This window comes from Pseudomonas sp. FSL R10-2189 (assembly GCF_009600325.1).
Lineage (GTDB): Bacteria > Pseudomonadota > Gammaproteobacteria > Pseudomonadales > Pseudomonadaceae > Aquipseudomonas > Aquipseudomonas helleri.
The window spans coordinates 1-56,179 of sequence record NZ_WIVZ01000028.1 but is presented as its reverse complement, the minus strand read 5'-3'; the positions used below and the strand labels follow the sequence as shown (position 1 = coordinate 56,179).

At 58.1% G+C, this 56,179-nt stretch carries 51 protein-coding genes, 1 other RNA gene and 1 pseudogene (1 of these 53 cut by a window edge); 21 read left to right on the top strand and 32 right to left on the bottom strand.

What is annotated here, in order from left to right; all coding sequences use genetic code 11:
* Both GHO32_RS18965 and GHO32_RS18960 read left to right on the top strand, forming a co-directional pair.
* On the top strand, window positions 1–677 hold the 3' portion of the coding sequence (locus GHO32_RS18965; RefSeq protein WP_153335983.1) for a glucosyltransferase domain-containing protein. The gene continues 766 nt to the left of window position 1, outside the view; the window shows 677 of its 1,443 coding nt (coding positions 767–1,443); its start codon lies beyond the left edge, outside the window; it ends in the stop codon at window positions 675–677.
* A 437-nt stretch (window positions 678–1,114) separates the two neighbouring features.
* Window positions 1,115–1,444: a helix-hairpin-helix domain-containing protein gene (locus GHO32_RS18960; RefSeq protein WP_153335982.1), complete on the top strand. Its 330-nt coding sequence runs from the start codon at window positions 1,115–1,117 to the stop codon at window positions 1,442–1,444.
* Between the two features lie 60 nt (window positions 1,445–1,504).
* Here the strand turns inward: GHO32_RS18960 and GHO32_RS18955 are convergent, their stop codons facing one another.
* A complete protein-coding gene (locus tag GHO32_RS18955) occupies window positions 1,505–2,062 on the bottom strand; it encodes a TetR/AcrR family transcriptional regulator (RefSeq protein ID WP_123750553.1) in 558 nt (185 codons plus the stop codon).
* A gap of 134 nt (window positions 2,063–2,196) precedes the next feature.
* Window positions 2,197–2,364, bottom strand: coding sequence for a DUF2897 family protein (locus GHO32_RS18950; protein WP_082148642.1), 168 nt, complete (start codon window positions 2,362–2,364; stop codon window positions 2,197–2,199).
* A gap of 231 nt (window positions 2,365–2,595) precedes the next feature.
* Here GHO32_RS18950 and pyrF point away from each other — a divergent pair, with 231 nt between their 5' ends.
* Window positions 2,596–3,294 carry an orotidine-5'-phosphate decarboxylase gene (gene pyrF, locus GHO32_RS18945; RefSeq protein WP_162208464.1) on the top strand — a complete coding sequence of 233 codons (699 nt, stop codon included), beginning with the start codon at window positions 2,596–2,598 and terminating at the stop codon, window positions 3,292–3,294.
* Window positions 3,295–3,338: 44 nt separating this feature from the next.
* On the opposite strand, the gene GHO32_RS18940 is transcribed toward pyrF, so the two are convergent.
* Window positions 3,339–4,343 (bottom strand): NADP-dependent oxidoreductase, encoded by a 1,005-nt coding sequence (locus GHO32_RS18940; RefSeq protein ID WP_123750452.1) that lies wholly within the window; start codon window positions 4,341–4,343, stop codon window positions 3,339–3,341.
* A 192-nt stretch (window positions 4,344–4,535) separates the two neighbouring features.
* On the opposite strand from GHO32_RS18940, the gene GHO32_RS18935 reads away from it, so the two are divergent.
* Entirely contained in the window at window positions 4,536–5,297 is a 762-nt protein-coding gene (locus GHO32_RS18935; protein WP_123750453.1) for an SDR family oxidoreductase, read from the top strand.
* 65 nt (window positions 5,298–5,362) lie between these two features.
* On the opposite strand, the gene GHO32_RS18930 is transcribed toward GHO32_RS18935, so the two are convergent.
* Window positions 5,363–6,553, bottom strand: coding sequence for a benzoate/H(+) symporter BenE family transporter (locus tag GHO32_RS18930; RefSeq protein ID WP_048368489.1), 1,191 nt, complete (start codon window positions 6,551–6,553; stop codon window positions 5,363–5,365).
* A gap of 258 nt (window positions 6,554–6,811) precedes the next feature.
* Between GHO32_RS18930 and GHO32_RS18925 the strand changes: the two genes are divergently transcribed.
* Complete coding sequence (locus GHO32_RS18925; protein ID WP_153335981.1) at window positions 6,812–7,564, top strand: GntR family transcriptional regulator; 753 nt, start codon at window positions 6,812–6,814, stop codon at window positions 7,562–7,564.
* A gap of 119 nt (window positions 7,565–7,683) precedes the next feature.
* Here GHO32_RS18925 and guaD read toward each other — a convergent pair whose 3' ends face one another.
* Genes guaD through xdhA form a run of 4 tightly spaced genes read right to left on the bottom strand, consistent with a single transcriptional unit; the run spans window position 7,684 to window position 13,759 of the window.
* The gene (gene guaD, locus GHO32_RS18920) at window positions 7,684–8,982 is read right to left on the bottom strand and encodes a guanine deaminase (protein WP_153335980.1); all 1,299 of its coding nucleotides are present in this window, start codon (window positions 8,980–8,982) and stop codon (window positions 7,684–7,686) included.
* Between the two features lie 8 nt (window positions 8,983–8,990).
* Complete coding sequence (gene xdhC / locus GHO32_RS18915) at window positions 8,991–9,848, bottom strand: xanthine dehydrogenase accessory protein XdhC (RefSeq protein ID WP_153335979.1); 858 nt, start codon at window positions 9,846–9,848, stop codon at window positions 8,991–8,993.
* Window positions 9,841–12,312, bottom strand: a complete 2,472-nt coding sequence (gene xdhB, locus GHO32_RS18910; RefSeq protein WP_256670962.1) for a xanthine dehydrogenase molybdopterin binding subunit — start codon at window positions 12,310–12,312, stop codon at window positions 9,841–9,843. Before xdhB ends, xdhC begins: the two co-directional genes overlap by 8 nt.
* Window positions 12,305–13,759: a xanthine dehydrogenase small subunit gene (xdhA, locus tag GHO32_RS18905; protein WP_371924463.1), complete on the bottom strand. Its 1,455-nt coding sequence runs from the start codon at window positions 13,757–13,759 to the stop codon at window positions 12,305–12,307. The genes xdhB and xdhA overlap by 8 nt, the downstream gene beginning before the upstream one ends.
* 223 nt (window positions 13,760–13,982) lie before the next feature.
* Between xdhA and GHO32_RS18900 the strand changes: the two genes are divergently transcribed.
* The 8 genes from GHO32_RS18900 to recR all read left to right on the top strand — a co-directional run bounded on the left by GHO32_RS18900 (window position 13,983) and on the right by recR (window position 25,491).
* A complete protein-coding gene (locus GHO32_RS18900; RefSeq protein ID WP_048368483.1) occupies window positions 13,983–14,642 on the top strand; it encodes a GntR family transcriptional regulator in 660 nt (219 codons plus the stop codon).
* Between the two features lie 2 nt (window positions 14,643–14,644).
* A complete protein-coding gene (gene smc, locus GHO32_RS18895) occupies window positions 14,645–18,133 on the top strand; it encodes a chromosome segregation protein SMC (protein ID WP_371924464.1) in 3,489 nt (1,162 codons plus the stop codon).
* Between the two features lie 257 nt (window positions 18,134–18,390).
* Window positions 18,391–19,266 carry a cell division protein ZipA gene (zipA, locus tag GHO32_RS18890; RefSeq protein WP_153335978.1) on the top strand — a complete coding sequence of 292 codons (876 nt, stop codon included), beginning with the start codon at window positions 18,391–18,393 and terminating at the stop codon, window positions 19,264–19,266.
* A 96-nt stretch (window positions 19,267–19,362) separates the two neighbouring features.
* Complete coding sequence (ligA, locus tag GHO32_RS18885; protein ID WP_153335977.1) at window positions 19,363–21,720, top strand: NAD-dependent DNA ligase LigA; 2,358 nt, start codon at window positions 19,363–19,365, stop codon at window positions 21,718–21,720.
* A 239-nt stretch (window positions 21,721–21,959) separates the two neighbouring features.
* Window positions 21,960–22,056, top strand: an RNA gene (gene ffs, locus GHO32_RS18880) — signal recognition particle sRNA small type.
* Window positions 22,057–22,280: 224 nt separating this feature from the next.
* Window positions 22,281–24,356, top strand: a complete 2,076-nt coding sequence (dnaX, locus tag GHO32_RS18875; protein ID WP_153335976.1) for a DNA polymerase III subunit gamma/tau — start codon at window positions 22,281–22,283, stop codon at window positions 24,354–24,356.
* Between the two features lie 76 nt (window positions 24,357–24,432).
* Window positions 24,433–24,771, top strand: a complete 339-nt coding sequence (locus tag GHO32_RS18870) for a YbaB/EbfC family nucleoid-associated protein (protein WP_048368816.1) — start codon at window positions 24,433–24,435, stop codon at window positions 24,769–24,771.
* Between the two features lie 117 nt (window positions 24,772–24,888).
* Window positions 24,889–25,491 carry a recombination mediator RecR gene (gene recR, locus GHO32_RS18865; RefSeq protein ID WP_048368817.1) on the top strand — a complete coding sequence of 201 codons (603 nt, stop codon included), beginning with the start codon at window positions 24,889–24,891 and terminating at the stop codon, window positions 25,489–25,491.
* 148 nt (window positions 25,492–25,639) lie between these two features.
* On the opposite strand, the gene GHO32_RS18860 is transcribed toward recR, so the two are convergent.
* Entirely contained in the window at window positions 25,640–26,182 is a 543-nt protein-coding gene (locus tag GHO32_RS18860) for an adenine phosphoribosyltransferase (protein ID WP_153335975.1), read from the bottom strand.
* A 57-nt stretch (window positions 26,183–26,239) separates the two neighbouring features.
* Complete coding sequence (fnr, locus tag GHO32_RS18855; RefSeq protein WP_048368819.1) at window positions 26,240–26,974, bottom strand: fumarate/nitrate reduction transcriptional regulator Fnr; 735 nt, start codon at window positions 26,972–26,974, stop codon at window positions 26,240–26,242.
* 168 nt (window positions 26,975–27,142) lie between these two features.
* Between fnr and GHO32_RS18850 the strand changes: the two genes are divergently transcribed.
* Window positions 27,143–27,613 (top strand): hypothetical protein, encoded by a 471-nt coding sequence (locus tag GHO32_RS18850; RefSeq protein ID WP_178113911.1) that lies wholly within the window; start codon window positions 27,143–27,145, stop codon window positions 27,611–27,613.
* 10 nt (window positions 27,614–27,623) lie between these two features.
* Here GHO32_RS18850 and hemN read toward each other — a convergent pair whose 3' ends face one another.
* From hemN to ccoN (GHO32_RS18770), 16 genes are all read right to left on the bottom strand, one after another.
* Window positions 27,624–29,006, bottom strand: a complete 1,383-nt coding sequence (gene hemN / locus GHO32_RS18845; RefSeq protein WP_153334849.1) for an oxygen-independent coproporphyrinogen III oxidase — start codon at window positions 29,004–29,006, stop codon at window positions 27,624–27,626.
* Window positions 29,007–29,133: 127 nt separating this feature from the next.
* Window positions 29,134–29,817, bottom strand: coding sequence for a sulfite exporter TauE/SafE family protein (locus tag GHO32_RS18840; protein ID WP_153334848.1), 684 nt, complete (start codon window positions 29,815–29,817; stop codon window positions 29,134–29,136).
* Window positions 29,810–30,040: a cbb3-type cytochrome oxidase assembly protein CcoS gene (gene ccoS, locus GHO32_RS18835; protein ID WP_123750465.1), complete on the bottom strand. Its 231-nt coding sequence runs from the start codon at window positions 30,038–30,040 to the stop codon at window positions 29,810–29,812. Before ccoS ends, GHO32_RS18840 begins: the two co-directional genes overlap by 8 nt.
* Window positions 30,041–30,060: 20 nt before the next feature.
* Complete coding sequence (locus tag GHO32_RS18830; RefSeq protein WP_153334847.1) at window positions 30,061–32,511, bottom strand: heavy metal translocating P-type ATPase; 2,451 nt, start codon at window positions 32,509–32,511, stop codon at window positions 30,061–30,063.
* Between the two features lie 12 nt (window positions 32,512–32,523).
* Entirely contained in the window at window positions 32,524–33,063 is a 540-nt protein-coding gene (locus GHO32_RS18825) for a FixH family protein (RefSeq protein WP_153326640.1), read from the bottom strand.
* A gap of 12 nt (window positions 33,064–33,075) precedes the next feature.
* Window positions 33,076–34,491 (bottom strand): cytochrome c oxidase accessory protein CcoG, encoded by a 1,416-nt coding sequence (gene ccoG, locus GHO32_RS18820; RefSeq protein WP_153334846.1) that lies wholly within the window; start codon window positions 34,489–34,491, stop codon window positions 33,076–33,078.
* Window positions 34,492–34,704: 213 nt separating this feature from the next.
* Window positions 34,705–35,115: a type II toxin-antitoxin system VapC family toxin gene (locus GHO32_RS18815; RefSeq protein ID WP_048368826.1), complete on the bottom strand. Its 411-nt coding sequence runs from the start codon at window positions 35,113–35,115 to the stop codon at window positions 34,705–34,707.
* A complete protein-coding gene (locus tag GHO32_RS18810; RefSeq protein WP_048368827.1) occupies window positions 35,115–35,366 on the bottom strand; it encodes a type II toxin-antitoxin system prevent-host-death family antitoxin in 252 nt (83 codons plus the stop codon). The genes GHO32_RS18815 and GHO32_RS18810 overlap by 1 nt, the downstream gene beginning before the upstream one ends.
* 142 nt (window positions 35,367–35,508) lie before the next feature.
* The gene (gene ccoP, locus GHO32_RS18805) at window positions 35,509–36,486 is read right to left on the bottom strand and encodes a cytochrome-c oxidase, cbb3-type subunit III (RefSeq protein WP_153334845.1); all 978 of its coding nucleotides are present in this window, start codon (window positions 36,484–36,486) and stop codon (window positions 35,509–35,511) included.
* A complete protein-coding gene (locus tag GHO32_RS18800) occupies window positions 36,483–36,674 on the bottom strand; it encodes a cbb3-type cytochrome c oxidase subunit 3 (protein WP_123750469.1) in 192 nt (63 codons plus the stop codon). The genes ccoP (GHO32_RS18805) and GHO32_RS18800 overlap by 4 nt, the downstream gene beginning before the upstream one ends.
* 5 nt (window positions 36,675–36,679) lie before the next feature.
* Window positions 36,680–37,288, bottom strand: coding sequence for a cytochrome-c oxidase, cbb3-type subunit II (gene ccoO / locus GHO32_RS18795; protein ID WP_371924527.1), 609 nt, complete (start codon window positions 37,286–37,288; stop codon window positions 36,680–36,682).
* 2 nt (window positions 37,289–37,290) lie between these two features.
* Window positions 37,291–38,733, bottom strand: a complete 1,443-nt coding sequence (gene ccoN, locus GHO32_RS18790; RefSeq protein WP_048368830.1) for a cytochrome-c oxidase, cbb3-type subunit I — start codon at window positions 38,731–38,733, stop codon at window positions 37,291–37,293.
* 312 nt (window positions 38,734–39,045) lie between these two features.
* Window positions 39,046–39,984 carry a cytochrome-c oxidase, cbb3-type subunit III gene (ccoP, locus tag GHO32_RS18785; protein WP_153334843.1) on the bottom strand — a complete coding sequence of 313 codons (939 nt, stop codon included), beginning with the start codon at window positions 39,982–39,984 and terminating at the stop codon, window positions 39,046–39,048.
* Window positions 39,977–40,171, bottom strand: coding sequence for a CcoQ/FixQ family Cbb3-type cytochrome c oxidase assembly chaperone (locus tag GHO32_RS18780; RefSeq protein ID WP_048369081.1), 195 nt, complete (start codon window positions 40,169–40,171; stop codon window positions 39,977–39,979). The genes ccoP (GHO32_RS18785) and GHO32_RS18780 overlap by 8 nt, the downstream gene beginning before the upstream one ends.
* 15 nt (window positions 40,172–40,186) lie before the next feature.
* Window positions 40,187–40,795 carry a cytochrome-c oxidase, cbb3-type subunit II gene (ccoO, locus tag GHO32_RS18775; RefSeq protein ID WP_048368832.1) on the bottom strand — a complete coding sequence of 203 codons (609 nt, stop codon included), beginning with the start codon at window positions 40,793–40,795 and terminating at the stop codon, window positions 40,187–40,189.
* A 10-nt stretch (window positions 40,796–40,805) separates the two neighbouring features.
* Window positions 40,806–42,230: a cytochrome-c oxidase, cbb3-type subunit I gene (gene ccoN / locus GHO32_RS18770; RefSeq protein ID WP_123750473.1), complete on the bottom strand. Its 1,425-nt coding sequence runs from the start codon at window positions 42,228–42,230 to the stop codon at window positions 40,806–40,808.
* Between the two features lie 72 nt (window positions 42,231–42,302).
* Between ccoN (GHO32_RS18770) and GHO32_RS18765 the strand changes: the two genes are divergently transcribed.
* Window positions 42,303–42,980, top strand: a complete 678-nt coding sequence (locus tag GHO32_RS18765) for an alpha/beta family hydrolase (RefSeq protein ID WP_153334842.1) — start codon at window positions 42,303–42,305, stop codon at window positions 42,978–42,980.
* Window positions 42,981–43,047: 67 nt separating this feature from the next.
* On the opposite strand, the gene GHO32_RS18760 is transcribed toward GHO32_RS18765, so the two are convergent.
* The 3 genes from GHO32_RS18760 to acnA all read right to left on the bottom strand — a co-directional run bounded on the left by GHO32_RS18760 (window position 43,048) and on the right by acnA (window position 48,427).
* Window positions 43,048–44,613 (bottom strand): PAS domain-containing methyl-accepting chemotaxis protein, encoded by a 1,566-nt coding sequence (locus GHO32_RS18760; protein ID WP_048368835.1) that lies wholly within the window; start codon window positions 44,611–44,613, stop codon window positions 43,048–43,050.
* Between the two features lie 112 nt (window positions 44,614–44,725).
* Window positions 44,726–45,517, bottom strand: coding sequence for a CPBP family intramembrane glutamic endopeptidase (locus tag GHO32_RS18755; RefSeq protein WP_153334841.1), 792 nt, complete (start codon window positions 45,515–45,517; stop codon window positions 44,726–44,728).
* Between the two features lie 168 nt (window positions 45,518–45,685).
* On the bottom strand, window positions 45,686–48,427 hold the full coding sequence (acnA, locus tag GHO32_RS18750; RefSeq protein WP_153334840.1) for an aconitate hydratase AcnA: 2,742 nt from the start codon (window positions 48,425–48,427) through the stop codon (window positions 45,686–45,688).
* A 227-nt stretch (window positions 48,428–48,654) separates the two neighbouring features.
* Here acnA and rlmM point away from each other — a divergent pair, with 227 nt between their 5' ends.
* From rlmM to pdxB, 3 genes are read left to right on the top strand one after another with little or no spacing between them, the layout of a single operon-like run.
* Complete coding sequence (gene rlmM / locus GHO32_RS18745; RefSeq protein WP_153334839.1) at window positions 48,655–49,731, top strand: 23S rRNA (cytidine(2498)-2'-O)-methyltransferase RlmM; 1,077 nt, start codon at window positions 48,655–48,657, stop codon at window positions 49,729–49,731.
* A gap of 14 nt (window positions 49,732–49,745) precedes the next feature.
* Window positions 49,746–49,994: a sulfurtransferase TusA gene (gene tusA / locus GHO32_RS18740; protein WP_048368839.1), complete on the top strand. Its 249-nt coding sequence runs from the start codon at window positions 49,746–49,748 to the stop codon at window positions 49,992–49,994.
* Window positions 49,995–50,049: 55 nt separating this feature from the next.
* On the top strand, window positions 50,050–51,192 hold the full coding sequence (gene pdxB / locus GHO32_RS18735; protein ID WP_123750480.1) for a 4-phosphoerythronate dehydrogenase PdxB: 1,143 nt from the start codon (window positions 50,050–50,052) through the stop codon (window positions 51,190–51,192).
* Window positions 51,193–51,257: 65 nt separating this feature from the next.
* On the opposite strand, the gene GHO32_RS26500 is transcribed toward pdxB, so the two are convergent.
* Window positions 51,258–51,431 carry a PA1571 family protein gene (locus GHO32_RS26500; protein ID WP_048368841.1) on the bottom strand — a complete coding sequence of 58 codons (174 nt, stop codon included), beginning with the start codon at window positions 51,429–51,431 and terminating at the stop codon, window positions 51,258–51,260.
* A 253-nt stretch (window positions 51,432–51,684) separates the two neighbouring features.
* Between GHO32_RS26500 and GHO32_RS18730 the strand changes: the two genes are divergently transcribed.
* Window positions 51,685–53,442: an ABC transporter transmembrane domain-containing protein gene (locus GHO32_RS18730; RefSeq protein WP_153334838.1), complete on the top strand. Its 1,758-nt coding sequence runs from the start codon at window positions 51,685–51,687 to the stop codon at window positions 53,440–53,442.
* A gap of 86 nt (window positions 53,443–53,528) precedes the next feature.
* On the opposite strand, the gene GHO32_RS18725 is transcribed toward GHO32_RS18730, so the two are convergent.
* Together GHO32_RS18725 and GHO32_RS18720 are read right to left on the bottom strand one after the other, a co-directional pair.
* Complete coding sequence (locus tag GHO32_RS18725; RefSeq protein WP_153334837.1) at window positions 53,529–53,810, bottom strand: pyrimidine/purine nucleoside phosphorylase; 282 nt, start codon at window positions 53,808–53,810, stop codon at window positions 53,529–53,531.
* Between the two features lie 90 nt (window positions 53,811–53,900).
* The gene (locus tag GHO32_RS18720) at window positions 53,901–54,443 is read right to left on the bottom strand and encodes an exonuclease domain-containing protein (RefSeq protein WP_048368844.1); all 543 of its coding nucleotides are present in this window, start codon (window positions 54,441–54,443) and stop codon (window positions 53,901–53,903) included.
* 210 nt (window positions 54,444–54,653) lie between these two features.
* On the opposite strand from GHO32_RS18720, the gene GHO32_RS18715 reads away from it, so the two are divergent.
* Window positions 54,654–55,430 carry an ABC transporter substrate-binding protein gene (locus tag GHO32_RS18715; protein ID WP_153334836.1) on the top strand — a complete coding sequence of 259 codons (777 nt, stop codon included), beginning with the start codon at window positions 54,654–54,656 and terminating at the stop codon, window positions 55,428–55,430.
* A gap of 77 nt (window positions 55,431–55,507) precedes the next feature.
* Window positions 55,508–56,089, top strand: a pseudogene (locus tag GHO32_RS18710) (GNAT family N-acetyltransferase); the annotation flags it as partial.
* Window positions 56,090–56,179: the final 90 nt, after the last annotated feature.

Genomic DNA, 56,179 nt, shown 5'->3' with positions numbered 1-56,179 from the left:
TTGAGATTTTCGTTTTCTGTATAGTCGCTGCTTATGTTTTGGCAATTTCCAATTTATTAATATCAAATCACAAATCTATAAGTCCAATTGCTTTGGCTTTGTCAAGCGTTTTGGCTTTCTTTATGTTTGTGTTGCTAATTCCCGGTGTCATGATTTTTAGCGAGCAACCACTATTCTTCGCTAGGGGGTATATCGGTTTTGGTGGATTTGTCTCGGCCATGCTTATACCTTTGTGCTGGGCTTCGGTTAGGGTGCTTCGATATATCCTAGTCATTCCTTATGTTTATATGGTTGGCTTTGTCTATGCTGCACATAACGCTTTTAAAATAGAAAATGACCATATTGAACAAACTGCTATGAACATTATTAGTGACATAAATAATAGCGGACACGATGATGTAAAATATATTCGGGTCGATGGTGAACTGAAAAATTCCCCAGGTACTGAAGTCATAGTGACTGCGTATCCTCTGGTAAAAACTATTTTGCCTAAAGCATTTTCGTATCAATATGACGGAGGTCTATACGTTATTAAAAGGCTTGGTCTGCCAGATGTGAAATATGCAACGGATGAAAATGCTGAGGCTATTTCTAATGGTTGTCTGCCTAAGTTAAAGAGACACTATTACGATATTTGCTTCGGGGCCGAAGATACGGCTTATGTGAAATTTAAATAATGCGGGATGGTTCATCACCCTGGTCTGTCGATTTTTTATGTCTGCAGGGTGCCGACTAGCAGGCGCTCTCTTGAGTGCCTCCGTCGCTTTGATGTAAATCATAGCCTGTTACCTCGGCTTACATTGTAGGAAAGGAACCTTGTAAATGCGTGAATAGTAACGTGTACGCATTTATTTGTCAGAAGTTGTAACTCTTGGAGGGTCATGATTCGCTTGTTTAGCCCCTTTGAGCGGACAGGTTTTTTTCTATAAATATATTCAAGGCGTAGGACTTTTTATCCTGTTTATCAGCAAACTAAATATTAAATTTCTGCGCTGTTGATTTCGAGTACACACCCTGCAACTGACACATTTTTGACACCCTTCAACCATCGCCTAAGTTTGGAGTACAGCTCAGGAAAGCTGTTTCCACTTAACGATGTATTGGAGTGTCACTTATGCGTATTGCCTTGCTCTCTTCGATGTTTTTGGCTTTGATAGTTGGTATTTCCAACGTGGCTCATGCTGCTCCTGTGGCAGAAGCGGGTGCACCGGTCGTGGCTGCGACGGCTTCACCTGATGTGCAAGTGATGACAATCAACCTCAATACGGCAGATGAGGCGACACTTCAGCGCGAACTGTCCGGTGTTGGTGCCGCCAAGGCTAAAGCAATCGTTGCTTACCGTGAGGCAAATGGGGCTTTTGCTTCGGCCGATGAGTTGCTGGAAGTCAAAGGCATAGGCAAAGCCATTTTTGACAAGAACCGGGATCGGGTTGCCGTTAACTAAGTAAAGCGTGGGAATGCAAAAGGCCAGTCAGTGACTGGCCTTTTTTGTTTGCAGCCGCTTTTACTCGACTGATTGCTTCAGTGTTTTACGTGTTACATCCAGAATTTTTTCTCTTAACGCGTCACTCTCAACGCTTCGGGCAAGCACCAATGCGCCCACCAAGCTGGCGAATATCATGATGCTCTGGTCTTCAGCCTCAGTGCCCGGCAGAGTGCTTTCGATTTGTTTGAGCCTTGCGTTGATAACACTGTCGGTCGTCGGGCTTGCGTGGCCTTGCTGTGCCATTTCTGCAGACATGGTTGGCAATGGGCAGCCTTCATGAGGCGAGGTCACGTGCCATTGCGAGAGGTATGTATCAATAAACGCATGCAGTGGCTGCGGCTGACTGAATATGTCGGCACACAGGCCATCGACTTCGCATGCTGCCTGTTGCAGGGCTTTTTCAACCAGTTCGTTTTTTGAGGCGAAGTGAGCGTAAAAGCCACCGTGGGTCAGGCCCAAGGATTTCATCAGGGGCTGCAGGCCGGTTGCTCCAATCCCGTCACGTCGAAACAGGCCAGCTGCTTCTTTGATAATGCGCTGATGCGTCAGGGCTTTGTGATCGGGTGAGTAACGCATGGCTGCTGCCTCTTTGTGCAATGACGCATCATAGCCCTGAGTTTCGAGACATTGCACAGACACTTCATGCATTTGTGTATAGGTTTTTGTCCTCAGGGCTCATTCTTGAACGAGCGCTGAGGACTGCCCACGTTTTAGCGGTCCTTTGATTCTTTCGCGTCCATTTCGGCATTGCGTTCAGCAACGCGTTTGCGCTGCTCATCGGTCAGCTCCACTTTGTCGGCGGTGTCGCGCAGGGTCATCAGGCCGCCAACTATAGCGCCGATGACTACGATGAGTATTATCCAACCATACCAGGGCATTGTGTTCTCCTTGAAGGGCACGTAGCTGAGCAAATAATTTGCGAAGCGTAGTGCTGTCTATCCCGTTAAGTGTGTGAGTTATCAGTGATTTCATTGTAGGCCGGTTATTTTTTCGTGCGCGTGTGATCACCTCAAGATGATTAAAGTTATGAAAATACGATCATCGGGTGCCGGTAGGCGGCGGCTTCCGCTACAATGCGCGCCGATTTCGACCAGCCTGAGAACCCGCTAATGTCCGACTGCCAGACTCCTATCATCGTCGCCCTGGATTACCCTACGCGTGACGCCGCACTGAAATTGGCTGATCAGTTGGACCCGAAACTGTGCCGCGTAAAAGTGGGCAAAGAGTTGTTCACCAGTTGCGCTGCTGAGATTGTGGGTACGTTGCGTGACAAAGGCTTTGAGGTCTTCCTGGACCTAAAATTCCATGACATCCCCAACACCACCGCGATGGCCGTAAAGGCTGCTGCCGAGATGGGCGTATGGATGGTTAACGTTCACTGTTCGGGCGGCTTGCGCATGATGGCCGCCTGCCGTGAAGAGCTGGACAAGCGTACCGGCCCGCAGCCGTTGTTGATCGGTGTCACGGTATTGACCAGCATGGAGCGTGAAGACCTCGCCGCCATCGGCCTGGACATCGAGCCACAAGAGCAAGTGCTGCGTTTGGCTGCTTTGGCACAGAAGGCCGGGATGGATGGGCTGGTGTGCTCGGCTCTGGAAGCGCAAGCGCTGAAGGCCGCACATCCGTCGCTGCAATTGGTAACGCCGGGGATTCGCCCTGCTGGCAGTGCTCAGGATGATCAGCGTCGCATTTTGACTCCGCGTCAGGCGTTGGATGCGGGTTCTGATTACCTGGTTATTGGTCGCCCGATCAGCCAAGCGGCTGATCCGGCCAAAGCATTGGCTGCCGTTGTTGCCGAAATAGCTTAAGCGCGAGTGAAGTCGCCGCAGCCTGGGCTGCGGCGACCTATGTTTTAAACCTTCAGTACCAACTTGCCGAAGTTTTCTCCGCTGAACAGCTTGAGCAGGGTTTCGGGGAAAGTCTCCAGCCCTTCAACAATGTCTTCCTTGCTTTTAAGTTGGCCTTTGGCCAGCCAAGCAGCCATTTCTTGTGCGGCCGCTGCGTAACGGTCTGCATAGTCCATCACTACAAACCCTTCCATACGCGCACGATTGACGAGCAGTGACAGATAGTTCGCTGGCCCTTTGACAGCTTCCTTGTTGTTGTACTGACTGATCGCGCCGCAGATGACTACGCGAGCCTTGAAACGCAAGCGACTGAGCACAGCATCCAGAATATCGCCGCCCACGTTGTCGAAATATACGTCGACCCCTTTAGGGCATTCACGTTTCAGGCCCGCGAGAACGTCTTCGTTCTTGTAGTCAATCACGCCGTCAAAGCCCAGCTCATTAATCAGGTAGGCGCATTTGTCTTTCCCGCCTGCTATACCGACCACATGACAGCCCTTGAGCTTGGCGATTTGCCCGGCAATGCTGCCGACGGCGCCCGCAGCGCCAGAAATCACCACGGTGTCTCCGGCTTTAGGTGCTCCCACGTCGAGCAACGCGAAGTAGGCGGTCATGCCGGTCATGCCCAGCGCTGACAAGTACACCGGCAAAGGCACCAGTTTGGGATCAACTTTGTAGAAACCGCGGGGTTCCCCAACAAAGTAGTCCTGTACGCCCAGCGCGCCGTTAACGTAATCACCGACGCTAAAGTCGGGATGATTCGAGGCAACGACTTTGCCGACGCCCAGAGCGCGCATCACGTCGCCGAGAGCCACCGGGGGAATGTAGGACTTGCCTTCATTCATCCAGCCGCGCATTGCGGGGTCGAGGGACAGGTATTCATTTTTAACCACGACTTGCCCGTCGCCGGGCTCAGCCACAGGCACCTGTTGATAGGTGAAAATGTCGCGGGTTACTGCGCCGACGGGGCGTTTGGCGAGAAGGAATTGGCGGTTAGTCTCGGCGGTCATCGTAGGCACTCATCATTAAGGAAAAGGAGGTTGATAGACGTTCTGGGCCGTGTCGGCAAGCGAACATGATCTTACGAATGCTTTTTCATCAATTGGGATGATGTTGGTAGGCGGACTTATATCACTTCGATAAATAAGTTGTTTGGGTGTGCCTACACTGAAAACAGATTTTCCCCTTTGAGGATAAGAATAATGAGCATGACGTTTTCCGGGCGAGTGGCTGTGGTGACCGGGGCCGGTGCCGGTATCGGGCGGGCCACGGCACTGGCCTTTGCGGCCGAGGGCTTGAAGGTCGTTGTGGCCGATCTGCATGCCGCGAGCGGGGAGGGCACTGTCGAGCTGATCAAGGCCGCCGGTGGCAGCGCAGCATTTGTACGTTGCAATGTCGCCCTCGAGGCGGACGTCAGACATTTGATGGAGCAGATCCTCAGCACTTATGGCCGTCTGGATTACGCCTTCAACAATGCTGGCATCGAAATCGAGCACGGCCGCTTGGCGGACGGCACCGAGGATGAATTCGACGCAATCATGGGCGTGAACGTCAAAGGTGTGTGGTTGTGCATGAAATATCAGTTGCCTCTGATGCTCAGCCAGGGCGGTGGAGCGATCGTCAATACTGCGTCCGTGGCTGGCCTTGGCGCCGCGCCGAAGATGAGTATCTACTCGGCGTCAAAGCACGCAGTGATTGGTCTGACAAAGTCGGCAGCCATTGAATACGCAAAGAAAAAGATCCGCGTGAATGCGGTGTGCCCGGGCGTGATTGACACCGACATGTTCCGCCGCGCGTACGAGGCAGATCCGAGAAAGGCGGAGTTCGCTGCGGCGATGCACCCGGTCGGGCGAGTGGGCACGGTAGAGGAGGTAGCGAGTGCTGTGCTGTACCTGTGTTCGGACGGTGCAGCATTTACCACGGGTCATGCCTTGGCAATTGATGGCGGGGCTTTAGCGATTTAATGAAACCGTTGAAGGCTGCGATCTTTGGATGTTGAAAAAGATCGCAGCCCACGTTGAGCCATGACTCAGCGGGTTTTCCAGTTCAAAATCATCAGCGTCAACACGCCTGCTACGATGCCCCAGAACGCAGAGCCGACCGAGAACAGGCTCATGCCTGATGCGGTGACCATAAACGTCACCAGCGCAGCTTCTCGCTCTTTGGACTCCGTCATGGCAATAGTCAGGCCGTTGATGATCGAACCAAACAGTGCCAAGGCCGCAATCGACAGCACCAGTTCTTTAGGGAAGGCGGCAAACAAGGCGGCTAATGTGGCGCCAAATATGCCTGCAATGCCATAGAAAATCCCGCACCACATGGCCGCGGTGTAACGCTTTTTGGGGTCTTCATGGGCATGTGGCCCGGTGCAGATGGCCGCGCTGATGGCCGCCAGGTTGATCCCGTGTGAACCAAAAGGGGCGAGCAGCAGCGAGGCTACCCCCGTGGTGGTAATCAGCGGCGAAGCGGGCACGGTATAACCGTCGGCGCGTAACACGGCGATGCCCGGCATGTTCTGCGAGGTCATGGCGACCACAAACAGCGGGATGCCGATGCTGATGGTGGCTGCCAGCGAAAAGGAAGGCGTGGTCCACACCGGCACGGCCACTTCCAGGGCGAAACCATTGAAATCCAGCAGCCCGAGCAACCCCGAAATCACGATGCCAATCACCAGCGCGGCCAATACCGCGTAGCGCGGCGACAGGCGTTTGACGATCAGGTAGGTAAAAAACATGCCGATCACCAGGCCGGTCTGATGCTGCGCAGCGACAAATATCTCGCTACCGATCTTGAACAAGATACCGGCCAGCAATGCCGCAGCCAGGGACGCCGGAATGCGTTTGACCAGGCGCTCAAAACTCCCGGTTACCCCACAGATAATCACCAGCACGGCACATGTGATGTACGCACCGATGGCCTCGTGGTAACTGACGCCACCTAAACTTGTGATCAGCAAGGCCGCGCCGGGCGTTGACCAGGCGATGGTAATGGGGGTGCGATAACGCAGGGATAAGCCTATGCTGCAAATGGCCATACCAATGGACAGCGCCCAAATCCATGAAGAGATTTGTCCGCTGGTCAAACCTGCTGCCTGGCCTGCTTGAAACATCAGCACCAATGAGCTGGTATAGCCGGTCATCATTGCAATGAAACCCGCGACCACCGCAGAAGGTGAGGTGTCGGCCAACGGGTGCAAGCGTGGCTGAGTGGCGTCGGTCATAAAACGCAATTCCTTGTACTGGGCAGAGTGCTCTGCAAAAGCTGTTCTTGATAAGACAGTGAACAGTGCGCAAGCCTAAACGCAAAAGTAACATTTCATTGCAATACAGCCGGGATATCAAACGGCCATACAGTCGTGCATACACTCGGGCTTGTGTACAATGCGGCCAGTTTTCTTGCATTAATTCATTGTCAGCGAGGCCCGTTTACGTATAAACGTAACGCTCAATTTGCCGCCGCTTTTCCCATTCGAGTGCCCATGAACGAACAGTTGCAGCCTCTCAAGAAACCCGCCCGCGCCGGCAAGGCCGGTCGCAGCGGAACCCAGGACGATATTGTCTACGCGCATATCTTCGAGGCCATTCTCGAACAGCGTCTGGCGCCGGGCACAAAGTTGAGCGAAGAGGCGCTGGGCGAAATCTTTGGCGTAAGTCGGACCATTATCCGCCGCGCACTCTCGCGTCTGGCCCATGAAGGGGTTGTATTGCTGCGCCCCAATCGTGGCGCAGTGGTAGCTAGCCCGAGTGTTGAAGAAGCGCGCCAAGTCTTTCTTGCTCGCCGTCTGGTGGAAAAAGCCATTACGGAATTGGCCGTGGTTCATGCTACGGCGGATGATCTGGCTGAGTTGCGCAAAATGGTCCAGGACGAGCGCGACAGTTTCTCGCGGGGCGATCGTGGTGCAGGCATTCGGTTGTCGGGCGAGTTTCACTTGAAGCTGGCTGAAGCCGCCAAGAACGCGCCGCTGATTAGCTTTCAGCGCAGCCTGGTGTCGCAAACGTCGTTGATTATTGCCCAGTACGAAAGCGGCAACCGCTCACACTGCTCCTACGACGAGCACATGCAACTGATCGATGCCATCGAAGCCCGTGACGGTGCACTGGCAGTGGACCTGATGATGCATCACATGGACCACATCGACAGCAAGCTCAACCTCGACGAAGAAGGCGCCTCGGACGATTTGCATGCGGTGTTCTCGCACCTGCTGCAAACCAAAGGCAAAAGCCATCGTTAACCTGTAGTCGCTGACGAGGCACGAGGCTGCGATGGGTTGCGAAGCGGCCCCATAAGGCCCTGCGGCCCGCATCGCAGCCTCGTCCCTCGTCAGCGACTACAAGTGTCTTTGCCAGTACTTTAACGCTGATGCACCAGGTTCCCTGCTGCGTAAGTCTGCTCAACCGTGCGGTCGTCACCCAAAGTCATCAACACAAACAACGTATCGGCGATGTCTTTGGATTGTTGCAGGCGATAGCTCATCAGCGGCGTAGCGTTGTAGTCCAGTACCACAAAGTCTGCGTCGGTACCCGGTTTCAGGGTGCCGATCTTGTCTTCCAGGCGCAGTGCCCGTGCGCCCCCCAAGGTGGCCAAATACAGCGACTTGAACGGGTTGAGGCGTGCGCCTTGCAGTTGCATCACCTTGTAGGCTTCGTTCAAGGTGTTGAGCAGCGAGAAGCTTGTCCCGGCGCCTACGTCGGTACCCAGGCCAACATTGAGCTTGTGCTTTTCGGCCATCGGCAAGTTGAACAGGCCGCTGCCCAAAAACAGATTGGACGTCGGGCAGAAGGCCACGGCGGAGCCAGTTTCAGCCAGGCGCGCGCATTCTTCATCGCACAGGTGCACGCCGTGAGCAAAGACCGAGCGTTCGCCCAAGAGTTGGTAATGGTCGTACACGTCCAGATAGCCTTTGCGCTCCGGGAACAGCGATTTGACCCACTCGATTTCCTGAAGGTTCTCGCTGATGTGGGTGTGCAAATACACGTCCGGGTATTCGCTCAACAACTTGCCCGCCAGGGTTAATTGTTCTGGTGTGCTGGTCGGCGCGAAACGCGGGGTCACGGCGTAGTGCAAGCGGCCTTGACCATGCCAGCGTTCGATCAGCGCCTTGCTGTCGTTGTAGCCTGATTCGGCAGTGTCTGTCAGGTAGTCCGGTGCATTGCGGTCCATCATGACTTTGCCTGCGATCAGGCGCAGGTCCAGACGTTGTGCGGCTTCGAACAGGGCATCTACCGATTGCGGGTGCACACTGCCGAAGACCAGGGCCGTGGTTGTGCCGTTGCGTAGTAGCTCTTTCAGGAAAATATCCGCGACTTTCTCGGCATGTGCCTTGTCGGCGAACTGGTTTTCGCACGGGAACGTGTAGGTGTTCAGCCAGTCGAGCAGCTGCTCGCCGTAGGCGCCAATCATTCCGGTCTGTGGGAAATGGATATGGGTGTCGATAAAGCCCGGGGTGATCAGCGCATCGCTGTAGAAGGTAATGTCAGTGTCGGCAGGTAACGTCTCGAGCAGGTCCAGGGCATTGCCCAGCGCGGTGATTTTGCCGTCCTCGACCACCAGCAGGCCATCTTCAAAATACGCGTAGGAGGCCTCTATCCCGACTTCGGCAGGGTCGGCGATGCTGTGCAGAATGGCGGCGCGGTAGGCTTTACAGGTCATAACAACTCTCAGTGCGTGGCATGGCTGCGTCGCGAAGACGCCACCAATTGTGTAAGGGGTTCAGCGCTAATCGGTTCGGCGCAGGCAGTGTGCTGGCCGAAGTGGGCGTTATAAGTGGCGATAATTTCGCCGGCGATGGAGATCGCGATTTCAATCGGTAACTTGCCCTTCACTTCATTTAAGCCCATCGGGCAGCGCATACGCTGCAGAGGGTCGGCGCTGATGCCGCGCTCACGCAGGCGATGTTCAAACTTCATGCGCTTGGTTTTTGAGCCAATCAAGCCGAAGTAGGCAAAGTCGTTGCGTTTAAGCAGGGCGGTGCTGAGTTCCAGGTCCAGGGCGTGATTATGCGTCATGACGATGCAGTAGCAACCCGCTGGCAGCGTATTGATTTCATCGACCGGGTCTTCGCAGACAATTTTGCGTACTCCGGCCGGTATGAATGCCGGGAATTCTTGCTCCCGTGAATCAATCCAGCGCACGCGGCAGGGCAGGCTGGCCAGCAGGGGCACGAGCGCGCGGGCGACATGCCCGGCGCCGAACACGGCTATGTGCGCTTGCACCTGGCCCATGGGTTCAAACAGCAGCACGGCCACGCCGCCACAGCATTGGCCAAGACTGGCGCCTAGGCTGAAGCGCTGCACATGCGGCCCCTGTGAGTGGCTAGCGAGCATCTCGCGGGCGATGTGCATGGCTTTGAATTCCAGATGGCCACCACCGATGGTGTCGTAGACCTGGCTGGCGCAGATCAACATCTTTGCCCCCGCATTTCGGGGCGTTGAGCCTTGTTCTTCGATAAGCGTGACCAGTACGCTCGGTTCGCCCTGTTGCTGCAAATCGGCCAGTGCGCGGATCCACTCATTCATGGTTTGGCCCTCGCTCATTTTTAGTCGCTGCCGCAGGCTGCGATAAGGGCCGCAGGACCATCGGTTTTTCAGGGCTGCTACGCAACCCATCGCAGCCTTCGGCAGCGACTACAGCCTTACGCATCTGCTCACAGCCCCACAACACCCGTTCCGGCGTGGCAGGCGTATCAATAGCCGGTTGCACGCGATAATCGGCGAGGCTAGCGACCGCGTCTTTTATCGCGCACCACGCGGCAATACCGAGCATAAAGGGCGGCTCGCCCACGGCTTTGGAATGGAACACCGTGTCTTCCGGGTTTTTGCGGTTTTCGACCAATTTCACCCGCAGATCCAATGGCATGTCGGCCACCGCCGGGATCTTGTAGCTGGCCGGGCCGCTGGTCAGCAGCTTGCCCTTGGCGTTCCATACCAGTTCTTCGCTGGTCAGCCAGCCCACGCCCTGCACATAGCCGCCTTCAACCTGGCCCATATCAATGGCCGGGTTCAGCGAAGCGCCCACGTCATGCAGGATGTCGGTACGCAACATTTTGTATTCCCCGGTCAGGGTGTCGACGATCACCTCTGCGCAGGCAACCCCAAAAGCGTAGTAGTAAAACGGCCGGCCACGGGCCTGGCTGCGGTCGTAAAAAATCTTCGGGGTTTTGTAATAGCCGGTACTGGAGAGCGAGACTTGGCCGAAGTAGGCCTGCTGGATCAGTGCTGCAAAACTCAGAATCTGTTCACCGATGCGTACCAATCCGTTATGGAACACCACGTCCTGGGCGCTGACCTGGTACTTTTCTGCGGCAAACTCAATCAATCGCTGCTTGATGGTTTGAGCCGCATTTTGCGCTGCCTTGCCATTCAGGTCTGCCCCGCTGGAGGCCGCCGTGGGTGAGGTGTTGGGCACTTTCTCGGTATGAGTGGCGGTGATGTGCACGCGGTCGACTTCCACCTGAAACACCTCGGCCACCACTTGTGCGACCTTGATATTCAGGCCCTGGCCCATTTCTGTGCCGCCGTGGTTCAAGTGAATGCTGCCATCGGTGTAAATGTGTATCAGCGCTCCGGCCTGGTTGAGAAAGCTGGCAGTGAACGAAATGCCGAATTTGACCGGGGTGAGGGCCAGGCCTTTTTTCAGGATCGGGCTGCTGACATTGAAGGCCTTGATCGCTGCACGGCGCTGCGCGTATTGGCTGCTGGCTTCGAGATCGGCGGTCATTTCATGGAGCAAGTTGTGCTCCACGGGTTGGTAATAGTGAGTCACGTTGCGCTCGGTTTTGCCGTAGTAATTGACCTTGCGCACCGCCAGCGGGTCCAGGTGCAAATGCCGGGCAATCCGGTCCATGACCTCCTCAATGGCGACCATGCCTTGCGGGCCGCCGAAGCCGCGATACGCCGTATTGGAGGCCGTGTTGGTTTTGCAGCGGTGCCCATGGATTGTGGCATCGCCCAAGTAATACGCGTTGTCGGCGTGAAACATGGCGCGGTCAACAATGGACCCTGACAAGTCGGGCGAGTAGCCGCAGTTGGCCGCCAGGTCCAGTTGGATACCTTGCAGCCGCCCGTTGTCATCGAAGCCGACGTCGTACTCGATATAAAAAGGGTGACGCTTGCCGGTCATCTGCATGTCTTCGCTGCGTGGCAGGCGCATCTTGGTTGGTTGCCCGGTTAGGTGCGCAACCACCGCACACAAGCACGCGGGGCTGGCCGCCTGGGTCTCTTTGCCACCAAATCCGCCGCCCATGCGGCGCATGTCTACCGCGACTTTATTCATCGGTACGCCCAGCACTTCGGACACCAGCTTCTGGATCTCGGTCGGGTGCTGGGTTGAGCAATACACGATCATGCCGCCGTCTTCAGTGGGCATGACTGAAGAGATCTGTGTTTCAAGGTAAAAATGCTCTTGCCCACCGATGTGCAGTTGACCTTGCAGCCGATGGGTGGCCTGTCTCAGCGCGGTGCTGGCGTCGCCACGTTGGTGAGTATGGCTGTCGAGCACAAAGTGTTTTTTGCGCAGTGCTTCTACGACATCAAGTACTGGCTCAAGGTCTTCGTACTCGATCACGGCCGCCATTGCTGCCTTGCGGGCGGTGTCTAGGTCGCTGGCGGCCACCGCTAGTACCGGCTGCCCGAAAAACTCCACGGTATCGATGGCCAATAACGGATCGCCCGGCAACAGCGGGCCGATGTCTTTGAGGCCGGGGATGTCCTCGTGGGTGATCACCCGTCGCACACCGGCAAAGGCATAGCAGGGCGCGGTATCGATGCGGATGATGCGTGCGTGGGCTCGGTCAGACAAACGCGCGTACACGTGCAACTGGTTGGGGAATTCCAGCCGGTCATCGATGTACTGTGCCTCGCCCGACACATGTTTATCTGCGCTGTCATGTTTGACGCTGCGGCCCACACCGGTTTTCAAATCCTGGGCAAACAGGGCGCTCAGTTCAGCCTGGGACATTTCGATCGCGTGAGAGTTAGACATAAGCCGTTACCCGCGTTTGAAGGTCCGGGGTTTGCTGTTCGATAAAGTATTTGCGCAACAGGTTTTGCGCGCACAGCAAGCGGTATTCCTTGCTGGCGCGAAAGTCCGAGAGCGGGCTGAAATCCTGCGACAAGGCGTTGCAGGCTCGCTCCACCGTTGCGTTGTTCCAGGGCGCGTTGTGCAAGACCGCCTCGCAGGCGCTGGCGCGTTTGGGCGTGCCTGCCATGCCGCCGAAGGCTATGCGGGCGTCGATCACCACGCCGTTTTCGATGTGCAGATTGAACGCAGCGCACACGGCGCTGATGTCGTCATCAAGACGCTTGGAGATTTTATAGGCGCGAAAAAAATGGCTGGCCTTGGCGCGCGGGATGACGATTTTCTCGATGAATTCGCCTTCAGCTTGGGCGGTCACCCGGTAGTCCAGAAAGTAATCTTCCAGCGCCAGCGTGCGACGTGTAGCCCCTTTGCGTAAAACCAGTTGTGAGCCGAGGGCAATCAGCAGAGGTGGCGAATCACCAATGGGCGAAGCGTTGCCGATGTTGCCGCCCAAGGTGCCCTGGTTGCGAATTTGCAGCGAAGCAAAACGCTGTAACAGCTCACCGAAGTCCGGGTATTCGGCGTTGAGCGTGTGGTAAACATCCGCGAGCGTCACTGCAGCGCCGATTTCGAGGCGATCGGCAAAGCGTTCGATGCGCTTTAGCTCGGCAATCTGCCCGAGAGCAATCATCACCGGCAGGCTGCGGTGAAGTTGCGTGACCTCCAGCGCCAGGTCGGTCCCGCCCGCCAGCAGGCGCGCCTGGGGATGCGCTGCATAGGCACGGGCCAGCTCGTCAAGCGTAAGCGGCAGCAGGCAACGGTTGTCGCCGTTATTCAGTTCGCTGGCGCCGACGGGGCGGATGGCCTTGAGCTTGGCCAGGGTCGCGCCGTGTTGTGCATCAAATTGGTCCGCAGGCGCTGAGCAGCAGGCTTGCACGGCGGCGGCCATGATCGGTCTATAGCCGGTACAGCGACAGAGGTTGCCGGCCAGTGCTTCGTGGGCCTGATGGTGGTTGGCGTCAGGGCTGTTTTTTTGCAGGGCAAACAGCGACATGACAAAGCCGGGTGTGCAAAAGCCGCATTGCGAGCCGTGGCAGTCGACCAGCGCCTGCTGCACGCTGTGGAGCTGGCCCTGGTGCTTGAGGTCTTCGACGCTGATTAACTGCTTGCCATGCAAGGCCGAAACGAAGGTCAGGCAGGCATTCAGGCTGCGATAGCGCAGGCCTTCAGTGCCTTGCTCGTCAGTATGCAACTCACCAACAACCACCGTGCAGGCGCCGCAATCGCCGCTGGCACAGCCTTCCTTGGTGCCGGCTTTGTGCAGGTGCTGACGCAGGTAATTGAGTACCGTGAGGTTGGGGTCCAGTGCATGTTCAGTGCGCAGCGTCTGATTAATTAAAAACTGGATCACGGGCGGCCTCGCACTGCACTATTTTTATCGGGCGGGATGAATTGAATCTAGTCATTGCTGACTTCAGGGTCAAGAAATGCCAGTGAGTCATCCCGGTGACTGATCACAACACGATTTATTTGCTTATTTCGTGCCACATTCGGCGCCCGAGACACTCTGCTTGCACCGCGCAAGTGCGTTACACTCCGCCGCCTGCACTGATCGAAGATTTTGAAGGTACAACATGACGTTCAAGGCGCCGGATAGCCTCGCCGAGCAAATAGCTCACCACCTCGCTGAGCGGATTATTCGTGGCGAGCTCAAGCCTGGAGAACGCATTCAAGAACAGAAGGTAACGCTGGCGCTCAATGTCAGCCGCGGCTCTGTGCGCGAAGCGTTGTTGATCCTGGAGCGTCGACACTTGATCGCGATCCTTCCACGGCGTGGCGCGCATGTCACCGAGCTCACTGCGCACAAGGTGCAGAGCCTGTGCACGTTGATGAGCGAGATGTACATCCTGCTCGGCAATGCCGTTGCGCAGCGCTGGACAGCGCCGTCTGACCTGGGGCCTTTCCTGCAAATCCAGCAGCGTCTGGTCGACAGCTACGAGCGCCAGGACATCAGCGCCTTTGTTGAAGACAGCTTCAACGTGATGCGCGCTGCCTACCCGTTTGCCGATAACCCGTATCTGCAAGAAACCGTCGAAAACCTGCACCCGGCCATGAGCCGTGCCTATTACCTGGCACTGGAACAACGCAAGGCCGAGATGAGCGAGTTTCTGGCGCTGTTCGCAGAGCTGCTTGAGGCGGTTCTGGCGCGTGATTTTTCGCAAATTCGTGTCGTACTGAGCCGATATGCTCAGCGCAGCTGTGACCTGGTGTTGTCCGCCTTGACGGTTGCCTAAGCGTGCGTCTCAAGTGCATCAAACTGGCGGGCTTCAAATCCTTCGTTGACCCGACCACGGTTAACTTTCCGAGCAATATGGCGGCCGTGGTTGGCCCCAACGGTTGCGGCAAGTCGAACATTATCGACGCCGTACGCTGGGTAATGGGCGAAAGCTCGGCCAAAAACCTGCGCGGCGAGTCGATGACCGACGTCATCTTCAACGGCTCCACCAGCCGTAAACCCGTGAGCCAGGCCAGCATTGAACTGGTGTTTGATAACTCCGACGGCACACTGCTGGGCGAATATGCGGCCTACGCCGAGATCTCCATCCGCCGTAAGGTGACCCGCGACAGCCAGACCACCTATTACCTCAACGGCACCAAGTGCCGTCGTCGTGACATCACCGATATTTTTCTCGGCACCGGCCTGGGGCCACGCAGCTACTCGATCATCGAGCAGGGCATGATCTCCAAGCTGATCGAGTCCAAGCCCGAAGACCTGCGCAACTTTATCGAAGAAGCGGCCGGCATCTCCAAGTACAAGGAGCGACGCCGCGAGACCGAAAACAGGATTCGTCGCACCCACGAGAACCTCGCGCGCCTGACCGACTTGCGTGAAGAGTTGGGTCGCCAGCTTGAGCGTCTGCACCGTCAGGCCCAGGCCGCCGAGAAGTACCAGGAATACAAAGCCGAAGAGCGTCAGCTCAAGGCGCAGTTGTCCGCGTTGCGTTGGCAAGCCCTGAACGAGCAAGTGGGGCAGCGCGAAACGATCATTGGCGATCAAGAAGTCAGCTTTGAGGCCTTGGTCGCTGAGCAGCGCAATGCCGATGCCAGCATCGAACGCCTGCGTGACGGGCATCACGACCTGTCAGAACGCTTTAATTTGGTGCAAGGGCGCTTCTATTCGGTGGGTGGCGACATCGCCCGCGTCGAACAAAGCATCCAGCACGGCCAGCAACGTTTGCGTCAGTTACAAGACGACTTGCGCGAAGCCGAGCGCTCGCGCCTTGAAACCGAGTCGCATTTGGGCCATGACCGTACGATGCTGGCAACGCTGGGTGAAGAGCTCGACATGTTGGTGCCCGAACAGGAACTGACCAGCGCCGCCGCTGAAGAGTCGGCGGCCGCGCTCGAAGAGTCCGAAGTCACCATGCATGCCTGGCAAGAGCAGTGGGATGCCTTCAACCTGCGCTCGGCTGAGCCGCAACGCCAATCCGAAGTCCTGCAAGCGCGTATTCAGCAACTGGAAACCAGCATGGAGCGCGTGGCTGAACGCCAGCGTCGTTTGGCCGAAGAGCGCGCCTTGCTCGCAGCAGACCCAGAAGATGCAGCGATTCTTGAACTGAGTGAGTTGCTGGCGACCAGCGAGCTGACCCAGGAAGAGCTGCAAGCCAGCGAAGAACAGGTGATCGAGCGCCTTGAGCAAGTGCGTCACGACTTGCAGCAAGCCACGCAAAATCAGCAGCAGGCCCAGGGCGAGTTGCAGCGGCTTAACGGTCGTCTGGCTTCCCTTGAAGCGTTGCAGCAAGCCGCGTTGGACCCTGGCGCCGGTGCAGGCGAATGGCTGCGTGAGCAGCAATTGGTTGAGCGTCCACGTCTGGCGGAAGGCCTGCGGGTTGAAGCCGGATGGGAGCTTGCGGTCGAAACGGTGCTGGGTGCCGACCTCCAGGCCGTGTTGGTGGATGATTTTTCCCAAGTGGATCTGGCGGGCTTTGCCCAAGGTGATTTACGCCTGTTCAGCGCCGACGCCACCGCGAGCCGCATCGCGGGCAGTTTGCTGGACAAAGTCGAAGCCGATTTTGACTTGGCGCCTTGGCTGGGGCAGGTCAAACCGGTCGAAACCCTTGAACAGGCACTGGCAGCGCGCGGGCAACTGGCCGACGGCCAAAGCCTCATCAGCCGTGACGGTTATTGGGTCGGGCGCAACTTTTTGCGTGTGCGCCGCGCCAGTGAAGCCGAAAGCGGCGTGCTGGCCCGCGGCCAGGAAATCCAGCGTCTGGGAATTGAGCGCGAAGAGCGTGAAGCCACCTTGGCGACCCTTGAAGATCAGTTGCAACGCTTGCGTGAGCAGCAAGTCGCCCAAGAAGACGCGCGTGAGCAGGTTCGTCGCCGCTTGCAGGACGAAGCCCGTCAACAAGGCGAGATAAAAGCCAAGCTGTCGGCCAGCAAAGCCAAAGTTGAACAGTTGACTTTGCGTCGTCGGCGGCTTGACGAAGAGCTGGCCGAGCTCAGCGAGCAGCGTGCGCTGGAGCATGAACACGTTGGTGAGGCGCGCCTGAACTTGCAGCAAGCGCTGGATGCGATGGCCACTGACACCGAGCAGCGCGAGCTGCTGCTGGCTCAGCGCGACAGCTTGCGCGAACGCCTTGACCGGGTGCGTCAAGAAGCCCGCCAGCACAAGGATCACGCCCACCAATTGGCGGTGCGCTTGGGCTCACTCAGGGCACAGCACGACTCGACCCGTCAGGCGCTGGAGCGGCTGGAGCTGCAATCTGAGCGGCTCGCTGAAAAGCGTGAGCAGCTCACCCTCAATCTGGAGGAGGGCGAAGCCCCTCTTGAAGAGCTGCGCCTTAAACTTGAAGAGTTGCTGGATAAACGCCTGAGCGTTGACGAGGAACTTAAAGTTGCGCAATTGGCTCTTGAAGATGCGGACCGTGAATTGCGCGACGCTGAAAAGCGCCGCAACCAGGCCGAGCAACAGTCTCAACTGATTCGTGGCCAGCTTGAGCAGCAGCGTATGGAATGGCAGGCGCTGACAGTTCGGCGCACGGCCTTGCAAGATCAGTTGCTGGCAGACGGTTATGACTTGCACGGGGTGCTGGCAACATTGAGTAACGAACTCAATGAGCAGCAGGCCGAAGAGGAACTTGAGCGGATTGCTGCGCGCATTCAGCGTTTGGGTGCGATTAACCTCGCGGCCATTGATGAATACCAGCAGCAGTCCGAGCGTAAGCGTTATCTGGATGCCCAGGATGCCGATCTGGTCGAAGCACTGGACACCCTGGAAAACGTTATTCGCAAGATTGATAAAGAAACCCGCAGTCGCTTCAAAGACACCTTTGATCAGATAAATGGTGGATTACAGGCACTTTTCCCAAAAGTTTTCGGTGGCGGCAGCGCTTATTTGGAACTGACGGGCGAAGATTTACTCGATACAGGGGTAACGATCATGGCGAGGCCGCCGGGCAAAAAGAACAGCACGATTCATTTGCTGTCCGGTGGTGAGAAGGCATTGACGGCTCTGGCATTGGTTTTTGCCATTTTTAAACTCAATCCGGCGCCGTTCTGCATGCTCGACGAAGTTGATGCACCGCTTGATGACGCGAACGTGGGGCGCTATGCGCGGTTGGTTAAAGAGATGTCCCAGACCGTGCAATTCATCTACATCACCCACAACAAAATCGCCATGGAAATGGCTGATCAGTTGATGGGGGTGACGATGCATGAGCCAGGTTGTTCACGTCTTGTTGCGGTTGATGTTGAGGAAGCAATGGCAATGGTCGATGCATGAGCTATAAGCAAGTAGGGGTAAAATTTTCTTCATGTAAGAAAATCCCTACAGATTTGGCTGATGAGACGTGTAGGTCAGCAGCTACATGGGCCTAACTCAAGGTGACAGACGGTGTAAAGTTATCTTTGGTCGTGTTAATTTAGCGTCTAATTTTTTTGCACGTGGAAAAACGTCATTCAGAACATAGAGTTGGCGCCACGTTTTAAAGGGCTTTAGGCTCTTCTTCATAGAATCATTTTTTAGGGGCACGGGATTACATGGAAATCGGTCTGCGCGAGTGGCTGATAGTCATCGGCATAGTGGTCATCGCCGGTATTCTTTTTGACGGCTGGCGTCGTATGCGTGGCGGTAAAGGGAAGCTCAAGTTTCGTCTTGACCGCAGTTTTTCCAATGTGCCTGACGAGGAAAACAGCGCTGAGCTGTTAGGTCCGTCACGGGTTTTGGATACGCCGGATCACAAAGAGCCGCAGCTCGATGAGCATGACCTGCCATCGGTAAGCATGCCGCCCCGTGAGAAGTCCTCCAAGCGCGGTAAACGTGCCAGTGAGCCAAGCCAGGGTGACTTGAACCTCAACCTCGATCTTGATGATGACGGTCCAAGCTTCAGTGCGCGTGACGATGATGCCCCTGTTGAAACCAAGCCACGTGGGCGTCAGACGCCAGCGGTGGCTGCGGCAGAAAACAAAGAGCCTGCACCGGCAACCGAAGAAGTGCTGGTCATCAGCGTTATCAGCCGTGACCCGGCAGGTTTCAAAGGCCCGGCGCTGCTGCAGAACATTCTTGAGAGCGGCTTGCGTTTCGGTGAGATGGATATTTTCCACCGTCACGAAAGCATGGCCGGCAATGGCGAAGTCCTGTTCTCCATGGCCAACGCCGTCAAACCGGGCGTGTTCGATCTGGACGACATCGATCTGTTCAGCACGCCAGCGGTGAGCTTCTTCCTCGGCTTGCCAGGCCCGCGTCATCCCAAGCAGGCGTTTGATGTGATGGTGGCAGCGGCCCGCAAGTTGTCCCAGGAACTCAACGGCGAACTCAAAGACGACCAGCGCAGTGTGTTGACGGCTCAGACTATTGAGCATTACCGCCAGCGCATCGTCGAATTCGAGCGTCGTGCCCTGACTCAAAAACGCTAAAGCCGTGGGGGCCGCGTGATCGCTCCCGCTGAGTGCACTATGAATTAACACATGAGCAGCCTCGGCTGCTCATTTGCTTTGTGAGAGAAACCCCCCATGACCGCCGCCAATACCCGCATTTTAGAGCTGCGCGCTGAACTGGATCAGCATAACTACCGCTACCACGTACTCGACGAGCCGAGCATCCCGGACGCCGAGTACGACCGGCTGTTTCGTGAGCTTAAAGCCCTGGAAGCGGAGCACCCGGAACTGGTGACGGCAGATTCGCCGACCCAGCGCGTGGGCAGTGCGGCGTTGTCGGCCTTTACTCAAGTGCGTCACGAAGTGCCCATGTTGAGCCTGGGCAACGCGTTTGATGAAACCGACATGCGCGAATTTGATCGGCGTGTCAGCGAGGGGCTGGATTTACCGGCTGGCGACCTGTTCGGCGGCGGTGCAGAAGTTGAATACAGCTGCGAGCCCAAGCTCGACGGTCTGGCGGTCAGCTTGCTGTATCAGGATGGCGTTCTGGTGCGCGGCGCGACTCGAGGTGATGGCACCACCGGTGAAGACATCAGCGTCAACGTGCGCACCGTGCGCAATATCCCGCTCAAGTTGCAGGGCAGCGGCTGGCCAGCGGTACTTGAAGTGCGCGGCGAGGTGTTTATGTCCAAGGCGGGTTTTGACCGCCTCAATGAAGCCCAGCTTGCGGCGGGTGGCAAAACCTTTGCCAACCCGCGTAACGCAGCGGCTGGCAGCCTGCGCCAGCTGGATTCGAAAATCACCGCCAGCCGTCCGCTGGAGTTTTGCTGCTATGGGCTGGGGCAAGTTTCTGAAGAGTTTGCCGACACGCACATTGGCAATCTCAAGCAGTTGCAGCAGTGGGGCATGCCCATCAGTCACGAGTTGAAACTGGCCAAAGGCATTGCCGAGTGCCTGGACTACTACCGTGACATTGGTGAGCGTCGTGCCTCGTTGGCGTATGAAATCGACGGCGTGGTGTTCAAGGTCAACAGCCTGGCCTCGCAACGCGAACTGGGCTTTCGCGCCCGTGAACCGCGCTGGGCAATCGCCCATAAATTCCCGGCAATGGAAGAACTGACCGAACTGCTGGATGTTGAATTTCAGGTCGGGCGAACGGGGGCAGTCACTCCGGTTGCACGCCTGAAGCCAGTCAAGGTGGCGGGCGTGACCGTGTCTAATGCCACGTTGCACAACATGGACGAAGTGGCACGCTTGGGTCTGATGATTCACGACACCGTGATCATTCGCCGTGCCGGAGATGTGATCCCGCAGGTGGTGCAAGTGGTGCTCGACCGGCGCCCTGACAACGCGCGCCCGGTGCACATCCCGCAAAACTGCCCGGTGTGCGGCTCCCACGTCGAGCGCACGCAATTGATCAAGCGCAGCAAGGGTCGCGAAACCGTCAGCGAAGGTGCCGTGTACCGCTGCGTCGGGCGGCTGGCCTGTGGTGCGCAATTGAAGCAGGCGATCATCCATTTCGTCTCGCGACGGGCCATGGACATTGAAGGCCTTGGAGAAAAGAGCGTTGAGCAGTTGGTCGATGAAGGTCTGGTGAGTTCGCCGGCCGACCTGTACACCCTGTCGTTTGAGCAAATCGTCGACCTTGAAGGCTTTGCCGAGCTGTCGAGCAACAACTTGTTGGCGGCCATTGCCGACAGCAAGCGTCCGACACTGGCGCGTTTTATCTACGCATTGGGTATTCCTGATGTAGGCGAGGAGACAGCCAAAGTCCTGGCGCGCTCATTGGGCTCTCTGGAGCGCGTGCAGCGTGCGTTGCCGCAAGTGCTCACGTACTTGCCGGACGTGGGCCTGGAAGTGGCTCACGAGATCCACAGCTTCTTTAGCGATGATCACAACCGCCAAGTGATTGGTCAATTGCTGGAGCGCGGTCTGCAATTGCAGGATCAAGGTGAGCTGGGCGCTGAATTTGCCGCCAGCGCGACCTTGGGCGGGTTGATCGACAAGCTGCACATTCCGTCCGTAGGGCCGGGGGGCGCGCAGAAGCTGGCCGACAAATTTGACACCCTTGAGCGCGTGATCAACGCCGATTGGCTGGACATGCGTCAGGCCTTGCCTGAAAAGCAAGCCAAGGCTGTGCGCGAGTTCTTCGACAACCCGGACAATGCGCGACTGGCGCTGGACGTCGAAGCGCAACTGCGCGACTTCGGCATGCATTGGCAGAGCGAGAAAAAAGCCGTAGAAGGCTTGCCGCTGGCCGGGCAGACCTGGGTGCTGACCGGCTCGCTGGAATTGATGAGCCGCGACGTTGCCAAAGAAAAGCTGGAAAGCCTAGGCGCCAAAGTCTCGGGCTCGGTGTCCGGCAAAACCCACTGCGTCGTGGCCGGGCCGGGGGCGGGGTCCAAATTGACCAAGGCCAACGAGCTGGGTCTCAAGGTGCTGGATGAAGAAGCGTTTGTAGCGTTCCTCAAAGAGCAGGGTATTAGCCTGTAACGGCTGCAAAACCTGTAGTCGCTGCCGCAGGCTGCGAAGGGTTGCGAAGCAATCCGTTGCCTCGTAGCCTGCGCGAGCTTCATCGCAGCCTTCGGCAGCGACTACTGAGCCAAATACATGCCCGAATCCAAGTACTTGAACCCATTCATTTTTTTATTCTTGAAGCAGCGGTTGTAAGTTTTCGTCAGATAGGTACAATGGCGCCGTTCGCTGCTAGGCGGATGTTGTTATGGTGACCCTATCGGTCCCTCCGCAACGATTACCCGTGAACCTGGTCAGAGCCGGAAGGCAGCAGCCACAGCGGGAACATTGTGTGCCGGGGTGTGGCTGGTGGGGTTGCCTCCATTTTAAAGATCCTCAACTCGCAGGGTTTTTAGTCCAGAAACAAAATCTTCTTATCTATACATCTCGACTGCTGAATGCCCGGTCGACGTATTTTCACGTTTGCCTGAAATGCTTGGCCATGAGTGCCTTAGCAGTTAAAAGCGCGCACCGGATGCAATTTTGCCCCTGCTCCGCTAGCATTAGCCCCTTCCGCTTTTCAGACGCGACGGTTATCAATGAGTTATCAGGTTCTTGCACGTAAATGGCGTCCGCGCTCGTTCCGCGAAATGGTCGGCCAGACCCATGTGCTCAAGGCTCTGATCAACGCTCTGGACAGTCAGCGCCTGCACCACGCCTATTTGTTTACCGGTACGCGCGGCGTCGGCAAGACCACCATTGCGCGGATCATCGCCAAATGCCTGAACTGTGAAACAGGTATCACCTCGACGCCGTGCGGGACGTGTTCGGTATGCCGCGAGATTGATGAGGGGCGTTTTGTCGACCTGATCGAGATCGACGCCGCGAGCCGGACCAAGGTCGAGGACACGCGTGAGCTGCTCGACAACGTGCAGTACGCTCCAAGCCGTGGGCGCTTCAAGGTCTATCTGATCGACGAAGTGCACATGCTTTCCAGCCATTCCTTCAATGCGCTGTTGAAAACCCTCGAAGAGCCGCCGCCCTACGTCAAATTCATTTTGGCGACCACAGATCCGCAAAAGCTGCCGGCGACGATTCTGTCTCGCTGCCTGCAGTTCTCGCTCAAAAACATGACCCCTGAGCGCGTTGTCGAGCATTTGACCCATGTGTTGAGTGTCGAGAACGTGCCGTTCGAAGACGATGCGCTGTGGCTGCTGGGCCGTGCCGCCGATGGTTCGATGCGTGACGCCATGAGCTTGACCGATCAGGCGATTGCCTTCGGTGAAGGCAAAGTGCTGGCGACGGATGTGCGGGCGATGCTCGGCACGCTGGATCACGGCCAGGTATTTGATCTGTTGCACGCCTTGATCCAGGGCGATGCACGGGCGCTGCTGGAGGCCGTGCGGCACTTGGCCGAGCAGGGCCCGGACTGGAATGGCGTGCTTTCCGAGATACTCAACGTTTTCCACCGTGTGGCGATTGCCCAGGCGTTGCCTGAAGGCGTCGACAACGGTCACGGCGACCGCGACCTGGTGCTGGCGCTGGCGCAAGCGATGCCTGCCGAAGACGTACAGTTTTATTACCAGATGGGCCTGATCGGCCGGCGCGATCTGCCGCTGGCGCCAGACCCGCGTGGTGGCTTTGAAATGGTCTTGCTGCGAATGCTGGCCTTCCGCCCGGCGGACACCGGCGATGCGCCGAGTCAGCCGCTAAAGCCAGTGGGGATCAGCCAGGCCACAGTTGATTCCGCCAACACCGTGGCGGGCTCGACGGCTGCTGCGCCAGCCGTTACGCCGCGCGCAGAACCTGTTCCGGTGGCAGTAGCTGCTGCGCCGGTGGCTGAGGTTTTGGCTCCTGAGCCTGAGCGGGTGGCCCCTGTGGTGGCTCCTGAAGCACCGCCAGCAGCCGAAATCGACTTGCCCTGGAATGAGCGCCCGGCGCCGGTCATCGAAGACCAGATCACGCCAGAGCCTGTGCTCGAGACTGTCAGCGAGCAGCCGGATTTACCGCCCATGCCGCTGCCGACCCCGGACAGCGTGGTGCCTGACGCGCCGGAGTGGGTTGCCGCACCTGTTCACGAGCCAACGCCCGAGCAAGTCGACGCCGCGCTGTCCGGTATGGACCGCGACGATGAACCGCCGCTGGACGAGGACTATATCGAGCCGGACATGGATTCTGCGGCCTATAGTTACCTGGACGAGTTGGCCAGCGAACATGCCGTCGAGCCGCAACCCGAGCCCGAGCCATTACCGGCAGCCATGCCTGCCACGGGCCTGGCCCTTGAATGGCTGAACATGTTCCCCCAATTACCGGTATCAGGGATGACGGCCAGCATTGGCGCCAACTGCACCTTGATTGCGGTTGATGGCGATGACTGGCTGTTGCACCTGGACCCGGCCCATAGCGCCCTGTTTAACTCGACCCAGCAGCGCCGCCTGAATGATGCGTTGAACCAGTTTCATCAGCGCACACTCAAAGTGACCATAGAGCTGGTCAAGCCGGAGCAGGAAACCCCGGCCCAGGCCGCTTCGCGCTTGCGTGCAGAGCGTCAGCGCCTGGCCGAAGAGTCAATCTACGCAGACCCGTTGGTCCAGCAAATGATTGAACAGTTCGGCGCAGCCGTGCGTGACGATACGATTCAACCTGTCGATGTTATTGAGGCGCAGGCCTCGTAACACCGGCTAGATACTGACAGCCCGCAGTCATTGTGACTGCGGGTGCATTGTGCAAATAACGTTTGAGGTGATTCCCATGATGAAAGGTGGCATGGCCGGCCTGATGAAGCAGGCGCAGCAGATGCAGGAAAAAATGGCCAAGATGCAGGAAGAACTGGCCAACGCTGAAGTCACCGGTAAAGCCGGTGGCGACATGGTGACGGTGGTCATGACCGGCCGTCACGACCTCAAGCGTGTGAACATTGACCCAAGCCTGCTTGAAGGCGTGAGCGAAGACGACCGTGAAGTGCTGGAAGACTTGTTCGCCGCTGCAGTCAACGACGCTGTGCGCAAGATCGAAGCCAACAGCCAGGACAAAATGTCCGGCGTCACCGCTGGCATGCAACTGCCACCGGGCATGAAGCTGCCGTTCTAAGGCGCTTAAAAATGCCGGGCCCAGCGCCCGGCATTTTTTTGCCTGCGGGTTGGCATTTGACGCTGGCCCGGACCACGGGTATAAACCGCCTCTCGTTGTTTTGTCGGACCTTTCTCTATGAGCTTCAGCCCCCTTATTCGCCAACTGATCGATGCCTTGCGCACGTTGCCCGGTGTCGGCCAAAAGACCGCACAGCGCATGGCCCTGCAACTGCTCGAGCGTGATCGCAGTGGCGGTTCGCGTTTGGCGCTGGCCTTGAGTCAGGCGATGGACGGTGTGGGTCATTGCCGCCAGTGCAGAACCCTGACCGAAGATGACTTGTGCCCGCAGTGCGCCGATGTGCGCCGCGACGACACCTTGCTCTGCGTGGTGGAAGGGCCGATGGACGTTTACGCCATCGAACAGACCGGCTATCGCGGGCGGTACTTTGTGCTCAAGGGGCATTTGTCGCCCCTGGATGGCCTTGGGCCAGAAGCCATCGGGATTCCGCAACTGATGACGCGCATTGCCGAGCAGGGTACTTTCAAGGAAGTGATCCTGGCGACCAACCCGACCGTGGAAGGTGAAGCCACTGCGCACTACATTGCCCAATTGCTGAGCAGCAAAGGCCTGATCGCGTCACGCATCGCCCACGGCGTCCCGCTGGGTGGTGAGCTGGAGCTGGTCGACGGCGGCACCCTGGCGCATTCGTTTGCCGGGCGTAAACCGATCGCTTTGTGACGTTTTAAACGCCACCCTCTCCCGGAGGGAGAGGGGGCTTTACCGAGGTGTTCTCAGGTTCAGCGCAAGGCATTTAGATAGCAGAAAATCTAAGGTATCCCCCGATCAGTTCCTTCTCCCTCCGGGAGAGGGCTAGGGTGAGGGTTAATTATTCAGTCAACGAAAACTCAGTCAGACAAAACGTCGGCACACCCGCTTCCTGCAAGCGCGTTGAGCCGCCCAATTCGGGCAAGTCAATAATCGACGCTGCTTCAAACACCTGCGCGCCCATGCGGCGTACCAGGTTTACCGCCGCCACCAACGTCCCGCCTGTGGCGATCAAGTCGTCGACCAGCAGCAGCGAATCGCCTTCGCACAAACTGTCTGCATGCACCTCCAGAAACGCTTCGCCATATTCCGTCTGGTAGCCTTCAGCCAATACGTCAGCGGGCAACTTTCCTTGCTTGCGAAACAGAATCAGCGGTTTGTTAAGTTGATACGCAAGCACTGAGCCGATCAGAAAACCACGGGCGTCCATGGCGCCGATGTGGCTGAAATCCACTTCGACGTAACGCTCGATAAAGGCGTCAGCGATCACGCGCATGGCGCGGGGCGACTGGTAAAGCGGGGTGATGTCACGAAAGATCACGCCGGGCTTGGGGAAATCAAGCACCGGACGGATCAGGGATTTGAGGCAGAAGTCGTTGACCATGGGGGTGGGTGTCCTGGCGGGCTTCGGAGCCGCCAGTATACCCCTCATGCGGCCTGCTTAGGCTTCCAGCGAACCACCGGCCAGCGCGCACAGCTTGATCGGGTCAAGAATGTGTACTTCTTTGCCTTCAGCGGTGATCAACTGGTTTTCTTGCAGGCGGGTAAACACCCGGGAGACCGTTTCAACGGCCAGGCCCAGATAGTTGCCGATCTCGTTGCGCGACATGCTAAGGCGGAACTGGTTGGCCGAGAAGCCGCGGGCACGGAAGCGCGCAGACAGGTTGACGAGGAAGGTGGCGATACGCTCATCGGCGGTCTTTTTCGACAGCAGCAACATCATTTGCTGATCGTCGCGAATTTCGCGGCTCATGATGCGCATCAACTGACGACGCAATTGCGGCAGTTGCACAGACAGTTCGTCCAGGCGCTCGAAAGGGATCTCGCAAACAGGGGTGGTTTCCAGTGCTTGAGCCGAAACCGGATACGTTTCGGTGTCCATGCCTGACAGGCCGACCAGCTCGCTTGGCAAGTGAAAGCCGGTAATTTGTTCTTCGCCGCTGTCACTAAGGCTGAATGTTTTGAGTGCTCCGGAGCGTACGGCGTAGACCGAACCAAAGGTGTCGCCCTGGCGAAACAGAAACTCGCCTTTCTTCAGTGGCCGACCGCGCTTGACGATTTCCTCTAACGCATCCATGTCTTCCAAATTCAACGAAAGTGGCAAACAGAGAGGGGCAAGACTGCAATCCTTGCAGTGAGCCTGGTTATGAGCGCGCAGTTTTACTGGCTCGGACATTTCTTCAATCCTTGTGGGAAAACACACATAAGATGCAAGGGTAACTCAGCACGATGGGTGAGGCTAGGGCGCACCGGGCCGCGAATCGACCTCAAGTTGCAAAACGCACGGTCGATAGCGTGGTAATTGAAAGCCATTGTGAGCGAATTCATGTCGTCGATAGGTGCAATGACGTTTGGTCAAAGTGGCATACCGCCCAGTATTGAACCGGCCAAAAACACCCAAGAGGGGCCCGCAGCCAACAAGGCGTTCAAGGCCGACAAAGAAGAGGCGCCGCCACCGGCTGAAGGGGTCAAGGTGACGATCTCCGGGGCAGCCCTGAAGGCGGCCAGCGCCAGCAAGAGTGAAAACAGCGATATTGAAGACAGTGGTTTGCCGGAGACCATCCAGAGCATTCTGAAGATGATCCGCGCAATCAAAAAGAAGATCGCTGAACAAATGGCCAAGCTGCAAGCGATCATGACCAACCGCAGCCTGAGCCCGGAACAGGCCCGGTCTCAGTCGATGGCGTTGCAGGCCGAAGTGGCCGGTTTGAACGCATCGTTGACGTCGGCCAACAACAGCTTGAACAAGGCGCTGCAAGAGTCCGGGGCGAGCAGTGAGAGCATCGTCAAAGCCGCGTCCCTGGCCATGAAGTGATGACGCGGGTTTAGATCACCCGCGAGAAGCGTTGCCGGGGCTGCTGTGCCAGATACGCGTCAAATGCCATGCACACCGAGCGCACCAGCAACCGCCCTGCGGGCAGGACCGTCAGTTGGTCGTTGTTGAGTGCAATCAGGCCATCGGCCGCCATCGCCTCCAGCTCAGGCCACTGCGCTGAAAAATAGCCCCTGAAATCGATGTTGAAGGCCTGTTCGATGCGCGCGAACGGCAGGTGCAAATTGCAGATGATCTGCTGGATGACCTCGCGGCGAATCCGGTCGTCCTGATTGCACAGCAAGCCGCGACTGGTCGCCAGTTGCTCGCTGGCCAGCGTGTGCTGGTAAAGAGCAATGTCGCTGTTGTTCTGGCAATACAGCTCGCCGATCTGGCTGATGGCCGACACGCCCAGGCCGATCAGGTCGCAATGGCCGTGGGTGGTGTAACCCTGAAAATTGCGCTGCAAGGTGGACTCTTCCTGGGCAATCGCCAGCTCATCGTCGGGCAAGGCGAAGTGGTCCATGCCGATATAGCGATAACCCGCAGCGGTCAGTTGCTCGATGGTGTGCTCAAGCATGTGCAATTTGTCGGCAGGCGAAGGCAAGTCACTGGTGTTAATGCGTCGTTGCGGTTTGAAGCGCTCCGGCAAGTGCGCGTAATTAAACACCGATAAACGATCCGGCTGCAGGCTGATCACTTCCTCAACGGTGCGGGCGAAGGCCATCGGGGTTTGCTTGGGCAAGCCGTAGATCAGGTCGATGTTGATCGAGCGAAACTGCAAAGTACGCGCCGCATCAATCACCGCGCGGGTTTCTTCCAGGCTTTGCAGGCGGTTGACCGCCCGTTGCACGGCGGGGTCGAGGTCTTGCAGGCCGATACTCACGCGGTTAAAGCCCAGTTCGCGCAACAAGCCCATGGTCGACCAGTCGGCTTCACGTGGGTCGATCTCGATGCCGTAATCGCCGGAGTCATCGTCCAGCAGGTTGAAGTGCTCACGCAGGTGGCCCATTAGCTGACGCAGTTCATCGTGGCTTAAAAACGTCGGTGTTCCGCCGCCAAAATGCAATTGTTCAACTTTTTGCCTGGGGTCGAGGTGGCAGGCGACCAGGCTGATTTCCTGCTCCAGGCGTTTTAAGTACGGCTGGGCACGACCACGGTCTTTGGTGATGACTTTGTTGCAGGCGCAGTAATAGCAAATATTGGCGCAAAACGGCACGTGCACATACAGCGACAGCGGGCGCATGGCTTTGCGGCTGTCGCGCAGGGCGTGCAGAAAGTCGAATGGACTGATCTGATCATGAAACTGCATCGCCGTGGGGTACGAGGTGTAGCGCGGTCCGGCGAGGTCGTAACGACGAATTAAATCGGAGTCCCAACGAATGGCGTCGAGCATGCGGGCATTCCCCTGGGATGGCTGGCAATGCTCAGGAGTCTAGGGGCTGCGAATTTGTCGCACCTTGATTTGCATCAACGCCAGCTCTGGCTCAGCTCATGCGTTAGCTTCGCCAGGCTCTAACGGATCAATGCCCCATCAACCAATGCTGATGCGGGCCGGGCAGCGTCCAGAGGCCGAACAGCATCACCAGTAACCCACCGGCCATGCGTACGCTGCGCTTGCGCAGCACGGCGGTCATGCGTTCAGCCGCGAGGCCCGTGGCCAGTAACACGGGCCATGTTCCCAGGCCGAAAGCCAGCATCAGCAAAGCGCTGTCCAAGGCACTGCCCTGGCTGGCTGACCAGATCAAAGTGCTGTAAACCAATCCGCACGGCAACCAGCCCCAGAGCGCGCCCAACAGCAGGGCGCGGGGCAGGCTCGATACTGGCAGCAGGCGGCTTGCCAGCGGCTGGATATGCCGCCACAGCCCGCGCCCCAGGCTTTCGATGCGGGTCAGGCCGCTCCACCAGCCTGCCAGGTACAAACCCATAATGATCAGCAACACCCCGGCCAGTACCCGCATCAGCATGGCGGCCGGGCTGTTGGCGACCGCCCAGCCTGCCAATCCCAGCAGCAAACCCGCCGTGGCATAGCTGAGAATTCGCCCCAGGTTGTAGGCCAGTAACAGCTTGAAGCGTCGGCTGCGTTGCTCTTTGGGAATGGCGAATGTCAGCGCGCCCATCAGGCCGCCGCACATGCCCAGACAATGCCCGCCACCCAGCACGCCCAATATGAACGCCGAGACCAGTAGCGGGGCTAACTCAAGCATGGGGTGGCACGTGCGGATCAGATTTACTCACAGCGTGCCCGTGAGAGCCTTTGGCCTCTTCCACGGCAGCGGTGTGCTGCGGGTCCTGGTCGTCGAACAGGATGCTGTGCGCAGGGCTGTCCAGATCGTCGTACTGGCCGCTGTCCACGGCCCAGAAGAAGATAAAAATGGCGATGCCAACAATCAGCAACGCCGCGGGAATCATGATGTAAAGCGCTGGCATAAAGGCTCCAGGCGACCGGCTCAGGCCGGTAGCGGGCGAAGGTCTGACGTGGGCGGGGCAGGCGTCTGACGCGGCATGCGGGTCAGACGCAGGGCGTTAAGCACCACGCTTAGCGAGCTGATCGACATGCCGATCGCGGCCCAGATCGGTGTGATCCAGCCCAGCGCCGCAAAAGGCAGCATAAGGCCATTGTACAAACCGGCCCACAGCAGGTTTTCGATGATCACCCGGCGGGTTCGCCGGGCCAGACTAAACGCTTGTACCAAAGCGTCCAGACGATTGGACAGAAGCACCGCGTCGGCACTGGTTTTGGCCAGATCGGTGGCCGAGCCCATCGCCACGCTGATGTCGGCCGCCGCCAGCACCGGCACGTCATTGACCCCATCACCCAGCATCAACACTTTGCGCCCTTGTGCATGCAGGTCTTGCAGCACCCGCAGTTTGTCATCCGGGCGCAAGCCACCCCGGGCCTCGTCAATGTTCAACTCTGCAGCCACACTGGCAACCATTGGCGAGCTGTCACCGGACAACAGCAGCGTACGCCAGCCGCGCGCCCTGCACGCAGCGACCAGCGCCGGGGCGTCAGTGCGCAGGCGGTCGTCGAGTACCAGCCATGCCAGGGCACCGTCGGTGTCACCCAGCAGCAACCATTGGCCGGGTTCATCCGGCAGGTCCGGGGTTGCGCAATGGCTGAGCGCGCAGACAAAGCCTGGCTGACCGATGCGCAAGCGTTGCTCGCTCACCACGCCCTCAAGGCCCAGCCCCGGCGTACTCTGCACATCTTCGGCGGCGTGCAGGGCGCGGCCAAAGGCGCGGGCAATCGGGTGCTCAGAGCGGTTTTCGAGCGCGGCAGCCAGGGCCAGGCACTGGTCAGGATGCAAATCGCGCAGCGGGCGAATGGCACGTAACGCGAGGCGGCCTTCGGTCAGGGTGCCAGTTTTGTCGAAAATCACCGTGTCGATTTGATTCAGCCCTTCGAGCACGTGGCCACGGGTGAGCAGCAAGCCCAGTTTGTGCAGGGTGCCGGTGGAGGCGGTCAAGGCGGTCGGGGTGGCCAGCGACAGCGCGCAAGGGCAGGTCGCCACCAGCATCGCCAAAACGATCCAGAACGCTCGCGACGGGTCGAGCTGCCACCACAGCAGGCCAATCGCTACTGCCGCAATCAAGGAGAACAGCAAGAACCATTGCGCAGCCTTGTCGGCAATTTCGGCCAGCCGCGGCTTTTCGCTTTGGGCGCGCTCCAGCAAGCGCACGATGGCCGACAGGCGCGTGTCCTGGCCCAGAGCCAATACCTGCACCGTCAGCGCGCCCTCGACGTTCAAGGTGCCAGCGGTCACTGCATCGCCCGCAATGCGCGGCTGCGGCAGGTACTCGCCGGTCAGCAAAGACTCATCGATGCTCGATTGCCCTTCGAGAATCTTGCCATCGGCCGGAAGCACGGCGCCGGGGTGGACCAGCACCTTGTCACCAACCTTCAGCTCGTTCAGCAGAATGCGTTCGCTTTGGCCGTCTTCACCCAGGCGCAAGCATGAAGCGGGTAACACGTTGACCAGTTGCGCGGTGGCCGCCGCCGTGCGTTCGCGGGCGCGGCGCTCCAGGTAGCGCCCGGCCAGCAAGAACAGGGCAAACATGCCGACTGCATCGAAATACAGCTCGCCATCGCCGGTGATCGCAGTCCAGATACCGGCCACATAGGCACCGCCAATGGCCAGCGATACCGAGACGTCCATGGTCAGGTGGCGAGTGCGCAGGTCACGCATTGCGCCTTTGAAAAACGGCGCGCAGCTGTAAAACACGATGGGCGTGGTCAGAAACAACGCGACCCAGCGCAGGATGGTGTGCATCTCGGGGCTGAGGTCGATATTAAATTCGGGCCAGGTGGCCATGGTTGCCATCATCGCCTGAAACCACAGCAAACCGGCCACTCCCAGTTGGCGCAAAGCCAGGCGGTTTTCGCTGGCCAATTGCTCTGCCGCTTTATCGGCTTGATACGGGTGCGCGGCGTAGCCGATATGGCGCAACTCGCTCAACACGTCACTCAAGGGCAACTGGCTGTCAGCCCAGCGGATGTGCAAGCGGTGGTTGGACAAGTTCAGCCGCGCCTCACTGACGGCGGGCAGGTGCAGCAGGTGTTTCTCGATCAGCCAGCCACAGGCGGCGCAACTGATACCCTCGATCAGCAGTGTGGTTTCAGCCTGCTCACCCTCGTGGCGAACAAATGGTTTTTGCACGTCGGGGCGGTCATACAGGGCCAGCTCTTCGGCCAGTTGCACCGGCAACGCCTGCGGGTTGGCCGAGGCCTCGCTGCGGTGCTGATAGTAGTGATCCAGCCCGCCGGCCACGATAGCCTGCGCCACAGCCTGACAGCCCGGGCAGCAGAACTCACGACTCTGGCCCAGAACATCGGCGGTAAAGCGGCTGCCGGGCGGAACGGGCAGGGCGCAGTGGTAGCAAGGCGTGGGAGTGGTCATGGGGTATACCTTTTACTGCTTGCGATCTTCCGCGCCTGGAATCGGCTCGTCGCCCAGCATCAGGTCTTTGTCATGGTCGACCAGCTCTTCTTCAAACAGGCGCCAGGTCTTGCCGTCTTCCACCCCCAACAACTCCACAAAACGCCGACCTTCCACCTTGTCATCCAATTGGCCGGTGTAGCGCCCAGGCTCTGACGGGCTTTGGATCAGGATAAGGCCGCGGTCCTTTTCAGGTTGGGTCGGCGATATAAGGTTAAGCTCCAGGGTTTTCGGCTGGCTGTTGCCTTCGAGCAGCAGCACCACTTCGCCGGTCAACTCGTCCAGCCGCAGCTTGGCCTTCAGTTGCAGGGCTTGCCCCAGCAGTTCGCGGTCCAGCGAGCGGTTTATGCCCTTGCCCGCCTCGTAGTAATTGTCGTTAACCAGGTTGTCCGGGTTCTTCACCGCAATGGTCACCATCGACAAGGTCAGCGTCACCGAGCAGGTGAGAATGGCAATGATGATCCATGGCCAAATGTGTTTGTACCAAGGGCTGTAGGCGTTTGCTGCGGGCATGGACAGTTTCTCTTAACGAATATGAGGGCCGATGAATCGGCTCTTGGCTTTAACGGTGATGTCGTTGTTGTCAGCATCTTGAAGGATGAAATACACCTCGTTGGTGCTGGACGGCAGTTGTTCCGGGTCAACCGACAACTCGACCGGCAGGCTGACAATATCGCCTGCCGCGACGTTGATTTCGCGTTTGCCTTGCAGCTGCAAGTCAGGCAAACCGCTGGCTTGCAGCACGTAGGTATGGTCGCGCTGGTCCTTGTTCATGATCTTCAGGCTGTACACGTTTTCGATCCGGCCCTCGGCATTTTCGCGGTACAGCACGCGGTCTTTGCTGACGTCAAAGCCCACCAGCGAGCGCGTGAAGAAAGCAGCCGCCAGCAGGCCCATCATGGTCAGCAGCACCAGGGCATAGCCAATCAGGCGCGGGCGCAGGGTGTGGGTTTTCTGGCCCGACAGGTTGTGTTCAGTGGTGTAGCTGATCAGGCCGCGCGGGTAGTGCATCTTGTCCATGATGTCGTCGCAGGCGTCGATACAGGCTGCGCAGCCAATGCATTCAATCTGCAAGCCGTCGCGAATGTCGATGCCGGTCGGGCACACCTGAACGCACATCGTGCAGTCGATACAGTCACCGAGGCCCTGGGCCTTGTAGTCGCTGTCTTTTTTGCGCGGGCCGCGCACTTCGCCACGACGCGGATCGTAAGAAACAATCAGCGTGTCTTTGTCGAACATCACGCTCTGGAAGCGCGCGTACGGGCACATGTAAATGCACACTTGCTCACGCAGCCAACCCGCGTTGCCGTAGGTGGCGAGGGTGAAAAAGCCTACCCAGAAGTAAGCCCAGCCATCGGCCTGACCGGTGAAGAAATCCACCACCAGTTCGCGGATCGGGGCGAAGTAGCCGACAAAGGTCAGGCCGGTGACAAAGCCAATCAACAGCCACAGCGTGTGCTTGCTGAATTTGCGCACAAACTTGTTGGCGCTCATGGGTGCCTTGTCGAGCTTGATGCGCTGGTTGCGATCACCTTCGGTGATTTTTTCGCACCACATGAACACCCAGGTCCAGACGCTTTGCGGGCAGGTGTAGCCGCACCATACGCGGCCTGCGTACACGGTAATAAAAAACAGGCCAAAGGCCGCAACGATCAGCAGGCCCGAGAGCAGGATGAAATCCTGTGGCCAGAAGGTGGCGCCAAAAATAAAGAATTTGCGTTCAGGCAGGTTCCACCACACGGCCTGGTGTCCGCCCCAGTTGAGCCAGACGGTGCCGAAATACAGCAAGAACAGCAGGGCGCCACCGACCATGCGCACATTACGGAAAAACCCGTGGAAAGCGCGGGTGTAGATTTTTTCTCGCGCCGCGTAAAGGTCGATGCTTTCAGTGTTTTTAGAGGCGGGCGGCGTGACGTTTTGGACTGGGATTTTATCGCTCATAAGGGCTTACCACGGCAGTGAAGTGCCACGGCCAGTACGTGCCAACCGCGGTCAGAAGGTGTTGCAATGGCGCAATGATACCCCTGTGACTCTAGCGCAAGGGTGCGACCTTTGGTCGCGTTCCGAAAACATGAAACTTGGTATAGGAGTTGCGCTGAATCATGATGTGGATCAATTGACTTAAGGCGCGGACTACAGTGTCAAAACCGTGAATCAAGGCTCCCACGGGTTGAGTAAAGGGGCTCCGCTTAACGCAAAATCCTGGGTATTGCGGGTCACGATGGTCATGCCATGGACCAAGGCTGTCGCGGCTATCAGGGCATCGCACTCATTGCTGCGATCAGGTACATGCAGGCGCGCGCAGCGCCTGGCAACGGTGCCGTCAATGGACAGGACGCGCCCGGCAAATGCCGGCACTACGTGGGCCTCAAGCCAGTTGCGCAACGGTGCGGCCTGCCTGGGGTCCTGGCGTTCCAGACGCAGAATGCCGGTCTCAATTTCAAGCAGGGTAATGGCCGAAATATACAGTTTGTAAGCCGGTATGCTGCCGGCCCAGGCCACCACGGCAGGGTGTGCCTGGGGTTTGCGAAGTTCTGAAACCACGTTGGTATCGAGCAGGAACATTAGAGGTCCACTGGGCGCGGCGCGATGATTGCGCGTTCGGGTTCGAATTCAACCGGTGGTGTGTCGGGCATGACGAGCAGGTCGACGATGCTGGTGTTTTGGCCGGTCAGTCTTTGGTACTCCTCCATGCATAGCAGTACATGGGCGGGGCGGCCACGGTCGGTGATGTAAACAGGCCCTTGTTGCGACGCTTTTTTGGCACCGCTTGTGTCTTGATTGAATTCGCGGCTTGAAATGGTGGTGATGGTCATGGAGTGGTTCCTCCCCAAAAAACGAATGTAGTAACGTTACTACTTAAGGCGCAAGTTAACCATCTCAAAAATACGATGAAACAAAACCCCGCCGTCAACTTGCGCTGGCGGGGCCATGTTGTGTCGTACCGAGGCCGCGGGTTTACTCCGCAGGCCTGGCCTCATCAGGGTGGGACAGGCTGTACACATAGGCAGCTAGCAGATGGACCTTGTCGTTGCCTTGCAGCTCGGCCTGGGCAGGCATCTGGCCCTGACGGCCATAGCGGATGGTCTGTTGCAACTGGGCAAAGCTTGAGCCGTAGATAAACGCGCCGGGGTGGGTCAGGTTGGGGGCGCCCATCAACGGGTTGCCTTTGCCTTCCGGGCCGTGACAGACCGCGCAATTGGTGGCGTAGATGGCCTGGCCCTTGAGTGGATCGGCCTTTGCCGTGTCCGGCAATTTGCGCCCGTCAAGGCTGGTCAGCACGTACGCTGCCACGTCACTGACACCTTGCTCGCCGATGATTTCGCCCCAACCCGGCATCACCGCATGTCGTCCCGCCATGATGCTGTTTTTGATGTCGGTTGGCGTACCGCCCCAGCGCCAGTCGGCATCGGTCAGGTTCGGAAAGCCATAAGCGCCCTTGGCATCCGAGCCGTGGCACACCGAGCAGTTGGAGGCAAACAGGCGGCCGCCCATTTTCAGTGCTTGCGGGTCTTTGGCCACTTCTTCGATGGGCATAGCGGCGAACTTGGCGAAAATCGGCCCAAAGCGGGCATCTGATTTGGCCATTTCCTTTTCCCACTCATGCACACCCGTCCAGCCGGTCTGGCCATTGGCAAAAGGGGTTTTGTCTTTAGTGTCCAAGTACTCATAGCCCGGCAGCAGGCCGCGCCAGTTACCCAAACCTGGGTACAGCACCAAATAGCCCAGAGCAAAGATGATGGTGCCGACAAACAGCATGAACCACCAGCGGGGCAGGGGGTTGTCGTACTCTTCGATGCCGTCGTAGGCGTGGCCGACTTTTTCGTCGGTCTGCTCGCTGCGTTGGCCCTTGCGTGTGGCAAACAGCAGCCAGGTCAGGGCGAAGATGGTGCCCAGGGTGAGGACAGTGACGTACAGACTCCAGAACTCGGTCATTTATTTTTACTCCTGGACGCTTGTTCTTGCTCAACGTGCTTGATGGCTTCGGGGTCGTCCTTGAACGGCAACATCGTTGCGTCGTCAAACTCGGACTTGCGCTTGGGGCTGAACACCCACAAGGCCAAACCGATAAAAGCCACCATGACCAGCAAGGTGCCCAGGCCACGAATCATCCCGATATCCATTCAGATCACCGTTTGCTCTTGATGAGTGTGCCCAAGCCCTGGAGGTAAGCCACCAGTGCGTCCATTTCTGTCTTGCCCTTCACGGCATCCTTGGCACCGGCAATGTCTGCATCGGTGTAAGGCACGCCCAGGGTGCGCAAGACTTCCATCTTCTTGGCTGTTTCCTTGCCGTCGAGCTTGCGCTCAACGAGGAAGGGGTAAGCCGGCATGATCGACTCCGGCACCACGTTGCGCGGGTTGTACAAGTGCGCGCGGTGCCAGTCATCCGAGTAACGCCCGCCCACGCGGGCCAGGTCCGGGCCGGTGCGTTTGGAGCCCCACAGGAAGGGGTGGTCCCACACGCTTTCACCGGCCACCGAATAGTGGCCATAACGCTCGGTTTCGGCGCGGAATGGGCGGATCATTTGCGAGTGACAGCCCACGCAGCCGTTGGCGATGTAGACGTCGCGGCCTTCAAGTTCCAGCGCGCTGCGCGGCTTCATGCCCTCGACCGGGTTGTTGGTCACGTCCTGGAAAAACAGCGGAACGATTTGTGTCAGGCCACCGATGCTCACAGCGATGACCATGAAGAAGGCCATCAGGCCGATGTTCTTTTCAATACTGTCGTGCTTGATCATCAGTGGGCCCCCGCGACTGCAATCGTGCTTGCGGCTTCAGCTTCTGCCGGGTTCGAGGCGCGAATGGTGCGCCACACGTTGTAGGCCATAAACAGCATGCCGCTGGCGAAAATGGCCCCGCCGATGGCGCGGACAATAAAGCCCGGGTGGCTGGCTTGCAGCGATTCAACGAACGAATAAGTCAGCGTGCCGTCGTCATTGATGGCGCGCCACATCAGGCCCTGGGTGATGCCGTTGACCCACATCGAGGCGATGTACAGCACGGTGCCGATGGTTGCCAACCAGAAGTGGACGTTGATCAGGCCTACGCTGTACATCTGCTTTTGGCCATAGAGGCGCGGGATCATGTGGTACATCGAGCCGATGGAAATCATCGCTACCCAGCCCAGTGCCCCGGCGTGTACGTGGCCGATGGTCCAGTCGGTGTAGTGGGAGAGGGCGTTGACGGTCTTGATGGCCATCATCGGGCCTTCAAAGGTCGACATGCCGTAGAACGCCAGCGACACCACCAAAAAGCGCAGGATCGGGTCGGTGCGCAATTTATGCCAGGCGCCCGAGAGGGTCATCATGCCGTTGATCATGCCGCCCCAGCTCGGTGCCAGCAGGATGATCGACATGGCCATGCCCAGCGACTGCGCCCAGTCCGGCAATGCGGTGTAGTGCAAGTGGTGCGGGCCGGCCCAGATATACAGGGTGATCAGCGCCCAGAAGTGCACGATGGACAGGCGATAGGAGTAAATCGGGCGTTCGGCCTGTTTGGGCACGAAGTAATACATCATCCCCAAAAAGCCGGTAGTCAGGAAAAACCCGACCGCGTTATGGCCGTACCACCACTGGATCATGGCATCGGTCGCACCCGCATACGCCGAGTAAGACTTGAAAAAGCTCACTGGCAGAGACGCGTGGTTGACGATGTGCAGCATGGCCGTGACCACGATAAACGCGCCATAGAACCAGTTGCCCACATAGATGTGTTTGGTTTTACGCCGGGTGATGGTGCCGAAGAAAACAATGCCGTAGACCACCCAGACGATGGCCAGCAGGATAGCCAGCGGCCATTCCAGTTCGGCGTATTCCTTGGTGGTGGTGTAGCCCAGGGGCAGGGTGATGATTGCGCCGAGGATGACGGCTTGCCAGCCCCAAAACGTAAACGAGGCCAGGCTGTCGGAGATCAGCCGTGTCTGGCAGGTACGTTGCACCACGTAGTAAGACGTACCAAACAAGGCGCAGCCACCGAAGGCAAAAATCACAAGGTTGGTGTGCAGGGGGCGCAGACGACCGAAGGTTGTCCATTCAAGACCCAGGTTAAGTTCGGGCCACACAAGTTGTGACGCGATAAAAACCCCGAGTCCCATGCCAAGGATTCCCCAGACCACCGTCATGATGGCGAACTGGCGGACGACCTTATAGTTATAAGCAGTCGGATTGATTGCTGTGCTCATCGCAAGGTTCCACGGTTTTATAGTTATTAGAGGCAAAAACGGTCGCAAGTATGGATAAAGCATAGGGCTATTGCAACGAAGCCACACCTCGGGCAATACCCTTCAGCGCTTGTTTTCCGGCTTTTCCATAGGCCAAGTAAGGTCAAAATGGCCGTTAAAAAACGCCCTGTGGAAGGCTGTTGCGAAGGGGTTTGACGAGGTGACTCTGGGGGAGAAAGTAAAAGAGGCGGCGAGGAATGTCCAGACATTGTTCACAGAGTTGTATACATCTTTACAGAAGCGACTCGCCGTCGCTCCTGTAAAGAGGGGGCATTACTCGGCGGCTTTTTCCTTTGCCGTGCCATGGGACAAGCTGTAAACGTAGGCTGCGACCAATTGCACTTTGTCGTTGCCCAGCAATTCGTTTTGCGCGGGCATATGGCCTTGGCGACCATGGCGAATGGTTTGTTGCAATTGCGCAAGGCTGGTGCCGTAAATAAAGGCTGTCGGTGTCGTCAGGTCCGGCGCGCCCAATAGCGGGTTGCCTTTACCTTCAGGCCCGTGGCACGCCACGCAGGTGGTGGCGTACGCCTGCTGGCCGGCCTCCAGATTGAACGTTGCGCCTTTTGGCAGCGGTAGCCCCGCCAAGTCGTGACGAACGTAAGCCGAGACGTTTTTCACGCCTTCCTCGCCCAGCACTTCGCCCCAGGCCGGCATCATGCCGATGCGTCCGCCCATGATCGTCGCCTTGATGGTGTCGGCATCGCCGCCCCAGCGCCAGGACGCGTCCGTCAGGTTGGGGAAGCCAAATGCGCCCTTGGCGTCCGATCCGTGGCACACCGAGCAGTTGGAGGCAAACAGTCGGCCGCCCATTTTCAGGGCTGCCGGGTCTTGCGCCACTTGCTGCACCGGCATGGCTGCGTACTTGGCGAAAATGGGACCGAATTTGGCATCGGCCTTGTTCATCTCCTTTTCCCACTCGTGAACGCCGGTCCAGCCATCCTCGTAACCTGGCAGCAGGCCTTTCCAGTTGCCCAGGCCAGGGTAAAGGATCAAATAGCCGACCCCGAACACCAGCGTGCCGATGAACAGCATGAACCACCAGCGTGGCAGCGGGTTGTCGTACTCTTCGATGCCATCGAAACTGTGGCCCATGGTTTCGGTGGTTTCGCTTTTTTTCTCGCCCTTGCGCGTACCGAACAACAGCCAGGTCAGACCGATCAGCGTGCCAATGGTCAGTACGCTGACGTAAATACTCCAGAACTCAGACATTCTTTTTACTCCTGGACGCTTGCTCTTGCTCGACGTGTTTGATGGCCTCGGGGTCGTCCTTGAACGGCAGCAAGGTTGCATCGTCGAACTCTGCCTTGCGCCGCGGGCTGAACACCCAGAGCGCCAGACCGATAAAAGCCACTGCAACCACCACAGTGCCCAGCCCGCGAATCATTCCACTACTCATGTCAAACACCATGGCTCACCTCTTGCTCTTGATGGCAGTGCCGAGCACTTGCAGGTAGGCGACCAGCGCGTCCATTTCGGTTTTACCCTTGACCGACTGCTTGGCATTGGCGATGTCTTCGTCGGTGTAAGGCACACCCAGCGTGCGCATCACTTCGAGTTTCTTCTCGGTATGGCTGCTGTCCACCGGTGTCGACACCAACCATGGGTAGGCCGGCATTTTCGATTCAGGCACGACGTTGCGCGGGTTGTACAAGTGCGCGCGGTGCCAGTCATCCGAGTAACGCCCGCCCACTCGGGCCAGGTCCGGCCCGGTACGCTTGGAGCCCCACAGGAACGGGTGATCCCAGACGCTTTCACCGGCCACCGAATAGTGACCATAACGCTCGGTCTCGGCGCGGAACGGGCGAATCATCTGCGAGTGGCAGCCTACGCAACCTTCGCGGATGTACACGTCGCGGCCTTCGAGTTGCAACGCGGTGTAGGGCTTCATGCCTTCTACCGGGGTGTTGGTCACGTCTTCGAAAAACAGCGGGACGATCTGCGTCAGACCGCCAACGCTCACGCACAGAATCATCAGCAAGAGCATCAGGCCGATATTTTTTTCAATGATTTCGTGTTTCATGGCGGACTCCTCAGGCCATCTGCGCAGCGGCGACAACGTCAGCGGGCTCGGCATTACGCACCGTGCGCCACGTGTTGTAAGCCATCAGCAACATGCCACTCAGGAAAATCGCCCCGCCGATCAACCGCACGACGTAGCCCGGATGGCTGGCCACCAGGGTTTCGACGAAGGAGTACGTCAGCGTACCGTCGGCGTTGACCGCACGCCACATCAGGCCTTGGGCGATACCGTTGACCCACATCGAAGCGATGTACAGCACGGTGCCGATGGTCGCCAGCCAGAAGTGCGCGTTGATCAGGCCGATGCTGTACATCTGCGGGCGGCCGAAGACTTTAGGAATCATGTGGTACATCGCGCCGATGGAAATCATCGCCACCCAGCCCAGTGCCCCGGCGTGTACGTGGCCGATGGTCCAGTCGGTGTAGTGGGAGAGGGCGTTGACGGTCTTGATGGCCATCATCGGGCCTTCAAAGGTCGACATGCCGTAGAACGCCAGCGATACCACCAAAAAGCGCAGGATCGGGTCGCTGCGCAACTTATGCCAGGCGCCCGAGAGCGTCATCATGCCGTTGATCATCCCGCCCCAGCTCGGTGCCAGCAGAATCAGCGACATCACCATGCCCAGCGACTGCGCCCAGTCCGGCAATGCGGTGTAGTGCAAGTGGTGCGGACCGGCCCAGATGTACAGGGTGATCAGCGCCCAGAAGTGCACGATGGACAGGCGATAGGAATAGATCGGGCGTTCGGCCTGCTTGGGCACGAAGTAATACATCATCCCCAAAAAGCCCGCCGTCAGGAAAAAGCCCACGGCGTTGTGGCCGTACCACCACTGCACCATGGCGTCGGTTGCGCCACCGTACAGCGAGTAAGACTTGGTGAAACTGACCGGAATCTCAAGGTTGTTAACGATGTGCAAAATCGCCACGGTCACGATAAACGCACCGAAGAACCAGTTGCCCACATAAATGTGCTTGGTTTTGCGCTTCATGATCGTGCCAAAGAACACGATGGCGTACGCGACCCAGACAATGGTGATCAAAATGTCGATCGGCCATTCCAGTTCGGCGTATTCCTTGGAACTGGTGTAACCCAATGGCAAGCTGATGGCCGCCAGTAGAATCACCAGTTGCCAGCCCCAAAAGGTAAAGGCAGCGATTTTGGGCGCGAACAGCGTGGTTTGGCAGGTGCGTTGCACCGAGTAGAACGAGGACGCAAATAAGGCGCAACCGCCAAAGGCGAAGATCACCGCGTTGGTGTGCAGCGGGCGCAACCGCCCAAAGCTGGTCCAGGGCAAATCGAAGTTAAGTTCGGGCCAGACCAATTGCGCGGCGAGCAAGACGCCGAGCCCCATGCCGACGATGCCCCAAACCACCGTCATAATGGAAAATTGGCGGACCACCTTATAGTTGTAGGCGGTACTGATAGAAGTGTTCATGGTTCCCCATCCACGGATCAGGCGAGTTCAACGCACGCCTGGAGTTATAGGCAGACTAAAAGCGAGGCAAGCATGGGCGTAGGCGCCAAAGTGGGTATTGACGAGGATCAATGGGCGAAGTGCCTGCAGGCGCGGGGCTGGCTATGGAACGCTGCAAAAACACCGTTATCGTCAACCTTGATCCTGGCCCACGGCGCAGGTGCGCCAATGGACAGTGACTGGATGACCGGCATGGCTGAACGCCTTGCTGCACGCGGGATCAACGTGCTGCGCTTCGAGTTCCCGTACATGGCGCAACGGCGCCTGGATGGCGGCAAAAGGCCGCCCAATCCTCAGGCTAAATTGCTGGAAAGCTGGTGCGAGGTTTACAGCGAGGTGCGACGGCATGTCACTGGGCCATTAGCCATCGGTGGCAAGTCCATGGGCGGGCGCATGGCCAGCCTGGTGGCTGATGAGCTGGGCGTTGATCGGCTGGTGTGCCTGGGTTACCCGTTCTATGCCGTGGGCAAGCCGGAAAAACCTCGGGTCGCGCATCTGGCTGAACTGCACACACCGACGCTGATTGTGCAGGGCGAGCGCGACGCGCTGGGTAATCGCGAGGCCGTACATGCCTACGCGTTGGCACCGAGCATTGAAGTGTTCTGGTTGATCTCAGGGGATCACGATTTGAAGCCGCTTAAAGCCTCGGGCTTCACCCATGAGCAACATCTGGATGCGGCGGCGGACAAAATAGCCAGTTGGCTTAAATAGTCCCGCTGCAGGAGCGATCTTTAAATCTTTAAAAGCTCGCTCCTGCACAGAAATCACCGGACCTTTATTAGCGGTTAAACCGCTCCACCAGCGAATATTGAATATTCACGGTCTGGGCGAGCTCCTCACTCAGCAGGGCCGAATGCTGCGCCTGCTCGGAGGTTTGGTCGGCAAGGTCGGCAATGGTGCTGATGTTACGGCTGACTTCTTCAGCCACGGCACTTTGCTCTTCGGTGGCGGCGGCAATCTGGGTGGTCATGTCGGTGATATTGGCCACCGCTTCGCTGATCCCGATCAGTGCCGCATCGGCTTCCAATACCCGCGCCACGCCTTCTTGTGCCTGGCGGTGGCCAGCGTCCATGGTCTGTACGGCTGTGGCGGCGGTTTGTTGCAGTTTGGCAATCAAACCGTGAATCTGGCCGGTCGAGGTGCTGGTGCGTTGTGCCAGTTGGCGCACTTCATCGGCCACTACGGCAAAGCCCCGGCCCATTTCACCGGCACGCGCGGCCTCAATGGCTGCGTTCAAGGCCAACAGGTTGGTCTGGTCGGCAATGCCCTTGATCACGTCTACAACACCGCCGATCTCGTCACTGTCTTTCGCCAGTTGGGTCACCGTCGCGCCGGTTTCACCGACGACCACCGACAGGCGCTCAATGGCTTCGCGGGTTTCACCGGCAATGTCGCGGCCGCGGCTGGTCAGGCGATTGGCTTCTTGCGTGGCATCGGCGGTGCGCTGTACATGGCTGGCGACCTCTTGGGTCGTCGCGGCCATCTGGTTAACGGCGGTGGCAACCTGTTCGGTTTCAACCCGCTGGCGCTCCAGCCCGGTGGAGCTCTTGTGCGCCAGCACGTCCGATTGACGGGCTTGCTCGCTGAGGTGCTCGGCGGTGTCTTGCAGACGGGTCAGGCAGGTTTTAAGGCGCGCTTCCTGGCTCAGGATGGACATTTCCAGACGCGCTTGCGGGCCACGGCTGTCGGTGTACATCTGGGCAATCAGAGGGTCAGAAGTGGTCTGTTCGGCCAGGCGCAGCAAGCGCTTGATCCCGCGTTGCTGCCAGGTCAGGCCCAACAGCCCCAACGGAATCGACAACAGGGCGGCCAAGGCAAAACCCCAACTGGAGTTGAACAGCGCACCAATGACAAAACTCAGTTGGCTGACCAGAATGAACGGCAGCCAATCCTGCAGCACCGGCAGCCACTTGTCGCGGCGCGGTACGGCGGGCTTGCCGCGATTGATGCGCTGGTACAACGCTTCGGCGCGGCGGATCTGTTCGGCAGTCGGCTTGACCCGCACCGACTCGTAACCCACCACGCGCTCGTTTTCAAACACCGGGGTCACGTACGCATTCACCCAGTAATGATCGCCGGACTTGCAGCGGTTTTTAACGATGCCCATCCACGGCATGCCCTTTTTCAGGGTGCTCCACATATGTTCGAACACCGCCGAAGGCACATCCGGATGGCGCACAAGGTTATGCGGTGCGCGCACCAGCTCATCACGGGAAAACCCGCTGATGTCGACGAAATCGTCGTTGCAGTAGGTGATCACGCCTTTGGTATCGGTAGTGGAAATCAACCGTTGCTGCGCGGGGAATGTGCGTTCGCGCTGGGTGATGGGCTGGTTGTTACGCATGTCGTTTCAATCCGCAAGACTTTGATAGGCTTTCGGCACGCGCAACGAATTGTTTAATTAATATTTCTGCTGCAACAGCGTGCAGCAACGCTGTTGCAGTCTTGGGGCGAGCTTAAGGCGCCAGCATGGGGTAGGTGAAGAACGCCAAGTGCAGCACGTTCAAGCCAAAGTGCGTGGCAATCGCCGCACTTAGCCCGCCAAAACGATAGGCCAGGCCGTAGCAAAGCCCGGCGATGCCGGCCAAAACTACCCACTGCCAACCGGCACCGATATGCGCCAGGCCGAACAACAGTGAGGCAATCACCAAAGCCAGGGTTTGCCCGTACGGCAGTTGCTTGAACCAGCGGCTCAATCCGCCCTGCAAATAGCCGCGAAACAGCGCTTCTTCGACGAGCGTCACCAGCAGCAGGTTATTCAATAGCCAAATCCAGCCCTGGCTGGGCCACTTCGGCGCCCAGGCCACAATGCCCAGCAACAGCGCGCCACCCAGCGCGGCCATGGCGGCCAGCACCAGCCCCATCAATGCGGCGCCCACTGACGCACGCCAGTTAAAGCGCGGTGCTATCCACGGGCACACCAGTAGCAGCCAAAAGCCGATCAGGGGTTTGTCCAGATTCAGGTACATCGAAAAGGGCACGGCATCCGGGGTCAGCCGCTCGGGGCTGATGGCACGGCCGTTGTGAAAACCGGGCAGCCAATGCAGGGCCAAAGCCAGGGCCAGCAACACAAATACTGCGTGTCCGGTGTAGCGCAGCCACAAGCGTTGGGTTTGGTGGGCAGCAAGCCCGCTCACTAACAGGGCGGCCAGGGCAATAACAGCTTGAACGCCTAATTGGCCATAGCTCAGGGCAATGCCGTAGCCGAGGGTCAAGAGGGCGAGATAAGGCCAGGGCAGGGCGATCATGCGAATCCTAGGGGGAGAAGGGCGCACGAGTATAACGATTCGGCATGAAGCAAATGTTGTGAACATGAAGGTGTGGGAGCGGGCTTGCTCGCGATGCAGGCAATGCGGTTTTTCTGTTAGACCGCGTCGATACCATCGCGAGCAAGCCCGCTCCCACAGGTTTGGCTGTTACGAAGCAATCAATTGACGCAGCACGTAGTGCAAGATCCCGCCCGCCTTGAAGTATTCCACTTCATTGAGGGTGTCGATCCGGCACAGGACCTGGACCTTTTCCTGCTGGCCGTCTTCACGGGTGATCACCAGGGTCAGGTTCATTCGCGGTTGAATGTCGGCGCCGGTCAGCCCGAGGATGTCCAGGGTCTCTTTGCCGGTGAGTTTCAGACTCTTGCGGTTCTGGTCCAGCTTGAACTGCAAGGGCAACACGCCCATACCCACCAAGTTGGAGCGGTGGATACGCTCAAAACTCTCGGCAATCACCGCTTTGACGCCCAGCAGATTAGTGCCCTTTGCCGCCCAGTCGCGGCTTGAGCCAGTGCCGTATTCCTGGCCAGCAATCACCACCAACGGCGTGCCCGAGGCCTGATAACGCATGGCCGCGTCGTAGATCGCCAGTTTCTCGCCGGTCGGGATGTACAGGGTGTTGCCCCCTTCTTCGCCGCCGAGCATTTCGTTGCGAATACGGATGTTGGCGAACGTGCCGCGCATCATCACTTCATGGTTGCCGCGTCGCGAACCGTAGGAGTTGAAGTCCTTGGGCTCGACGCCTTTCTCGCGCAGGTAACGCCCGGCCGGGCTGTCGGCCTTGATATTGCCGGCTGGGGAGATGTGGTCGGTGGTCACCGAATCCCCCAGCAGCGCAAGAATGTTCGCGCCCTTGACGTCTTCGATGACCGGCAATGGCCCGTCAATGTCATCAAAGAACGGCGGATGCTGGATGTAGGTCGAGCTGTCTTGCCAGACATATGTCGCCGCCTGCGGCACTTCGATGGCTTGCCATTGCTCGTCACCGGCAAACACTTCGGCGTATTCCTTGTGGAACATGCCGGTGCTGACTTGCGCCACGGCGTCGGCGATTTCTTTCTGGCTCGGCCAGATATCGCGCAAGTACACCGGCTGGCCGTCTTTGCCCACGCCCAGCGGTTCGCTGCTGATGTCGATACGCACCGTACCGGCCAATGCATAGGCCACCACCAGTGGCGGCGAGGCCAGCCAGTTGGTTTTGACCAGCGGGTGCACCCTGCCTTCAAAGTTACGGTTGCCCGACAGCACAGATGCCACGGTCAGGTCCGCTTGAGTGATGGCTTTTTCAATGGGATCGGGCAGCGGCCCGGAGTTGCCAATACAGGTGGTACAGCCATAACCCACCAGGTCAAAACCTAACTGATCGAGGTACGGGGTAAGGCCAGCGGCCTTGTAGTAGTCGGTAACGACTTTGGAGCCGGGGGCCAATGAGGTTTTCACCCAAGGCTGGCTTTTCAGGCCTTTTTCCACGGCTTTTTTCGCCACCAGCCCGGCGGCCATCATCACGCTGGGGTTGGAGGTGTTGGTGCACGAGGTGATGGCGGCAATCACCACGGCGCCGTTTTTCAGACGCCAGGTTTTGCCATCGAGGCTGTAATCCGCCTCGCCAACCGACTCTGCGCTACCCACGGCCACGCCGCCACCGCCTTCACTTTCAAGGCGGCCTTCTTCTTTACTGGCCGGTTTGAACTGCAGGCTCAAGAAGTCGCTGAATGCTTGCGCCACGTTGGGCAGGGCGACCCGGTCTTGCGGGCGTTTTGGTCCGGCCAGGCTGGCCTCGACGGTGCCCATGTCGAGCGCCAGGGTATCGGTAAAAATCGGCTCCTGGCCCGCTTCGCGCCACAGGCCCTGGGCTTTGCAGTAAGCCTCGACCAGTTTGACGGTGGCGTCCGGGCGACCGGATAAACGCAGGTAATCGAGGGTGATCTCATCCACCGGGAAAAACCCGCACGTAGCGCCGTATTCCGGAGCCATGTTGGCAATGGTGGCACGGTCCGCCAAAGGCAAATCGGCCAGGCCATCGCCGTAAAACTCGACGAACTTGCCGACCACGCCCTTGCTGCGCAGCATTTGCGTGACTGTCAGCACCAGGTCAGTGGCGGTGATGCCTTCTTTAAGCTTGCCATTAAGTTTGAAACCCACCACTTCAGGGATCAGCATCGACACGGGCTGGCCGAGCATGGCGGCTTCGGCTTCAATCCCGCCCACGCCCCAGCCCAATACGCCAAGGCCGTTGATCATGGTGGTGTGCGAATCGGTGCCTACCAGAGTGTCGGGGAAGGCATAGGTGCGGCCGTCTTCGTCTTTGGTCCAGACCGTGCGGCCCAGGTATTCGAGGTTCACCTGGTGACAAATCCCGGTGCCGGGCGGTACCACGCTGAAATTATCGAAGGCATCCTGGCCCCAGCGCAAAAACGCATAGCGTTCGCCGTTGCGTTCCATTTCGATGTCGACGTTTTGCTCAAAGGCGCTGGTGCTGCCGAACTTGTCGACCATCACCGAGTGGTCAATCACCAGGTCAACCGGCGACAACGGGTTGATGCGCTGCGGGTCGCCTCCGGCCTTGGCCATGGCGGCGCGCATGGCGGCCAGGTCGACCACCGCCGGTACGCCGGTAAAATCCTGCATCAACACCCGTGCCGGGCGGTACTGGATTTCACGGTCGCTGCGGCGTTCCTTGAGCCAGGCGGCGAGAGCCTTGAGGTCGGGTTCGGTGACGGTTTTGCCGTCTTCCCAACGCAGCAGGTTTTCCAGCAGCACTTTAAGAGACATCGGCAGCTTGCTCAAATCGCCCAGGGTTTTGGCGGCGAGCGGCAGGCTGAAGTAGTGATAAGTCTTATCGTCGACTTTTAAGGTAGAGAGGGTTTTCAGGCTATCGAGGGAGGACATGAAATGACTCCTTTTGATCCGCACGGCACGGATCGTGTGATACGAACAGAACAGTGAGCAGAGCTTCAAACCTAGCCCTGATTCAGTGATCTGGCTAATAACTGGACTGTCTATAAGGCTTCAAGGTTCCGAACTCAGTTATCATGCCCGCCTTTTCGTGACGGACCTTGTTCCAGGACAAGGTAGCGCAGCGGTTTAATGTCTTGCCGCTGCCCAGGAGTAAATCAATGAACACCGTTTTTATGCATTGCCGGCCCGGTTTTGAAGGCGAAGTCTGCTCGGAAATCGCCGAGCATGCCGCCCGTCTTAATGTCTCCGGCTACGCCAAGGCCAAGCCAAGCGCGGCCTGTGCCGAGTTTGTCTGCACCGAAGCAGGCGGCGCTGAGCGCCTGATGCAGCGCCTGCGCTTCGCCGAGCTGATTTTCCCGCGCCAATGGGCACGCGGCAGCTTTGTCGACCTGCCAGAAACCGACCGGATCAGCGTCATCCTTGAACACATGGCCGATTTTCCGGTGTGTGGCAGCCTGTGGCTGGAAGTGGTCGACACCAACGACGGCAAAGAACTGTCCAACTTCTGCAAGAAGTTCGAAGGGCATTTGCGCAAGGCGCTGCTCAAGGCGGGCAAGCTGGTCGAAAACGCCGACGACAAACCGCGTCTGCTGCTGACCTTCAAAAGTGGCCGCGAAGTGTTCCTCGGCCTGGCAGAGTCCAACAACTCGGCCATGTGGCCGATGGGCATTCCGCGTCTCAAGTTCCCGCGTGAAGCCCCGAGCCGCTCGACCCTCAAGCTGGAAGAAGCCTGGCACCACTTCATCCCGCGTGATCAGTGGGATGACCGTTTGCACAGTGACATGACCGGCGTTGACCTTGGCGCTGCCCCCGGCGGCTGGACCTGGCAACTGGTCAATCGCGGCATGCTGGTAATCGCCATCGACAACGGCCCCATGGCTGAAAGCCTGATGGACACCGGGCTGGTGCAACACTTGATGGCCGATGGCTTTACCTTCAAGCCCAAGCAGCCGGTGGACTGGATGGTCTGCGACATCGTCGAGAAGCCTGCGCGCAATGCGGCGATGCTTGAAGAGTGGATTGGCGAAGGGCATTGCCGTGAGGCGGTGGTCAACCTGAAGTTGCCGATGAAACAACGCTATGCAGAAGTGCGTCGCCTGTTGGACCGCATTGCCGACGGCTTCAAGGCGCGCGGTATCCAGGTTGAAATCGGCTGCAAGCAGCTGTACCACGACCGTGAAGAAGTGACCTGCCATTTGCGTCGACTGGACGTGAAAAAGCCTAAATCCCGCTGATTCAGGAGTACCCCATGAGTTTTGCTGACCTGCCGCTTGACGGCACTCTGGACGCCAGCGGCCTGAACTGCCCAGAGCCGGTGATGATGCTGCACCAACACATTCGCGATCTGGTGCCGGGTGGCTTGCTGAAAGTGATCGCGACCGACCCGTCGACCCGCCGTGACATTCCCAAGTTCTGCGTATTTTTGGACCACGAACTGGTCGGCCAGGCCGAAGAAGCGGGCACGTACCTGTACTGGATCCGCAAAAAGCAGGATTGATCGGCCCAAACGTGCCGACAACGCCTACACTGCCAGTCCTTGAAAGGAGCCTGCCATGCTGATTGTTGCTGATGAAAATATTCCGTTGGTCGATGCGTTCTTTGCTGAATTCGGTGAAATACGCCGTTTGCCGGGGCGCCAGATCACCCGGGCCGATGTGCACGATGCGGATGTCTTGCTGGTGCGTTCGGTGACCAAAGTCGACCGCGATCTGCTTGAAGGCAGCGCCGTGCGCTTTGTCGGTACGTGCACCATCGGCACCGATCACCTGGCGCTCGATTACTTTCATCAAGAGGGCATTCAGTGGTCCAGTGCGCCGGGCTGCAATGCTCGCGGTGTGGTGGACTACGTGCTCGGCAGCTTGCTGACACTGGCCGAAATCGAAGGCGCCGACCTCAATCAGCGCACCTATGGTGTGGTCGGTGCTGGCGAAGTGGGCGGGCGTCTGGTCAATGTGCTCAAGGGCTTGGGCTTCAACGTGCTGGTGTGCGACCCGCCGCGTCAGGCGGCAGAGGGCGGTGATTACGTCAGCCTTGAGCAGATCATCGAACGTTGTGACGTCATCAGCCTGCACACGCCTCTGGATAAATCCGCAGAGAACGCGACCTGGCATTTGCTCGACCAGCAGCGCTTGAACCAGCTCAAACACGGCACCTGGCTGATCAACGCCAGCCGAGGCCCGGTGATCGACAACAACGCCCTGCGTGAGGTGCTAACCCGCCGCGAAGACCTGCAAGCGGTGCTGGACGTGTGGGAAGCCGAGCCGCAGGTTGATGTCGAACTGGCCGATCTGTGCGTACTGGCAACGCCGCACATCGCGGGTTACAGCCTGGACGGCAAGCAGCGGGGCACGGCGCAGATTTACCAGGCGTTCTGCGATTTTCTGGGGCAGGAAGCGGTTATCAAACTGGCCGACTTACTGCCCGCGCCCTGGCTGGCCAAGGTTGAACTGAGCGCCGACAGTGACCCGGCGTGGGCGCTGGCGATGGTATGCCGTGGGGTTTACGACCCGCGCCGGGACGATGCGGACTTTCGTCGCAGCCTGGGGGGCACGGTTCAGGAGCAAAAGCTGGCGTTTGACGCCTTGCGCAAACACTACCCGGTCCGCCGCGAGATCGAAGGCTTGCAGGTGCGCATAGAGGGTGAGTCGCAGGGTTTGACGCAGATGGTTAAAGCGCTGGGCGCAGTGCCAGTGTAGGAGCGAGCTTGCCTCGCGATCTTTTGATCTTTAAAAGATCGCGGGCAAGTAAGGTGTTGTCAGGTTCAGTCTTTATTTACAGGCTTGACCAAACGCTGTTCCAGTTCTTGGCAGGCGTTCTGAATCATCTCTTCAGTGATGAGAACTTCATTACCTTCAGCGTCGATAAAGGCACACCCCAACGACGGTTGCTGGTGGGTGCGAATTACCGGTAGTGCTTGAGTGTTGATTGATTCCATGGCCTGTCTCCTCATCAGGGTGTAGCGCTACTTTAGATCCGTTAAATGACCAAGCTGTTACACACTTGGCCGCGGAACCCAGTCCAACAGAAATACTTCGAAACTTCTACCCTCACTTTAGAACTTTAACGCCTAGGGCTTGTGGCACCCGGTCATATTCAAAACGACTGAGAAAGGTTTACCAAGTGTTACCCCGGTTCGTTGTAGGCTGTGTGCGGCTTTCAACACTCGACCCCCTTTGCGGAACACCCCCATGCTCTCTTCCCGTCAACGCCGTGCCATTCGTCTGGTCATACATTTTGTAGCCCCTTACCGCTGGCATGCGGTCGGCGCCTTGCTGGCCCTTATCGTCACGGCGGGTATCACGCTGTCGATGGGGCAGGGCATTCGTTTACTCGTCGACAAAGGCTTCATGACCCAATCACCGCACATGCTTAACCAATCCATTGGCTTGTTTTTGCTGCTGGTGCTGGGCTTGGCGGTGGGCACATTCGTGCGTTTCTATCTGGTGTCGTGGATTGGCGAGCGGGTGGTGGCTGACATTCGCCGGCAAGTCTTCAACCATCTGATCGGTTTGCACCCCGGTTTCTACGAAAACAACCGCAGTTCAGAAATCCAGTCCCGGCTGACCACCGACACAACATTGCTGCAATCGGTGATCGGTTCGTCGCTGTCGTTGTTTTTGCGTAACAGCCTGATGGTGATCGGCGGCGTGGTGCTGCTGTTTATCACCAACCCCAAGCTCACCAGCATCGTCGTGGTCGCCTTGCCCCTGGTGCTGTCACCGATCTTGATCTTTGGTCGTCGCGTGCGCAGCTTGTCGCGTCAAAGCCAGGACCGCATCGCCGATGTTGGCAGCTACGTGGCCGAGGCCCTGACCCAGATTAAAACCGTCCAGGCCTACAACCATCAGCAACAAGACCAGCAGCGCTTTGCACTAACCGTCGAAGGCGCCTTTGCCACGGCGCGCAAACGTATCTTGCAACGGGCCTGGCTGATCACCCTGGTGATCTCGCTGGTGCTGGGCGCAGTCGGCGTCATGCTTTGGGTGGGCGGCATGGATGTTATCGCCGGGCGCATTACGGGCGGTGAACTGGCCGCGTTTGTGTTCTACAGCCTGGTGGTCGGCAGTGCCGTCGGCACCCTGAGCGAAGTGATTGGCGAACTGCAACAGGCGGCAGGCGCGGCAGAGCGGATCAGCGAACTGCTGCAGTCCAAGAGCCAGATCGTTGCACCGGACAGCGGTTTGCAAGTGTTGCCAGAGCGGGTTGAAGGCAACGTGCGTCTCGAAGATGTGTATTTTACTTACCCGTCGCGTCCCGAAAGCTTCGCGATTGCGGGCCTGAGCCTGACCATCAATGCAGGCGAAACCCTGGCCCTGGTTGGGCCGTCCGGGGCCGGTAAATCGACCTTGTTCGACTTGCTGTTGCGTTTCTATGACCCCCAGCAAGGGCAAATTCTGTTGGAAGGCCGACCTGTTCAACAACTTGACCCGCAGGACTTGCGGCGTTGCTTTGCCCTGGTCTCGCAGACCCCGGCGCTGTTCTTCGGCTCAGTCGAAGACAACATCCGCTATGGCAACCCGCAGGCCACGGACGCACAGGTCGAGGCGGCGGCGCGCATAGCCCATGCCCACGACTTCATCTTGCAAATGCCCCACGGCTACAAAACTCACTTGGGTGATGGCGGTCAGGGATTGTCGGGCGGGCAGCGGCAACGCCTGGCGATTGCCCGGGCACTGCTGGTGGATGCGCCGATTTTACTGTTGGACGAAGCCACCAGCGCGCTGGATGCGCAAAGTGAACACTTGATCCAGGAAGCGTTGCCCAGCCTGATGAAAGGCCGTACCACGCTGGTGATCGCCCATCGACTGGCGACGGTGCAGAATGCCGACCGCATTGCTGTAATGGATCAGGGAAAGCTGGTGGCGATAGGCACGCATGCCCAATTGATAGCCAGTAACCCGCTGTATGCGCGGTTGGCAGCGTTGCAGTTCAACACAGCGGACTAACCCTGTAGGAGCGAGCTTGCCTCGCGATCTTTTGATCTTTTTAAAAAGATCGCGAGGCAAGCTCGCTCCTACAGAAGGGCATTAACTCAGCGGTATTCGCACAGGTAAGCCGTTTCTACTGCGACCTCAAGCTGAAACTTGCTGTTGGCCGGTACGTTGAACTGGCTGCCAGTCTTGAACGTTTCAAACTCGCTGCTGCCCGGCAGCTTGACCTTCAGTTCGCCCGAGACGACGTGCATGATTTCACGCTCAGCGGTGCCGAACTCGTATTTACCCGGGGCCATGACGCCAATAGTGGCTTTGCCTTCAGCTTGTGTGAACGCAATCGACTTGACGGTGCCGTCGAAGTATTCGTTGACTTTAAACATGGCGATTCCTCGGAATGGGTTAAAAAGGCTGGCCAGTATGCAGAAGCCGTTTTATCCCGTCACGCCCTTTTGTAGAGGCTCGGCGCTGCACTAAACCCGCAGCACCAAGGGCAATAAACGGGCTGTATTGCGCGCATCTTCCAGGGCGCGGTGCTGCTGCCCGCTGAACTGCATGCCGGCCAGTTGCAAGGCACTGTTAAGGCCCAGGGGCTGTTTTAGCTGGCGGACCTGGGCAAATTGTTGCTTGAGGTTCATATGCGGCAAACGTGCCAGGGCGCTGTCCAGCTGCTTTTGTTGCCATTCCTGTTCCAGTTGCTTGCGGTCGTACTCACCCCAACTGGCCCAACCTTCCAGTTTGGGCAGATGCTGGCCCAGCCAGCGCTCGAACTGCTCCCAAACCTGTCCGGTCGGGCTGGCGTTATCAATATTGGCTTGGGTGATATGGGTTAATTGACGGCAAAAAGCGGTCAGCAGCGGGCGCCGTTGCGGCCGTACAAAACGCTGAAAGTGGTCTATTTCGCGTCCGGCACGCGTGACCACGCTGGCACCGATTTCGATGACTTCCATTTCTTCCAGAGGCCAGCCGCCGTCATCGGTGGTGGCTTCCAAGTCAATTACCAGCCAGTGAGGCATGTGCAGCTTTCCTTAAACAACATCGGCATTGAGGATGCAGCGTAGCTAATGCGCAGCCACGGGGCACTTAATTTGTAGTGGGCCACACCACGTTTGCTTGCTAGTCTAGGCGCGCTTAAATTACGGTCGTACTCGATCTCAGGTCCTGTACCCATTAATAAGTTCCAGTCGCGGGCGTCCCCGATGTGCATAGCGTTTAAGTGTTTGCCAATGTGGATGGTCCGCAGTGTGTTGCTGGCGCTGAGTGTCACCTTGATGTCGCCGGTGTGGGCTGCGCAGGAAATTCGCGTCGGTGCGGCGCATTTTCCGCCGTATATCGTGCGCCCGGAACGCGGTTCCGACACGGGCTTGCTGCAAAAATTGCTGAGCGCGATGAATGAGTTGCAGAGCGATTATAAATTCACCGCCGTCCCCACTTCGCTGGCGCGGCGGGTGCGTGACTTTGATCAAGGGCGCGTTGACCTGATCCTATTTGAAAGCTCCAACTGGGGCTGGCAGGGGGTCGATTACGATTCTGTCGACCTTGGCCTTGTTGACTCGGAAGTGTTTATTGCCAAGCAACAGCCGGGGCGTGACCAGTCTTACTTTGATGATTTAAAGGGGAAACGGCTGGCGCTTTTTTCCGGTTATCACTACGCCTTTGCAGACTTCAATCCTGCCCCCAGCTACTTGCTTAACCACTTTGACGCGACCTTGACCTACTCCCACGAAAGCAACCTGCAGATGGTCTTACGCGGGCGGGTAGACATGACCTTGATGACCCGGTCGAACCTCAATGACATGCTCAGACACAATCCGCAGTATAAATCTCGCGTGCTGATATCTGACCGTGCCGACCAGCGCTACCATCACTACGCCTTCATTCGGCCCCATGGCCCGATCAAAGCCGAAGAAGTGACCAAGCTGATCAAAGCGCTCAAGGACAATGGCCAGTTAAAAGCGATTTTTGCCCCTTACAATATTGAACTCGTCGAGACAGAGTCCTAAATTTTGCCCCGCGACCAACGTCACACAGCCTAACTGTTGACGACAATCGTGAGTCCAAAATGACTGCAATCGCTTCGCACCCGCAGCGCCCGGCCAAACCCCAAGGCGAAGTCTATCGGCGCTTCGACCCCCAGCTTGGCGCCTGGATCTCCTTGCGTACGCTGGACATCGAGCTTGACCTCGAACGCTTCAACCGCTGGCAGAACACCCCGCGAGTACTGGCCTTCTGGGATGAAGGGGGCAGCCTTGAGGAGCATCGCCAGTACCTCGAAAAACTGGCTGACGACCCGCACACCCTGACCTTGATCGGTTGCTTTGACGACCAGCCGTTTGCTTATTTCGAAGCCTATTGGGCCAAAGAAGATCGCATCGCGCCCTTTTACGACGCAGGCGACTACGACCGTGGCATTCATATGCTGGTGGGGGAGCAGGCCCATCGCGGGCCGCACAAGGTTGCCAGCTGGTTATCCGCCTTGACCGATTACCTGTTGCAGGACGACCCGCGCACTTGGCGCATCGTGGCCGAGCCTCGTGCTGACAACGCCAAAATGATCGGTTACATGCAGGCGCAGGGCTATGCGCGGATCAAGGAATTCGACTTCCCGCACAAACGGGCGGCCTTGATGGTGCTGGAAAGGACAATCGAAAACCAACGCTAAAGCGACGTTCATTTTGAACTGCCCCCAAAAAGTTGGACACCCATCCAACTTTTTGGGTTTTCAACATGAACAAGTACACAGAGCAATTTA

What these genes read in the sequence shown, in the direction of transcription:
- GHO32_RS18960 (WP_153335982.1), top strand. Translation starts at nt 1,115, where the DNA reads ATGCGTATTGCCTTGCTCTCTTCGATGTTTTTGGCTTTGATAGTTGGT.
- GHO32_RS18955 (WP_123750553.1), bottom strand. Translation starts at nt 2,062, where the DNA reads ATGCGTTACTCACCCGATCACAAAGCCCTGACGCATCAGCGCATTATC.
- GHO32_RS18950 (WP_082148642.1), bottom strand. Translation starts at nt 2,364, where the DNA reads ATGCCCTGGTATGGTTGGATAATACTCATCGTAGTCATCGGCGCTATA.
- pyrF (WP_162208464.1), top strand. Translation starts at nt 2,596, where the DNA reads ATGTCCGACTGCCAGACTCCTATCATCGTCGCCCTGGATTACCCTACG.
- GHO32_RS18940 (WP_123750452.1), bottom strand. Translation starts at nt 4,343, where the DNA reads ATGACCGCCGAGACTAACCGCCAATTCCTTCTCGCCAAACGCCCCGTC.
- GHO32_RS18935 (WP_123750453.1), top strand. Translation starts at nt 4,536, where the DNA reads ATGAGCATGACGTTTTCCGGGCGAGTGGCTGTGGTGACCGGGGCCGGT.
- GHO32_RS18930 (WP_048368489.1), bottom strand. Translation starts at nt 6,553, where the DNA reads ATGACCGACGCCACTCAGCCACGCTTGCACCCGTTGGCCGACACCTCA.
- GHO32_RS18925 (WP_153335981.1), top strand. Translation starts at nt 6,812, where the DNA reads ATGAACGAACAGTTGCAGCCTCTCAAGAAACCCGCCCGCGCCGGCAAG.
- guaD (WP_153335980.1), bottom strand. Translation starts at nt 8,982, where the DNA reads ATGACCTGTAAAGCCTACCGCGCCGCCATTCTGCACAGCATCGCCGAC.
- xdhC (WP_153335979.1), bottom strand. Translation starts at nt 9,848, where the DNA reads ATGAATGAGTGGATCCGCGCACTGGCCGATTTGCAGCAACAGGGCGAA.
- xdhB (WP_256670962.1), bottom strand. Translation starts at nt 12,312, where the DNA reads ATGTCTAACTCTCACGCGATCGAAATGTCCCAGGCTGAACTGAGCGCC.
- GHO32_RS18900 (WP_048368483.1), top strand. Translation starts at nt 13,983, where the DNA reads ATGACGTTCAAGGCGCCGGATAGCCTCGCCGAGCAAATAGCTCACCAC.
- zipA (WP_153335978.1), top strand. Translation starts at nt 18,391, where the DNA reads ATGGAAATCGGTCTGCGCGAGTGGCTGATAGTCATCGGCATAGTGGTC.
- ligA (WP_153335977.1), top strand. Translation starts at nt 19,363, where the DNA reads ATGACCGCCGCCAATACCCGCATTTTAGAGCTGCGCGCTGAACTGGAT.
- dnaX (WP_153335976.1), top strand. Translation starts at nt 22,281, where the DNA reads ATGAGTTATCAGGTTCTTGCACGTAAATGGCGTCCGCGCTCGTTCCGC.
- GHO32_RS18870 (WP_048368816.1), top strand. Translation starts at nt 24,433, where the DNA reads ATGATGAAAGGTGGCATGGCCGGCCTGATGAAGCAGGCGCAGCAGATG.
- recR (WP_048368817.1), top strand. Translation starts at nt 24,889, where the DNA reads ATGAGCTTCAGCCCCCTTATTCGCCAACTGATCGATGCCTTGCGCACG.
- GHO32_RS18860 (WP_153335975.1), bottom strand. Translation starts at nt 26,182, where the DNA reads ATGGTCAACGACTTCTGCCTCAAATCCCTGATCCGTCCGGTGCTTGAT.
- fnr (WP_048368819.1), bottom strand. Translation starts at nt 26,974, where the DNA reads ATGTCCGAGCCAGTAAAACTGCGCGCTCATAACCAGGCTCACTGCAAG.
- GHO32_RS18850 (WP_178113911.1), top strand. Translation starts at nt 27,143, where the DNA reads ATGACGTTTGGTCAAAGTGGCATACCGCCCAGTATTGAACCGGCCAAA.
- hemN (WP_153334849.1), bottom strand. Translation starts at nt 29,006, where the DNA reads ATGCTCGACGCCATTCGTTGGGACTCCGATTTAATTCGTCGTTACGAC.
- GHO32_RS18840 (WP_153334848.1), bottom strand. Translation starts at nt 29,817, where the DNA reads ATGCTTGAGTTAGCCCCGCTACTGGTCTCGGCGTTCATATTGGGCGTG.
- ccoS (WP_123750465.1), bottom strand. Translation starts at nt 30,040, where the DNA reads ATGCCAGCGCTTTACATCATGATTCCCGCGGCGTTGCTGATTGTTGGC.
- GHO32_RS18830 (WP_153334847.1), bottom strand. Translation starts at nt 32,511, where the DNA reads ATGACCACTCCCACGCCTTGCTACCACTGCGCCCTGCCCGTTCCGCCC.
- GHO32_RS18825 (WP_153326640.1), bottom strand. Translation starts at nt 33,063, where the DNA reads ATGCCCGCAGCAAACGCCTACAGCCCTTGGTACAAACACATTTGGCCA.
- ccoG (WP_153334846.1), bottom strand. Translation starts at nt 34,491, where the DNA reads ATGAGCGATAAAATCCCAGTCCAAAACGTCACGCCGCCCGCCTCTAAA.
- GHO32_RS18815 (WP_048368826.1), bottom strand. Translation starts at nt 35,115, where the DNA reads ATGTTCCTGCTCGATACCAACGTGGTTTCAGAACTTCGCAAACCCCAG.
- GHO32_RS18810 (WP_048368827.1), bottom strand. Translation starts at nt 35,366, where the DNA reads ATGACCATCACCACCATTTCAAGCCGCGAATTCAATCAAGACACAAGC.
- ccoP (WP_153334845.1), bottom strand. Translation starts at nt 36,486, where the DNA reads ATGACCGAGTTCTGGAGTCTGTACGTCACTGTCCTCACCCTGGGCACC.
- GHO32_RS18800 (WP_123750469.1), bottom strand. Translation starts at nt 36,674, where the DNA reads ATGGATATCGGGATGATTCGTGGCCTGGGCACCTTGCTGGTCATGGTG.
- ccoN (WP_048368830.1), bottom strand. Translation starts at nt 38,733, where the DNA reads ATGAGCACAGCAATCAATCCGACTGCTTATAACTATAAGGTCGTCCGC.
- ccoP (WP_153334843.1), bottom strand. Translation starts at nt 39,984, where the DNA reads ATGTCTGAGTTCTGGAGTATTTACGTCAGCGTACTGACCATTGGCACG.
- GHO32_RS18780 (WP_048369081.1), bottom strand. Translation starts at nt 40,171, where the DNA reads ATGAGTAGTGGAATGATTCGCGGGCTGGGCACTGTGGTGGTTGCAGTG.
- ccoO (WP_048368832.1), bottom strand. Translation starts at nt 40,795, where the DNA reads ATGAAACACGAAATCATTGAAAAAAATATCGGCCTGATGCTCTTGCTG.
- ccoN (WP_123750473.1), bottom strand. Translation starts at nt 42,230, where the DNA reads ATGAACACTTCTATCAGTACCGCCTACAACTATAAGGTGGTCCGCCAA.
- GHO32_RS18765 (WP_153334842.1), top strand. Translation starts at nt 42,303, where the DNA reads ATGGGCGTAGGCGCCAAAGTGGGTATTGACGAGGATCAATGGGCGAAG.
- GHO32_RS18760 (WP_048368835.1), bottom strand. Translation starts at nt 44,613, where the DNA reads ATGCGTAACAACCAGCCCATCACCCAGCGCGAACGCACATTCCCCGCG.
- GHO32_RS18755 (WP_153334841.1), bottom strand. Translation starts at nt 45,517, where the DNA reads ATGATCGCCCTGCCCTGGCCTTATCTCGCCCTCTTGACCCTCGGCTAC.
- acnA (WP_153334840.1), bottom strand. Translation starts at nt 48,427, where the DNA reads ATGTCCTCCCTCGATAGCCTGAAAACCCTCTCTACCTTAAAAGTCGAC.
- rlmM (WP_153334839.1), top strand. Translation starts at nt 48,655, where the DNA reads ATGAACACCGTTTTTATGCATTGCCGGCCCGGTTTTGAAGGCGAAGTC.
- tusA (WP_048368839.1), top strand. Translation starts at nt 49,746, where the DNA reads ATGAGTTTTGCTGACCTGCCGCTTGACGGCACTCTGGACGCCAGCGGC.
- pdxB (WP_123750480.1), top strand. Translation starts at nt 50,050, where the DNA reads ATGCTGATTGTTGCTGATGAAAATATTCCGTTGGTCGATGCGTTCTTT.
- GHO32_RS26500 (WP_048368841.1), bottom strand. Translation starts at nt 51,431, where the DNA reads ATGGAATCAATCAACACTCAAGCACTACCGGTAATTCGCACCCACCAG.
- GHO32_RS18730 (WP_153334838.1), top strand. Translation starts at nt 51,685, where the DNA reads ATGCTCTCTTCCCGTCAACGCCGTGCCATTCGTCTGGTCATACATTTT.
- GHO32_RS18725 (WP_153334837.1), bottom strand. Translation starts at nt 53,810, where the DNA reads ATGTTTAAAGTCAACGAATACTTCGACGGCACCGTCAAGTCGATTGCG.
- GHO32_RS18720 (WP_048368844.1), bottom strand. Translation starts at nt 54,443, where the DNA reads ATGCCTCACTGGCTGGTAATTGACTTGGAAGCCACCACCGATGACGGC.
- GHO32_RS18715 (WP_153334836.1), top strand. Translation starts at nt 54,654, where the DNA reads ATGTGGATGGTCCGCAGTGTGTTGCTGGCGCTGAGTGTCACCTTGATG.